The organism is Pseudomonas sp. BF-R-19 (assembly GCF_019956445.1).
GTDB classification, from domain to species: Bacteria; Pseudomonadota; Gammaproteobacteria; order Pseudomonadales; family Pseudomonadaceae; genus Aquipseudomonas; species Aquipseudomonas fluorescens_BH.
This window is the reverse complement of the sequence record NZ_JAHBDN010000032.1, coordinates 1-55,864: the sequence shown is the minus strand read 5'-3', so window position 1 is coordinate 55,864 and position 55,864 is coordinate 1. Positions and strand designations below refer to the sequence as shown.

The window sequence follows — 55,864 nt, the reverse complement described above, 5'->3', positions numbered from 1 at the left end:
CCTGGCACCGTGCCCGGATGGATTGCCGCCATGGGATACAGGGCAGGCAAAACGGGCAAACAGCTCAGTGACCGAGCGTAATGACAGCTCTGCAGATTCGCGAAAAGTGGAGGTTTTGCTCAACAAAACAGCAAGCGCGCCAGCTTCACTCGATCTGTGTGGGCGGCTCTCTGTGGGCGGTGCGGGGTGTCAATACAAGCGCATTGACGGTGCTGCGAGGCCCGATCAGGAGACGTCCTTATAATCGGGGGGAGATTGTATCTAAGAAACGCAGGGAAATGGTCGTGTTTAATGACTTTTATTAGGTGTTTGGTCAGGTCGCCATCAGATGCTGTGCACGCGAGCGCGGCCGGTGCTGTTGCGAAACGACCCGGGCGCCGGCAGGCAGCGGCTGATTCAGCCAGTTCAGGCGGATCTCTTCGATTTCAACCCAGCCGTCGCCCATGGGCTGGAGACTGCACTGCTTGAAGGCCTGGCAGTGGCCGTTGCGGTCGAGCAGGGCGAAGCAGCGATGCAGTGGACGTGGCGCGAACAGAGAGATCAGATGGCGCATGGCGAAATACCGTTTGGGTGTCTGCCGAGAAGATTGCCTGCAGGCCATTACGTGCAAGTGTATGGGGGGTGACATCTGTATGACAGGAACCGCGTTGCCAAGGGCTTGTCAGAGATTTCATCAAACACTGTGCGGTGCTGGTTACCCGCAGTGGCGCACCGCTATACTGCCGGCCTGTTTGTGCCTGATTCTGGAGAGAAGAGCATGTTGCAACGCCTGTTGTTCGGTTTGATCACTGTGACCAGTTTGACCCTGGTTGGCTGCGCCCACAGCCCGCAACAACTGAGCCCGGAACCCAAGCTGACCGCCCAGTTGGCCCCGGTCGGCCATGGCCAGCCCGTTGTGGTGCGTGTAGTGGACGGTCGCCCGTCGCCGACGCTGGGCACCCGTGGTGGTCTGTACCCGGAGACCAGCGCGATCACCGTGCAGGGCGCGCAGATCCTGCCGAAGCTGCAGGCCCAGGCTGAAGCCGCCGTGCGTCTGTTGGGCTTTACCCCGACGAACAACGCCATGAATGCACCGCAACTGACCGTGACCCTGGCGGAGTTGAAGTACCAGTCACCCAAGGAAGGCATGTACGTGACCGAAGCCACCATCGGCGCGACGTTCCGCTCGGATGTGCAGAACGCCAACCGTCGCTACAGCGGCCGTTATGGTTCGTCCCTGGACCAGCGCTTCGGTATGGCGCCGAACCAGGAAACCAACACCAAGCTGGTCAGCGATGTGCTGAGCGATGCGTTGACCCGCCTGTTCAAGGACCCGACCGTGGGTCAGATTCTCGGCGAATAACCTTCGCTGGATGCGAAAAAGCCCGGTGCCAGCGATGGTCCCGGGCTTTTTCATGACTGCTGACTTTTTGCGGATGCACACCGACCCATTGTGGGAGCGGGCTTGCTCGCGAAGGCGTAGTGTCAGGCAGCATTGATATTGACTGACACACCGCTTTCGCGAGCAAGCCCGCTCCCACAGGGGGAATGGTGGTGTCAGGCGGCTTGCGAGTAAAAGTCCAGCACGCTCACACCGGTCAGCAAATCCGTCTCCGGTAAATCCGCATGCTGGTGGCCACCGAGTGCGCAATACACCAGCCAATGGCGGTCCTGAACATTGAAGGCGAGGCTGCCGACGAGGGCTTGTTGTTCTTCGCTGGGGGTGATGAGGTAAAGACGATCCTGGTTTTCGGCGTGGAGCATGACGTGGTCCCTGTCGGTTTCGAGGCGCGCATGATCGCCGATACAGATGACGAAGCCGTGACTCAGGACAGCCATTGATCAATTGCTTCGTTATTTGTCGGAAACAGAGGGCAGGCGCACAGGCTTTCGGTAGAATCCGCGCCGCAGTCGCCGGCCCGGCACCTGCCACCTGTTTTACTTGAGGTTCGTGATGTCGCTGCACTTGATGACGCTGTTTACCGCCCATCCCGCCAAATTGATCAATCTGCTGGCCTTGCTCTTTGCCTTCCCGGGCGGCTGGTTGCTGCACGCCACCCGTCGTCGCGAACTGCGCGCGATGGCCAGTTTGCAGGCGCAGCGCCAGAGCAGCCCCAACGTAGAGCCCACGCTGGACTGGGCGACCTTGCGCATGAACCGGTTTTTCTACATCTTCGGTTTTGCCTGCATGGGGATGGCGTTGCTGGTGTCGTGGATCAGCACGCAAGTCTGAATAACCGCAAACCTGTGGTGAACAGATACAAAAGCGGCGCCTCGAGGGCGCCGTTTTCATATCTGGCCGAAACCGCTTAGAGCGGCAACCCTGCCTTCACGCGGTACTGATTGCGCACCGGCGTCGCATATTGCAGCACCAGGAATGGACGATGCTCTTCAGGGCAGGCGTCCAGGCGGCGTTGCCATTCTTCCTGGGCCTTGGCCAGTTCCTCGGCCGGGAACACCTCGGCCGCTTTCGGCACCTGCAACTGCGGATCGGCGTCCTTCCACTGCGCATAAGCCAGGTAGTGCACCGGGAACAAGCGGTATCCGCTGAGGATTTGCCTGTCCATCTCGACCGCCAATTGCTTGGTGTCTTCGAACAGTTCGGTGATTGGCGCGGCAAAGTTCACATGCACCCGGCCCTTGTAGCCGGTGATGCCCTTGGCGATGCTCACGTCATCCTCGCCCGACACCTTGGTGTAGCTGCCGGTGGTGGCGCGGATGTAAAGCTCGCGGGCCTTGGCCTGGTCGCACGGGTCGTACTCGTAGCTGATCGACACCGGGGTCAGGTTCAGCGACTGAATGACTTCGCCGAACGGCTCGTCCTTGCGGCTCATGTGGAACATCTTGAGGATTGCCGATTCGGTACGGTCGTCACCGTCCTTGGCGCGGCCTTCGGCCTGGGCGATCCAGATCGAGGCGCAATCGTTGCGGATCGAATGGTTGATGTACGCCGACAACAGTTGATAAGCCGCCATTTTTTCCCGGCGTCCGCTGATCGAGCGGTGCACGATGAAGCTCTTGTTCAGGCGCATCAGGTCGCTGACGAAAGGCTTTTGCAGCAGGTTGTCGCCAATGGCGATGCGCGGGGTCGGCAGGCCGGCGTGGTACACGGCATAGTTGACGAAGGCCGGGTCCATCACGATGTCGCGGTGGTTGGCGATGAACAGATAGGCGCTGCCGGACTTGAATTGCTCCACCCCGGTATAGGTAACACCGTCGGTGGCGCGCTCAATGGTGTGGTCGACGTAATGCTCGACTTTATCCTGTAACGTGGCCACCGAGGTAATGCCGGCAAACTCACGGCGCAGCCGATGGGCTATAAGAGGTTTGAGTGCCCAGCCTAAAGCGCCGGCGAAACGCGGGAAGCGGAAGTGGGTGAGGATATCTAGAAACGCCTTGTCGCCGAGCAGTCGTGCCAGCACTGCCGGGACTTCACTGTCGTCGTAAGGTCGGATGGCATCGAATTCGCCCATCATGCTCTCTTGTTAGAAACGGCTAGGGTAAGTAAAGGTTTTGATTGAAAACCGGCGGGGTACGGTCTGAAAAAGTAGCCAGACAAAAATAGCCCTGCAAATAGACCGGCGATTATACGCACAAGTCACCTGGGAGACCGCGATGCTGGAAACTGCGCAATATGAATGTCCGTATTGTGGTGAGGAAGTCGAGACGACGCTGGATTTGTCCGGTGGCGATCAGACCTATATTGAAGACTGTCAGGTGTGCTGCCGGCCGATAACCTTCGTGTTGCAGGTTCATGAAGAGGAATGGCATCTCGAAGTGTTCAGCGAAAACGAGTGAGGAGCGTGTATGCAGCGCATCTACGATCCGGAAAACCTGATGGAAGGCGAGTTGCTGCAAGGCATGCTCGCCAGCGAGGGTATCGAGGCGCATCTGATGGGCCGTGACTTGGTCGGCGGCAGCGGCGAGTTGCCGATCTATGGCCTGCTCGGGCTGTCGGTCGAGAACGACCAGGCCGAATACGCCCGCGAGCTGATCACCGCGTACAATGCCGCGCTGCCGCTGTCCGGCGATGAGCCGGACAGCTTTCCCGGCACGCTGGTCTGTTAGGCTGGCGTTCGTTTGATCAAGAGCCGTGTTGCCCCATGTGTGGACGTTATGCCCTGTTTCGCTGGAACCCCGCCTTCGCGGCGCTGCCCGGTTTTCCCGCCGACCAGCAGGCGCAGTGGAACATTTCCCCCAATGATTCGGTGTTGATGCTGCGGGCCGAGCCTGACGGCCAGCGCACGCTGGCACGCGCGCGCTGGGGGTTGACGCCACCCTGGCTGACCGATCTGTCCCGCACCCCGGCCCACGCCCGCGCCGAAACCGTTGCCGAGCAGCCGATGTTTCGCCAGGCCTTGCGCGAGCGCCGCTGCCTGTTGCCAGCCAATGGTTTCTACGAATGGCGCGGCACGACGCGCAAGCGCCCGTACTGGCTGACACCGGGGGAGGGCTCGTCATTATTTTTTGCGGCGATCTGGGAGGCGTATCCGGTACAGGAGCAGGTGTGGCTGAGTACCGCCGTGATTACCCAGCCGGCGGCAAGCCAGCGGCGGCCGTTGATTCTTGACGAGGCGGGGCAGGCCGCGTGGCTGGATCCCGAGACGCCATTGCATGCTTTGCAAGCCTTGCTGGCCAGTGAGCCTGCCGCATTGCGCGAACGGGTCCTGGCGAACATGGTGAATGATCCGAAGCTCAATGGGCCGGAGTGTTTGACACCGGGTTGAGTTTTTTGGTGTCAGTGCTGGCCCCTTCGCGAGCAAGTCGGATCGCCGCACCGCCGCTCCCACACTGGAACTCTGTCGTACACATATTCTGTGTTCACTGAAGATCAAATGTGGGAGCGGGCTTGCTCGCGAAGAGGGCCTGAAGGTCAAACCCTGAACTGATTGATCAACCGCCGCTGCTGTTCCGCCAACTTGGTCAAGCCCGCACTGGCCGCGCTCGACTCATCCGCACCACCGGACACTTCATTGGTCACCTGATCGATCTCGGCCATCTGCTTGAGCGGGCGGGTATGAGCGCGGGCAGTTGAAATGACTGTTTTTGCGTGCCTGATGTCGTAATTGAATCAATGCGCGGAGTGATGGGCTGCGGGTTCTCGCCGTATGTGAATTTTTTCTACGGCGATGAGAGCTTTGTCCGAATTGTGCGTCTTACGTCCATTGTATCTGGCGTCGTTACATTTCCACGCCTAGGATACGCGGCATGTTTTCAGGGAGTTTTTTGATGAACAAGATTTTGGTTGTCAGTGCGCTGGGCGCAGCGCTGTTGCTCAGCGGTTGCCAGTCGGTCAATACCACCAGTGGCGGCGCTGTAGGCGTTGAGCGCAAGCAATACATGTTCAGCATGTTGTCCGCTCAAGAAGTCGACCAGATGTACGCCCAGTCCTATCAGAAGACAGTGGGCGAGGCGTCCAGCAAAGGTGTGCTGGACAAGACCAGCAATGAAGCCCGGCGGGTTCAGCTGATTGCCGACCGGCTGATTGCCCAGGCGCCGAACTTCCGTCCGGACGCGGCCCAATGGAAGTGGGAAGTCAACCTGATCAAGAGCGATGAACTCAACGCGAACTGCGGTCCTGGCGGCAAGATCATCTTTTACACCGGGCTGATCGACAGCCTGCATCTGACCGACGATGAAATCGCCGCGATCATGGGCCATGAAATCGCCCACGCCCTGCGCGAGCACGGTCGTGAAGCGATGTCCAAGGCGTACGGCATGGAAATGGCGAAGCAGGGCGCGGGTGCGTTGTTGGGATTGGGGCAGGACACCATGGCCCTGGCCGATACCGTGGCCAACTACGGCATGACCTTGCCCAACAGCCGCGCCAATGAAAACGAGGCGGATCTGATCGGCCTGGAACTGGCCGCCCGCGCCGGTTACAACCCGAATGCCGCGATCACCTTGTGGAACAAGATGACCAAGGCTTCGGAAGGTTCGCCACCGGAGTTCATGAGCACTCACCCGGCGTCGTCGAGCCGTATTGCGGCGTTGCAGGCAGCGATTCCGAAGGTCATGCCTTTGTATGAGCAGGCCAGGAAGTCCTGATAGTCATGTGCTGAGGCTACTGGCCTCTTCGCGAGCAAGCCCGCTCCCACATTGGTTTTGTGCTCGACACCGAACCCTGTGGGAGCGGGCTTGCTCGCGAAGAACGATAACGCGGTCTATCGACCTAAACCGTTAAACCCACCCGCTGCTCTGCATCGCCTTGTACACCGCGACAATCGCCAGGATGAAGAACGCCGACGCCGCCAGACGACGGATCAGGGTCAAGGGCAATTTGTCTGCGGCAAAGTTACCGGCCAATACCACGGGCACGTTGGCAATCAGCATGCCGAGGGTGGTGCCGATGATCACCAGCCACAGCTCCGGATACTGCGCAGCCAGCATCACGGTCGCGATCTGCGTCTTGTCGCCGATTTCCGCCAGGAAGAACGCGATCAGCGTGGTCAGGAACGGCCCGAACTTGCGGGCGGTACTGGCCTCGTCGTCATCCATCTTGTCCGGGACCAGGGTCCACAGTGCCGTGGCGGCGAAGCTTGCGGCGAGGATCCAGTGCAGCATCGTATCCGAGAAGAAACTGCCGACCCAGGCACCGACAGCACCGGCGGCCGCGTGGTTGGCCAGGGTTGCAGCGACGATACCGGCGATGATCGGCCAGGGCTTGCGGAAACGGGCAGCGAGAATGAGCGCGAGCAGTTGCGTCTTGTCGCCGATTTCGGCCAAGGCAACGATTGCGGTAGGTACGAGTAGTGAATCCAGCATCAGGGGTTTTCCTAAGGGGCGGGTCGACACGGCTATGACACGTACAACCTTCCCGCCCCGGGTAAGGTGTTCGTGTCATAGGTCTTGTCAAACCCTGCGATCCATCTGATGTGGATGCTTGGGTCGCATGCGCCATGGTCTTTTGACCAAGTATGTTGACGCATGCCGGACGAGCGTGGCGCTCGTGGGAGACTACTCCCCTAGGACGGAGCGGATTCTGCCTAGGCAAAATCCATTCGGCAAGCCTTCTTTTTCAAACGAAGTTCAACCGCGTTTGGCTCGGTAGATCCGGAAGCCCTGTCCTTCGGCCTTGATCGCACACACGCCAAGGTGCTCTTCGATCAGCGGTTGATACTTCAGGAAGCTGTTCGCTACCAGGCGAAGTTCGCCACCGTTTTTCAGATGTTTGGCTGCTTTTCGCAGCAAGTTCTCCGTTGCGAAATAATCGGTGTGCACGCCGACATGGAACGGCGGATTGCTCAGGATCGCACTCAAACCCATCGGCGCGGCATCGATGCCGTCACCGGTAATCACCTCGGCCTCCAGACCATTGGCCGCCAGGGTCAGACGACTGCTGGCAGCGGCGAAGGCATCCACATCCAGCAACGTGACCTGGTTGTGCGGGTAACGACGTTTCACTGCGGCGCCCAGAACCCCTGCGCCGCAACCGAAATCGAGCAAGTGACCGCTGGGCAGTTTGTCCAGATGCTCCAGCAGCAGCGCGCTGCCGCGATCCAGGCGACCATGGCTGAACACCCCCGGCAGGCTGATGACCTTCAACGGGCCTTCGGCCAGCGGCAGTTCGTAGGTCTGCGCCAGGCTTTCCAGCGGTTTGGCTTCAGGCGCGTTGGCCACGGTGACCAGCCAGAGCTGGCAGTGCCGCGCGCTGTCGAGTTTGCGTGGCTTGCCGAACGGGTTGAGTTGTTTGGCGGCACCTTCGATGCCGCTTTTTTTCTCGCCGACCAGATACAGCTCGCGGCCGGCCAGCCGCGAGGCGAGGGCGTTGAGGATGTAGTCGGTCAGGTCCTTGGCCTTGGGCAGAAAGACTACGGCGCTATCGAACTCGCGCTGCGGCGCATTCACGCCAAAATGGCTGCGCTCGGCGAAGCGGGCGTCCAGCGCGGCCTGATCGCCGGCGTGCCAGCACCAGCCATGAGCTTCGGGCAGACGGCCCAGCAAGTCGTCGGCGGGCAAACCGGCCAACAACACCGAACCCTGGAATAACTCGGCCTGACGAAGCAGTACTTCACTGCGCGGATCCATAACTGCTCCCGTGGAAAAAAGTGCCGCAGTTTATCAACTGACGACCCGCAGCGCCTTACCGCTGAAGTATCCCAATGCGTTTTCGCTCACTTGGCCAACGATTCGCTGGCGCGCTTCGCGGCTGCCCCAGGCATTGTGCGGGGTGACGATCAGGCGCGGGATGTCGTGGGCCAGCAGCGGATTGCCGTTGACGGGAGGCTCGACGCTCAGCACGTCAGTGGCGGCTCCGCCCAGATGGCCGTCGCGCAAGGCGTCGGCCAGCGCCTGTTCGTCGATCAGACCTCCGCGGGCGGTGTTGACCACGAACGCGCCGGGTTTCATTGCGGCCAGTTCACGGGCGCCGATGAAGTGGCGAGTATGCTCGTTGAGCGGGCAGTGCAAAGTCAGGGCATCGACCTGTGGCAACAGTTCATCCAGTGGCAGGCGGTCCGGGCGGGCAGGGCGTCCGGGAGTTTGCCCCAGTAGAACGCGCATGCCGAAGGCTTCAGCCAGCCGTGCGACCGCGCCGCCCAATTCGCCATGACCGAGCAGGCCAAGGGTTTTGCCTTCGAGTTCGACGATCGGGTAATCCAGCAAACAGAACTGTCTGGCCTGCTGCCAGCGGCCTTCGCCGACGGCTTTTTGATAATCGGCCAGGCGCGTGGCCAGGTTGAGCAGCAGCATGATCGTGTGCTGCGCCACCGACGGTGTGCCGTAAGCCTGGCAGTTACACACGGTAATCCCGTGGGCGCGGGCGGCGGCGAGGTCGACGTTGTTGGTGCCGGTGGCGGTGATCAGGATCAGCTTGAGATCAGGGCTGGCGGCCATGGCGGCGGCATCGATGACAATTTTGTTGCTGATGGCGACGGTGGCGTCCTTGAGATGTTCGATGACTTGATCGGGCAAGGTCTGGGCGAACAGCTGCAAATCGCTGAAACAACTGCGCAGCGGATTGAGGTCAAGGTCGCCGAGGTCCAGGGACGGGTGGTCGAGGAAAACGGCGCGGCGAGTGTTCGTCATCAACTGTACCTTTTGTGCAATGAACTGAAGGCGTAATCTGCCGAGCCTACCAGATGAAATAAATAGTTACGCTTGGCCTGAAGGAGCCCCCATGTACTGGACAGAGTTCTTGACCGTTGCCCTGATTCACCTGCTGGCCGTGGCCAGCCCCGGCCCGGACTTTGCCGTGGTGGTGCGCGAGAGTGTTACCCACGGTCGCCGCGCCGGCACCTGGACCGCGCTGGGTGTGGGTACGGCGATTTTCCTGCACGTGGGTTACTCGCTGTTGGGTATCGGCCTGATCGTGTCCCAGTCGATCGTGCTGTTCAATGCCTTGAAATGGGCCGCCGCCGCTTACCTGCTGTACATCGGTTACAAGGCCCTGCGCGCGCAACCGGCCAAGCCTGTGGCGGACGATCTGCACAAGGAAGCCGGCGAGCGCACGGCCCGTGGTGCTTTCACCTCAGGTTTCGTCACCAACGGCCTCAACCCGAAAGCCACGCTGTTCTTCCTCTCGCTGTTCACCGTGGTCATCAATCCGCAAACGCCACTGGCCGTGCAGGCCGGTTACGGGGTTTACCTGGCGGCGGCGACAGCGGTCTGGTTCTGCCTGGTGGCGATGCTGTTCAGCCAGCAGCGCGTACGCGCCGGTTTCGCCCGCATGGGTCATTGGTTCGACCGGACCATGGGCGCGGTGCTGATTGCGATTGGCGTGAAGCTGGCTTTTACCGAGATGCATTGATTGCGCAGTCACTGCAGACAGAGAATCCCTGTGGATAGTGGCGCAATGCTAGCATCTGCAGGGTTCTGCAAATCATTCCTTTGGCTGATTTGGCTGGCGTTCAAGGGCACTACAGTGCGTACTTTCAGTCACGACCGTGCAGTCAGATTAAAGGGATTATTATGTTGCAGACTCGCGTTATCCCCCCGGCCGAAGGCGCTTACCAGTACCCGCTGTTGATCAAACGGCTGCTGATGTCCGGTGCCCGTTATGAGAAAACCCGCGAGATCATCTACCGCGACAAGTTGCGCTATAGCTACCCGACCCTGATCGAACGGGTGGCCCGCCTGGCCAACGTGCTGACAGCGGCCGGAGTCAAGCCCGGGGATGCCGTGGGTGTGATGGACTGGGACAGCCATCGTTACCTGGAATGCATGTTCGCCATCCCGATGATCGGTGCGGTGATCCACACCATCAACGTGCGCCTGTCGCCGGAACAGATCCTCTACACCATGAACCACGCCGAGGACCGCTTTGTGCTGGTCAACAGCGAATTCGTCGGCCTCTACAAGGCCATCGAGGGGCAACTGACCACGGTCGACAAAACCCTGCTGCTGACTGACCTGCCGGAAAAAACCGCGGACCTGCCGAACCTCGTCGGCGAGTACGAACAGCTGCTGGCCGCGGCGAGCCCGCAGTACGACTTCGAGGACTTCGACGAAAACTCGGTCGCGACCACGTTCTATACCACCGGTACCACCGGCAACCCCAAGGGCGTGTACTTCACCCATCGGCAACTGGTGCTGCACACCATGGGCGTGTCGACCATCATGGGAGCGATCGATAGCGTGCGCCTGCTGGGCACTAACGACGTGTACATGCCGATCACCCCGATGTTCCACGTCCACGCCTGGGGCTTGCCGTATGTGGCGACCATGCTCGGGCTCAAGCAGGTGTATCCCGGCCGCTATGACCCGGAGTACCTGGTGGAGTTGTGGCGCAAGGAGAAGGTCACGTTCTCCCATTGCGTACCGACCATTTTGCAGATGGTCCTCAATGCCAAGGCCGCGCAGGACGTCGACTTCGGCGGCTGGAAAATCGTCATCGGCGGCAGCGCCCTGAACCGCTCGTTGTACGAGGCGGCCAAAGCCAAAGGCATTCAGTTGACTGCCGCCTACGGCATGTCGGAAACCGGGCCACTGGTGTCGTGCGCGCACCTCAACGACGAATTGATGGCCGGTACCGAAGACGAACGCACCACTTACCGGATCAAGGCCGGCGTGCCGGGGCCGCTGGTGGAGGCGGCGATCGTCGACACCGAGGGCAACTTCCTGCCCGCCGACGGCGAGACCCAGGGCGAGCTGGTGTTACGCGCACCATGGCTGACCGAGGGTTATTTCAACGAGCCGCAGAAGGGCGCCGAGCTCTGGGCCGGAGGCTGGCTGCACACCGGTGACGTGGCGACCCTGGACAGCATGGGCGTGATCGACATTCGTGACCGGATCAAGGACGTGATCAAGACCGGTGGCGAGTGGATCTCCTCCCTGGACCTGGAAGACCTGATCAGCCGTCATGCGGCGGTACGTGAAGTAGCAGTGGTGGGGATCCCCGATCCGCAGTGGGGCGAGCGGCCGTTTGCCCTGCTGGTGCTCCGTGAGGGTCATGCAATCGGGGCGCGGGAACTCAAGGAACACCTCAAACCGTTTGTGGAGCTGGGGCACTTGAGCAAGTGGGCGATTCCGAGCCAGATCGCCCTTGTTACTGAAATTCCCAAGACCAGCGTCGGCAAACTCGACAAGAAGCGCATTCGCGTCGACATCACCGAATGGCAAGCCACCAACAGCACCTTCCTCTCGACGCTTTAAGCGTCTCCCGGCGTGCCCGAAAGGGCACGCCAGCCCCACCAAGCAAGCGCTTGGCTTGTCAAATCGGAATTTTCAGCCATCCTTGCCGTGCCGACGGGTGTCGGACTGGCGAAAGGACTGTTCCAGAGTGGCTGGCAACTGCAAATCACACTTTAGAGGGATCAAGCGCTACTACCTGCTGGCTATAGTCCGCTCAAGGATTTTTAAGAACGGGGCAACCGCACGAACCGGGGCGATGCAACTTTGGAATGACTTTGGGATGCCATGGCTCCCGGTTATCCACAGCGTTTTTAGAAGTGCTCTTGCCATAAAAATAAAATGCACATGGAGTAGCGTCGATGACATCAGTTAACCAGTTCTGGCGCCGGGCGAAACTGCCCCTGGCTGTCAGTCTTGCCTCTACGCTCGCCGGGCCAGCATTCGGCGTCAGTTTCAACGTCGGTGAAATCGAAGGTCAGTTCGACTCATCCCTGTCGGTTGGTGCCAGTTGGTCTACCGAAAGTGCCAACAAGAACCTCATCGGTGTCAACAACGGCGGCAAGGGTCTGTCCCAGACTTCTGATGACGGTCACCTGAACTTCAAGAGCGGGGAAACCTTCTCGAAGATCTTCAAGGGCATCCATGACCTTGAACTGAAATACGGCGATACCGGTGTTTTCGTCCGTGGCAAATACTGGTACGACTTTGAACTGAAGGACGAAAGCCGTCCGTTCAAGGACATCAGCGACGAGGGCCGCAAGGAAGGCGCCAAGTCTGCCGGCGGCCAGATCCTCGACGCCTTCGTCTACCACAACTACGCCATTGCCGATCAGCCAGGCTCCGTGCGTCTGGGCAAGCAGGTCGTGAGCTGGGGTGAAAGTACCTTCATCGGTGGTGGCATCAACTCGATCAACCCGATCGACGTGTCCGCGTTCCGTCGTCCGGGTGCCGAGATCAAGGAAGGCCTGATCCCGGTCAACATGTTCTATGTGTCCCAGAGCCTGACCGAAAACCTCTCGGCCGAAGCGTTCTACCAAATTGAATGGGACCAGACCGTCGTCGACAACTGCGGCACGTTCTTCTCCCAGCCGGACATCGTTGCCGACGGCTGCGACAACAACCTTCGCGTGCTGAACAAACGCTCGCAAATTCCGGCCATTGCCCTGGGACCTTTGGCCGCCAACGGCGTCGACGTCAACGAAGAGGGTGTTCTGGTGCGTCGTGGCCCCGATCGCGATGCCCGTGACAGCGGTCAGTGGGGCGCGTCCTTCAAGTACATGTTCGATCCGCTGGACACTGAGTTCGGCGCCTACTTCATGAATTACCACAGCCGTGCGCCGATCTTCAGCGCCACCGGTGCGCCGCAGTCGGTCTACAACACTGCAGCGGGACTTCCGGGGCCGTTCGCCGCGCTGGCGCCGTTGCTGGTGGCGGGTAATTCGCAGTACTTCATCGAATACCCGGAAGACATCCGCCTCTACGGCCTGAGCTTCTCCACCACCCTGCCTACCGGTACGGCGTGGAGCGGCGAGATCAGCTACCGCCCGAACGCTCCGGTGCAGCTCAACTCCACCGACATCCTGTTCTCCGGTGTCCGTCCTATAGGCAACAACAACCCGAACAACCCGTTGACCAATGCATCGCTGCTTACCGGCGTTCCGGGTCAGGACCTGCACGGGTATCGTCGCAAGGAAATCACCCAGTTCCAGACCACCCTGACGCACTTCTTCGACCAGGTCATGGGCGCCAGCCGTCTGACCCTGGTGGGTGAAGTGGGCGTGACTCACGTCGGCGGCCTGGAAAGCACTTCCGACGTTCGTTATGGCCGCGATCCGGTCTACGGCCCGGGTGAGTTGCCAGCCTCTGGCGCGCTCGATACCTGCGTGGCGCTCAACACCAGCACCATCAACGGCGCCGGCCCGGGTACGCCGACCAACAACCGCAGCCGCAACTGCGACGACGAAGGCTTCACCACCGCGACTTCGTGGGGCTACCGCGGTCGTGCCATCTGGGAATACAACGACGTGTTTGCCGGTGTGAACCTCAAGCCGAACGTTGCCTGGTCCCATGACGTGAGCGGTTACTCCCCTGGCCCTGGCGGCAACTTCGAGGAAGGCCGCAAGGCAGTGAGCCTGGGTGTCGACGCCGAGTACCAGAACACCTATACCGCGAGCCTGGCGTACACCAACTTCTTCGACGGCAAGTACACCACCGTGGATGACCGCGACTTCGTTGCGCTCAGCCTCGGCGTGAACTTCTAAGCACAGTATTTTCAGGACGAACACACATATGAAAATAACAAAAAGTCTGTTCCACGCCGGTGTTCTGGGCCTTTCGCTGCTGGCGACCAGCGTCATCGCAGCGGTTCCCCAGGCTGAGGCCGACAAACTGGGCAAGAGCCTGACCCCGATGGGCGCTGAAATGGCAGGTAACGCCGACGGTTCGATCCCGGCCTGGAAACCGATGGCGAAGAACGCCGGTACGGTCGACAGCAAAGGTTTCCTGTCCAATCCGTTCGCCAGCGAAAAACCGCTGTTCACCATCACGGCGCAGAACGTCGATCAGTACAAGGAAAAGCTTGCCCCGGGTCAGTACGCGATGTTCAAGCGCTACCCGGAAACCTTCAAGATGCCAGTTTATCCGTCCCATCGCGGTGCCACCGTGCCGGATGACGTGTTCGCCGCCATCAAGAAGAACGCCACCAACACCAAACTGGTGTCCGGCGGCAACGGCCTGGAAAACTTTGAAACCGCCATTCCGTTCCCGATTCCGAAAAGCGGCGTTGAAGTCATCTGGAACCACATCACCCGTTATCGCGGTGGTAGCGTGACCCGCCTGGTGACCCAGGCCACACCACAGCCGAACGGCTCGTTCAGCCTGGTGTACTTCCAGGACCAGTTCGTGTTCCGCGACAAGATGAAGGACTACGATCCGGCGAACCCGGGCAACATCCTGTTCTACTTCAAGCAGAAAGTGACCGCGCCGGCACGTCTGGCCGGTGGTGTGCTGCTGGTGCACGAGACCCTCGATCAGGTGAAGGAGCCGCGTTCGGCGTGGGTCTACAACGCCGGTCAGCGTCGTGTGCGCCGTGCGCCGCAAGTGTCCTATGACGGCCCGGGTACTGCAGCCGACGGCCTGCGTACTTCCGACAACCTGGACATGTTCAACGGTGCACCGGATCGATACGACTGGAAGCTTGAAGGCAAGAAAGAGATGTACATCGGCTCCGATGCCTACAAGCTCGACGATCCGAAGCTCAAGTACACCGACATCATCAAGGCCGGTCACATCAACCAGGATCTGGCGCGTTACGAGTTGCGCCGTGTGTGGCATGTGGTTGCAACCCTGAAGGAAGGTCAGCGTCACATCTACGCCAAGCGTGACTTCTACATTGACGAAGACACCTGGCAAGCTGCGGTGATCGACCATTACGACGGTCGCGGTCAACTGTGGCGCGTCGCCGAGGCCCATGCCGAGAACTACTACGACAAGCAAGTGCCGTGGTATGCCCTTGAAGCCCTGTACGACCTGCAATCGGGTCGTTACCTGGCGCTGGGCATGAAGAACGAAGAGAAATCGGCCTATGACTTCGGCTTCACTGCCACCACCAGCGACTTCACCCCGGCCGCCTTGCGTCAGGATGGTGTTCGCTAAGGTGAACTGAGTAGAGGCCGCACCCTCTGAAAACGCCCCGACTGGTTCGGGGCGTTTTTTTTGTTTGTAGACTTTTTGTAGCCATTTGTAGCAATTACCTTCATTCCCTATCCGTTTACGGCTAGTCTGCGGACATCTGCAACGCCGCCACCCGCAATTCAAACAAGAGCCGGCTATGACTGATTTGTCTACATCCCCAGGTTCTGCACACGTTGCTGTCGCGACACTCGACGGGCGCTTCTTCCGCCCGCCGTTGCCCGACGGCCATGTGCTGCGTCCACGCTTGTGCGAGCGCCTGAGTGCCGGGCTCGGTGGCAGGTTATTGCTGGTCAGCGCACCGGCAGGGTTCGGCAAGAGTTCGTTGGCGGTGGAGTTTTGTCAGGGATTGCCGGCGCACTGGCAAAGTCTCTGGCTGGGGTTGAGCCCGCGCGACAGTGACCCTGGGCGTTTTCTCGAGCGCCTGCTGGAAGGCCTCCAGGACTATTTTCCGCACCTGGGCAGGCAATCCCTCGGGCTGTTGAAAATGCGCCAGCGCCATCAGCCGTTCGCGTTTGAAGAATGGCTGGACGGCCTGCTCGACGAATTGGCCGAGCACCTGTCCACCGCGACACCATTGCTGCTGGTGCTGGATGATTACCATCTGGCCCAGGGGCCGGTGCTGGACCGTTGCCTGCAATTTTTCCTCAATCATCTCCCCGATGGCTTGCTGGTGATGGTCACCAGTCGCCAGCGTCCCGACTGGCACCTGGCGCGGCTGCGGCTATCGCGACAATTGCTTGAGTTGCATGAACAGGATCTGCGCCTGACTCATGACGAGGCCTTGAGTCTGCTCGATCGGCACGCCAGCTCCTTGCGCGGTGAGGCACTGGAAAACCTGATCCAGCGCAGTGAAGGCTGGGTCGCGGGGTTACGCTTCTGGCTGCTGGCCGCCTCGGAGGCGGGCACCGATGGCGCGCTGCCGCAATCGTTGCACGGCGGGGAAGGGCTGATCCGCGATTACCTGCTAGAAGAGGTCATCGATTGCCTGCCCGCCGAGGTCCAGTCGTTCCTCTATGACACGGCGCCCCAGGAACGTTTTTGCAGCGAACTGTGCGACGCCGTTCGCGACGCTCATGACAGCGGAGAGATCCTGCGCTTTTTGCTCGCCCACCAAGTGTTCCTGGTGCCGCTGGACGAACATGGCCATTGGTATCGTTACCACCATCTGTTTTCCGATCTGTTGCGCACGCGGCCGACTTCCCAGTCGATAGTGCCGGCCGCCAGCCTGCACCTGCGTGCCTGCCGCTGGTTCAATGCCCAGGGGTTGCTCGATGAGGCCGTGGAGCAGGCCTTGCGTGCCGGTCACCTGGACGTCGCGGCGAACCTGGTGCAGAACCTCTCCGAAGAGCAACTGCTGGCCGAGCAGAATGTCGGCATGTTGCTGCGCTGGAAAATGGACTTGCCTGACAGCTTGCTGATCAGCACGCCGCGACTGATCGTGCTCTATAGCTGGGCGCTGGGGATGGCGTGCCAACTGGATGCCGCGGAAGAACTGGCCAGCCATTTGAGCCGTTTCCTGCCTGCTCCGTCGGCCACCGCACAAAAGTCGATGCTCGCTCAATGGCTGGCGTTGAGTGGCATCATTGCCCGTGGGCGCGGCGACCGCGAACTGACGCTGCGGTATTGCGGCGAAGCGTTGGAGAGTCTTCCGTCCAAGCGTTACGGCCAGCGGCTGATGTGCCTCTCGACCCTGTCCAACCTGGCCATTGCCGACGGTGATTTGTGGCGGGCACGAGGGCTTAACCGCGAATCGCTGGAACTGGCGCAACGGGTCGGCAACCCCTTGTTCGAAGCACTGGCGCACTACGACCGCGCCCGGGTGCTGCAAGCTCGCGGGGAAGTCTGTCGGGCGCTGGAAGAGGTCCGTCAGGGTATGCAGCGCCTGCAGAGCTTGCCTGCGCAACGGCTGTATGCGGTTCGCGCCCGGCTGACCTTGTACGAAGGTTTTTTGCTGGCCCTGCGCATGCAACCGCAAGCGGCGCGGGCGCGATTGCAGGCCGGTTTGAGCGAGGCGCGGGCCTGCCGTGACATCAGCGTGCTGATCGGACACTGCGTGATTGCCAGGCTGGAAGGCAGCAGCGGCGAGTTCGCCAAAGCCTTTGCCGAACTGGCTGAAGCCGAACGGCTCATGCATATCTGGGACGTGCCGCCGATCTACTACCTGGCCATGATCACCCTGGTCAAATGTGAACTCTGGCTGGCCCAGGGGCGCACCGATCTGGCCGAAGCCTGGCTGGCGCGCCTGGGGCAGACCTATAACGGCGAAAACGGGGCGGCACCACCGGAATTCCACCCGCAATTGCCGCTGCATGTCGAATTGCAACAAGCCTTGCTCGACGTCATCCAGGGCCAACCGATGCTGGCCGAAGGGCGTTTGAATGCGCTGCTCGAACATGGCCAGCAAAGCGGTCGGCAGATGCTCAGTGCCATGGCGCTGACCCAGAAAGTGGCGTTGTTGCTGGGCAACGGACGGGAACCGGAAGCACGCAAGGCTCTGGCCCAGGCGCTGGACGCCGCCAGTGGAGGGGTGTTGCAACCCTTTGAGGGCTTGCTGGCCGAGCACCCGGACTGGCTGCGTGGGCAGCTTCAAAACTGTCCGCCAACCCCCGTTTCCCTGAGCCTCAGTGAAAAACTGCCGACATTGGCTGCCCGTCCCGGGCTGGAGTCCTGCGCGGCCGCGGAGCAGCTCAGCACGCGGGAAATGGCGGTCCTGCGATTGATCGCCCAGGGCTGTTCGAACCAGGAAATCAGCGATCAGCTGTTTATTTCCCTGCACACGGTCAAGACCCACGCCAGCCACATCAACAGCAAGCTCGGGGTCGAGCGGCGTACGCAGGCGGTGGCGCGGGCCAAGGAGTTGGGGGTGCTTGGTTAAGGATTTTTCATGTTACCCATCGCGGCCATTGGCTCGCGGCTCAATTGTGCGAAAATCGCTCGTCCCCGTTTATCGAGCAGGCCCCGATGTTCCAGCAACCCACCCTCATCCGCGAAACCTTCCCCGTCGGCCCGTTACAGTGCAACTGCACGATCATCGGTGATCCGGTGACGAAAAAGGCCATTGTCGTCGATCCGGGTGGCAATCATGAACTGATCCTGGCGCGGCTCGACGCCTTGGGGCTGAAAGTGGTCAGCATCATTCACACCCATGCGCACCTCGATCATTTCCTGGCTTCCGGCCAACTCAAGGAGAAAACCGGCGCGACGCTGCACCTGCACAAGGAAGACCAGTTTCTGTGGGACAACCTGGAAATGCAGTGCCAGATGTTCGGCGTTCCTTATACCCCGGTGCCGTCCCCGGATCGCTGGCTGGCCGATGATGAAGAACTGGCCTGCGGCTGTGGCGTGGCGCTGCACACGCCGGGTCATACGCCGGGCTCCATGAGCTTTTGGTTTTCCGAGGCCAAGCTGCTGATTGCCGGTGATACGCTGTTTCGTCGCGGCGTCGGACGCACGGATTTGTGGGGCGGCGACCAGGCGACCATCGTGCGCTCGATCAAGCAGCGGCTGTACACCCTCGACGAAGACGCGACCGTGGTGACCGGGCATGGTCCGGATACCCGTCTGGGTGACGAAATGCGCGAGAACCCCTTTGTTCGGGGCTGATTTGTAACATTCGGAATTTTTACCCGTTAACATGATCCAACGCCCGCAAAGGCTGATGCCTTGGCCCGTTGCACCACAGAATGCAAAAAAAGTAGGAGCTTTACATGTTCACCACGCGTCGTTTGATTATTCTCGCTACGGCTGTGGCCGTTTTGTCCGGTTGTGCCTCGCCTAACCCATACGGCGGTCAGGGCCAGGCTCAGGGCCAGACGGATAGCGGCTCCGAAGGCATGAGCAAGACCGCGAAATACGGTGGCCTCGGCGCTCTGGCCGGTGCGCTGGCCGGAGCTGCGATCAACCACGATAACCGTGGCAAGGGCGCACTGATCGGTGCTGCGGTGGTCGGTGCTTCCGCCGCCGGTTACGGCTACTACGCCGATCAGCAAGAGAAAAAGCTGCGCGCCAGCATGGCCAACACCGGTGTTGAAGTGCAGCGCCAGGGTGACCAGATCAAGCTGATCATGCCGGGCAACATCACGTTCGCTACCGATTCGGCGAACATTGCCCCAGGTTTCTATCAGCCGCTGAACAACCTGGCGGGCTCGCTGAAAGAGTTTAGCCAGAACCAGATCGAGATCGTCGGCTATACCGACAGCACCGGCAGCCGCCAGCACAACATGGACCTGTCCCAGCGTCGTGCCCAGAGCGTGGCAACCTACCTGACCTCGCAAGGTGTCAGCGGTGCCAACCTGAGTGCTCGCGGCGCCGGTCCGGATAGCCCGGTTGCCAGCAACGGCGACGTCAATGGTCGTGCGCAGAACCGCCGTGTAGAGGTCAACCTCAAGGCGATTCCGGGTCAGCAGTATGGTGCCCAGCAGCAAGGTCAGGTTCAGCAGTACCCTTGATCGTCTGATTGAACCCCAGGCGTAAAAAAGCCCGCCCGATCCTCTACAGATCGGGCGGGCTTTTTTGTATCGTCAGTTCTGGCCCCATCGCGGGCTTGCCCGCGATGGGGCCAGTGTGGGCACCGGAGATACAGGATCAGAAACAAAAAAGCCCTCGGACAATCACGTGTCCGGGGGCTTTTTGCAATGCGCGAAAGCTGATTACTTCTTCAGTCCATAATGCTCATCGAGCATGCCCGGCGCGTTCGGGGCTTTCGGTGCGTAGTCGCGCGGCGGCTCCTGATCGCGCGGTGGCGTCAGGCGCTCACGGGGTGCCTGCGCCGCGTCGGCGTGCAGGGAGGCCAGCAGGCGTTGGCGAGTCTGTTCGTCCAGGGCCAGGCGGTTGGCGCCCTCGGCGAGATGGTCCTGCACTTCCTGATAGCTCTGAGTCAGTTTCTTGACCAGTGTCGCGGTGCTGTTGAAGTGGGTCACCACCTCGTTCTGATAACTGTCGAAACGTTCCTGAATATCGTCCAGCTGACGCTGCGTGCGGCTGGGCGCGGCGTTCGGTGCAACGCGAGCGATCAGGAACCCAATGGCGACACCCACAACCAGGGCAAGAGTCGGTAACAACCAAACTAAGAGCGAGTGTTCCACGAGTCCTTCCTCTATAAACGGCTTTGCTTTACGTTAACGGCTCGAACCTGCGCTGTATACCGCGATTCACTCGCAATAGACAGCCACAGACAATTTGCTAGACGAGTCGACCTGATCCGAGGTCACGGAGTTCCTTCCTTGCTTATGCGTGAAACCCCTGTAGTGATTGATGGCCCGGTGGGTCAACTGGAAGCACTGTACCTGGACAACGAGCAGTCGCGCGGCCTGGCGCTCATCTGTCATCCGAACCCGGTGCAGGGCGGCACCATGCTCAACAAAGTGGTCTCGACCCTGCAGCGCACCGCGCGTGATGCCGGACTGATCACCTTGCGCTTCAACTACCGTGGTGTCGGCGCCAGCGAAGGCACCCACGACATGGGCACCGGTGAAGTCGATGATGCCCAGGCTGTCGCCGAATGGTTTCGTGCCAGACACCCGCAATTGCCGCTGACCCTGTTCGGTTTCTCCTTCGGTGGATTTGTTGCAGCAAGTCTCGGCGGGCGCCTTGAGGCCAAGGGCGAGCAAATCAAGCACCTGTTCATGGTCGCGCCGGCGGTCATGCGCCTGGGCGATCAGGATCAGCTGCCGCAACAGGGCGAACTGACACTGATCCAGCCTGAAACCGACGAAGTGATCGATCCACAAGTCGTTTACCAATGGTCCGACAAGCTCGAACGCCCCCATGAGCTCCTGAAAGTGGCAGAATGCGGACACTTTTTTCATGGCAAGTTGACCGATCTCAAGGATCTGATCCTGCCGCGTCTCTCGAATTGATTGCAGTCTGACAAGCGATTACCCATGACGACTCGTACCCGTATCCTCACCGGCATCACCACCACCGGCACGCCGCACCTGGGCAACTACGCTGGCGCCATCCGCCCGGCGATCGTCGCCAGCCGTGACAGCAATGCCGATTCGTTCTACTTCCTGGCCGACTACCACGCCCTGATCAAGTGCGATGACCCGCTGCGCATCCAGCGCTCGCGTCTAGAAATCGCCGCGACCTGGCTGGCCGGTGGCCTGGATGTCGAGCGCGTGACGTTCTACCGCCAGTCCGATATCCCGGAAATCCCTGAGCTGACCTGGCTGCTGACCTGCGTCGCCGCCAAGGGCCTGCTCAATCGCGCCCACGCCTACAAGGCTTCGGTGGACAAGAACGTCGAGACCGGTGAAGACCCGGACGCCGGCATCACCATGGGCCTGTACAGCTACCCGGTACTGATGGCCGCGGACATCCTGATGTTCAATGCACACAAGGTGCCGGTCGGTCGTGACCAGATCCAGCACGTGGAAATGGCGCGGGACATCGGCCAGCGCTTCAACCACCTGTTTGGCCAGGGCAAAGAGTTCTTCACCATGCCCGAGGCGTTGATCGAAGAGAGCGTCGCCACGTTGCCGGGCCTGGATGGCCGCAAGATGTCGAAGAGCTACGACAACACCATCCCGTTGTTCAGCAGCGCCAAAGAAATGAAGGACGCGATTTCGCGGATCGTCACCGACTCCCGGGCGCCAGGTGAAGCCAAGGATCCGGACAATTCGCATCTGTTCACCCTGTTCCAGGCGTTCGCCACCCCGGCGCAGGCCGACGAGTTCCGCAGCGAACTGTTGCAAGGCCTGGGTTGGGGTGAGGCGAAGAATCGTCTGTTCCAGTTGCTCGACAACGAACTGGGCGAATCCCGCGAGCGTTATAACCAGCTGATCGAGCGCCCGGCGGATCTGGAAGACATCCTGCAACACGGCGCGAAAAAGGCCCGTTCGGTAGCGACACCCTTCCTCAACGAACTGCGTGAAGCGGTGGGCCTGCGCTCTTTCGTTGCCCAGACTCAAGTGGCGGCGACCACCAAGAAGAAGGCCGTGAAGGCTGCGCGTTTTGTCAGCTTCCGTGAAGACGACGGCAGCTTCCGCTTCCGTCTGCTGGCGGCCGATGGCGAACAACTGCTGCTGTCGCGCAACTTCGCCGACGGTAAAACTGCTGGGCAGGTGACCAAGCAACTGCAAGCGGGCCAGGATCTGGACGTGCGCAGTGAAGACCTGGGCTTCAGCATCTGGCTGGAAGGCGAGTGCGTTGCCGACAGCCCGGCCTTCGCCGACAGCGCCGCGCGCGACGCGGCTATCGAAGCCTTGCGCATCGCCCTGACGCCGGTTCAGGAATAAACAACGGTTCGGCCCGACCAAGGGCCGATTGCCATTCCTCGGGGCCGTCGCTACAGTGTCGGCCCGTTTTTGTTGCCTTGCTAACGAATTATGACGCCCCTAGAACGATATCAAGCTGATCTGAAACGCCCGGAATTCTTCCATGACGCCGCACAGGAAACTGCCGTGCGTCATTTGCAGCGCCTGTACGACGACCTGGTCGCGGCCGAGCAAAACAAGCCGGGCCTGCTGGGCAAGTTGTTTGGCAAGAAAGATCAGACCCCGGTCAAGGGCCTGTATTTCTGGGGCGGCGTAGGTCGCGGCAAGACTTACCTGGTGGACACCTTCTTCGAAGCGCTGCCCTTCAAGGAAAAGACCCGTACACACTTCCACCGCTTTATGAAGCGCGTGCACGAAGAGATGAAAACCCTGGGCGGTGAGAAAAACCCGCTGACCATCATCGCCAAGCGCTTCGCCACCGAAGCCCGGGTCATCTGCTTCGATGAATTCTTCGTTTCCGACATCACCGACGCCATGATCCTTGGCACCCTGATGGAAGAACTGTTCAAGAACGGCGTGACCCTGGTCGCGACTTCGAACATCGTGCCGGACGGCCTGTACAAGGACGGCCTGCAACGCGCGCGTTTCCTGCCGGCCATTGCGCTGATCAAGCAGAATACCGAGATCGTCAACGTGGACAGCGGCGTCGACTATCGTCTGCGTCACCTCGAACAAGCCGAGCTGTTCCACTATCCGCTCGACGAAGCCGCCAACGAAAGCCTGCGCAAGAGCTTCCGTGCGCTGACACCGGAATGCACGGCAGCAGTCGAAAACGACGTGCTGATGATCGAGAACCGTGAAATTCGTGCCCTGCGCACCTGCGATGACGTGGCCTGGTTCAACTTCCGCGAACTTTGCGACGGCCCGCGCAGCCAGAACGACTACATCGAACTGGGCAAGATCTTCCACGCCGTGCTGCTCAGCGATGTCGAGCAGATGAGCGTCACCACCGACGACATCGCCCGACGCTTCATCAACATGGTCGACGAGTTCTACGACCGTAACGTGAAGTTGATCATCTCCGCCGAAGTCGAGCTTAAAGACCTGTACACAGGTGGCCGCCTGAACTTCGAGTTCCAGCGTACCCTCAGCCGACTGCTGGAAATGCAATCCCACGAATTCCTGGCCCGGGCGCACAAGCCGTAGGACGATTCGGAAAATAAAAAAAGGCCTGCGATTGCAGGCCTTTTTTTGTGCGCTGACGAAACCTGACAGATTCTTCGCAACTCCGTGTGGGAGCGGGCTTGCTCGCGAAGGCGTCGTGACAGTTGATACTCTTTTTGCTGACACTCCGCTTTCGCGAGCAAGCCCGCTCCCACATGGGAAAATTGTTGGGCTGAGACCTACGCCGCCTGCTGAAACTGCTGCCGATACTGGTTTGGCGACAACTCCGTGTGCTGGCGGAACAACCGGGCGAAGAAGCTCGCATCGTCGTAACCGACTTCGTAACTGATGGTTTTGATGCTCTTGCGGCTGCCGGACAGCAGGCCCTTGGCGGTTTCGATGCGCAGGCGTTGCAGGTAATGCAATGGCTTGTCGCCGGTGGCGGTCTGGAAGCGGCGCATGAAGTTGCGGATGCTCATGCCGTGTTCGCGGGCGACGTCCTCGAAACGGAACTTGTCGGCGAAGTGTTCTTCGAGCCAGTGCTGGATCTGCAGGATGATCACGTCCTGGTGCAGCTTCTGCCCGCCGAATCCAATCCGTCCCGGTGAATAGCTGCGCTGCACTTCATACAGAATGTCCCGCGCCACGGCCTGGGACACATTGGCGCCGCAGAAGCGCTCGATCAGGTAAATGTACAGATCGCAGGCCGAGGTGGTGCCGCCGGCGCAGTAAAGGTTGTCGGCGTCGGTCAGGTGCTTGTCCTGATTGAGCTGGACCTGGGGGAAGCGTTCAGCGAAGGCATTGAAGAAGCGCCAGTAGGTGGTTGCTTCCTTGCCATTGAGCAACCCGGCTTCAGCCAGCCAGAAAACACCGGTGGCCTCGCCGCACAGTACGGCGCCGCGCGCATGTTGCTGGCGCAGCCAGGGCAGGACTTGGGGGTAACGTTTGCAGAGGCTGTCGAAATCGTCCCAGAACGCGGGAAGAATGATGATGTCGGCGTTTTCCAGCCCGCCATCCACCGGAATCATCACATCGCTGAAGGTGTTGACCGGTTTGCCATCGGGGCTGACCAGACGGGTTTCGAACGCCGGTGTCAGGCCCTGGCCCAGCTGTTTGCCGTAGCGCAGGCTGGCGAGGTGGAAGAAATCCTTGGCTTGCATGAGGGTGGAAGCGAAAACCCGGTCGATGGCCAGGATGCTGACGCGCCGCAGGGGCGTGGAGGCTTGGTTAGACATAATTCAACTTTATTTTTATAGGGGGAAGTGGTCACCAGACGGCTGGATCGTCTTATTTTTTGTCGGATGTGTCCAGTGTCCTGTATCGGAAGCGAGGCATAGTCTCTGAAGGTCAACTCCTTCTAAAAACAAAGAAAAGGTGCCGCATGATCCCCAGAACCCTGTTCAGTTCCGAGCACGAGCTTTTCCGCGACAGCGTGCGGACGTTTCTCGAAAAAGAGGCGGTGCCGTTCCACGGGCAATGGGAAAAACAAGGCTATATCGACCGCAAACTGTGGAACAAGGCGGGGGAGGCGGGGATGCTTTGCTCGCACTTGCCGGAAGAGTATGGCGGCCTGGGGGCGGACTTTCTCTACAGTGCGGTGGTGATCGAAGAAGTGGGGCGACTGGGCCTGACCGGCATCGGTTTTTCCCTGCACTCGGACATCGTGGCGCCCTACATCCTGCATTACGGCAGTGAGGCGCTGAAGCATAAATACCTGCCGAAACTGGTGTCCGGCGAGATGGTTACCGCGATCGCCATGACCGAACCGGGCGCCGGTTCCGATTTGCAGGGGGTGAAAACCACGGCCGTGCTCGATGGCGATGAGTACGTGATCAACGGCTCCAAGACTTTTATCACCAACGGCTACCTGGCCGATCTGGTGATCGTCGTCGCCAAGACCGATCCGAAGGCCGGCGCGAAGGGCACCAGTCTGTTTCTGGTGGAAGCCGAGACGCCGGGGTTCGACAAGGGCAAGCGCCTGGAGAAGGTCGGGATGAAAGCCCAGGACACCTCGGAGCTGTTCTTCCAGGACGTGCGTGTGCCCAAGGAAAACCTGCTGGGCCAGGCCGGGATGGGCTTTGCCTACCTGATGCAGGAGTTGCCTCAGGAGCGGCTCTCGGTGGCCATTGGCGGGCTGGCTTCAGCGGAAGCGGCGCTGCAATGGACGCTGGACTACACCCGCGAGCGCAAGGCGTTCGGCAAGTCGATCGCGGATTTCCAGAATACCCGGTTCAAGCTGGCGGAGATGGCCACGGAAATCCAGATCGGCCGGGTCTTCGTCGACCGCTGCCTGGAACTGCACCTGCAAGGCAAGCTCGACGTGCCGACGGCGGCGATGGCCAAGTACTGGGGCGCCGACCTGCAGTGCAAGGTGCTTGACGAGTGTGTGCAGTTGCACGGTGGCTACGGGTTCATGTGGGAGTACCCGATCGCGCGGGCATGGGCGGATGCGCGGGTGCAGCGGATCTATGCCGGCACCAATGAGATCATGAAGGAGATCATCGCCAGATCATTGTAGGAGCGAGCTAGCTCCGGGCGGCGTTCCGACGATGGTCGTTAACGATAACGTTGAAAACCTGACACCCAACGGTGTGCTCAGGTTTTTCGCGAGCAAGCTCGCTCCTACAAGTGGGGGGTTACGGCGCCGGATTCGGATGATCCTTGTGAATCGCCTCGATCCCTTCCAGTACCTCCTCCGACAATTTCAGATCAAAACTGGCGATGTTGCTCTCCAGTTGCTCCATCGTCGTCGCGCCAATGATGTTGCTGGTCACGAATGGCTGCTGCGTCACGAACGCCAGGGCCATTTGCGCCGGGTCCAGGCCGTGCTCGCGAGCCAGGGCCACGTAACGGCTGCAGGCAGCTTCCGACTGCGGGTTGAAATAGCGGCTGAAGCGGCTGTAGAGGCTCAGGCGACCTTTTGGCGGGCGGGCGCCACCTTCGTACTTGCCCGACAGGAAGCCGAACGCCAGCGGCGAGTAGGCGAGCAGGCCGCATTGCTCGCGGATGGCGATTTCCGCCAGGCCGACTTCGAAGCTGCGGTTGAGCAGGTTGTACGGGTTCTGGATCGACACGGCGCGCGGCCAGCCTCGGGCTTCGGCCAGGGCCAGGAAGCGCATGGTGCCCCAAGGCGTCTCGTTGGACAGACCGATGTGGCGGATCTTGCCGGCGCGGACCTGCTCGTCCAGCGCTTCGAGGGTGTCCTCCAGCGGAGTCAGGTTGGCTTCGATCTTGTGCTTGTAGCCCAGTTGCCCGAAGAAGTTGGTGCTGCGCTCCGGCCAGTGCAGTTGGTACAGGTCGATGTAGTCGGTCTGCAGGCGCTGGAGGCTGGCGTCCACCGCTTCGGTGATGTGCTGGCGGTTGTGGCGCAGGTTTTTGTCGCGGATGTAGTCGATGGTGTTGCCGGGGCCTGCGATCTTGCTGGCCAGGATCCAGTCGCCGCGGTCGCCGCGGCTTTTGAAGTAATTGCCGATGTAGCGCTCGGTGGTGGCGTAGGTTTCGGCCTTGGGCGGCACCGGGTACATCTCGGCGGTGTCGATGAAGTTGATCCCGGCACGCTTGGCCCGTTCAATCTGGGCGAAGGCGTCTGCCTCGCTGTTTTGCTCGCCCCAGGTCATGGTTCCGAGGCAGAGGGCACTCACGTTCAGATTGGTTCGGCCTAGCTGGCGATAGTCCATCGGGTGCTCCTTGGGCAAAACAATCATAAAAGCAGGTTGAATTATTTTTCGCAATCTGCATAATTGCGCACCTCTTTCTGCAGTGGAAGTGATGCGCCGCCGCCGAAGAATCTTGCCGTTGAACGGACGCGCCGACCCGAGCCCCCGAAAGCGTCTGTATCCGGCTGCCTTTGACTTGTCAAAGTACGCACTATTCAGTAAGATCCGCCGTCTAATTTACAGGGCGGCCCCTGAGGCTATAAAGAATGAAGACTTTTACTGCTAAACCGGAAACAGTAAAGCGCGACTGGTTTGTCGTCGACGCTGCTGGTCAGACCCTGGGTCGTCTGGCCACCGAAATCGCGAGCCGTCTGCGTGGCAAGCACAAGCCTGAGTACACTCCTCACGTTGACACCGGCGACTACATCGTCGTAATCAATGCTGAGCAGATCCGTGTTACCGGTGCTAAAACCACTGACAAAATGTACTACTCCCACTCCGGTTTCCCGGGCGGCATCAAGTCGATCAACTTTGAAAAGCTGATCGCCAAGGCCCCTGAGCGCGTGATCGAGACCGCGGTCAAAGGCATGCTGCCTAAGAACCCGCTGGGTCGCGACATGTACCGTAAGCTGAAAGTCTATGCGGGCGCTGCACACCCACATACTGCTCAGCAGCCCCAAGAACTGAAGTTTTAACGGAATAGTACATTATGTCGGCGACTCAAAATTACGGCACTGGCCGTCGCAAGACCGCAACCGCACGCGTTTTCCTGCGTCCGGGTACTGGTAACATCTCCATCAACAACCGTTCGCTGGATAATTTCTTCGGCCGTGAAACTGCCCGCATGGTAGTTCGTCAGCCGCTGGAATTGACTGAGACTGTCGAGAAGTTCGACATCTACGTCACCGTGATCGGCGGTGGTGTGAGTGGTCAGGCTGGCGCAATCCGCCACGGCATCACTCGTGCTCTGATGGACTACGACGAGACTCTGCGCAGCGCCCTGCGTAAAGCCGGCTTCGTAACCCGCGATGCTCGTGAAGTTGAACGTAAGAAAGTCGGTCTGCGTAAAGCGCGTAAGCGTCCGCAGTACTCGAAGCGTTAATTCGCTTTCACGTTCAAAAAAGAACGCCCAGTTTCCTCACGGAGCTGGGCGTTTTTTTGTGTCTGCGATTTATCAAAGAATTGCGCTGTGACAACTTGCCACATCCGCAGACGCCCTATACTACAAGGCTTGGGGGTGATGGGCTCGGGTAATTACCTTGTCAGAATTGGGGCTTTTCATTACCATTCGGCAAAATTTTTATAAGTACATAGTTTTACTTAGTAGATGCCTGATTTAACAGGCCACAAAGCTGATGGGAGAGGACTGAATGAGCAATGACGGCGTGAATGCAGGCCGGCGTCGCTTCTTGGTAGCAGCCACATCCGTGGTGGGTGCTGCAGGAGCGGTGGGGGCTGCGGTCCCGTTCGTGGGGTCATGGTTTCCCAGTGCCAAGGCGAAAGCCGCAGGTGCACCGGTGAAAGTGAATGTCAGCAAAATCGAGCCAGGCCAGCAGATGATTGCTGAGTGGCGCGGCCAGCCGGTGTTCATCGTCCGCCGTACACAGGAAATCCTGGGGAATCTGAAGAAGATCGAGGGCCAGCTCGCTGACCCGACCTCCAAGAACTCGACACAACCGACTTACGTTGATCCGGAAACCCGTTCGATCAAGCCTGAGGTCCTGCTGCTGATCGGTATCTGCACGCACCTGGGTTGCTCGCCGACCTTCCGTCCCGAAGTGGCACCTGCGGATCTGGGTAAAGACTGGGTAGGCGGCTATTTCTGCCCTTGCCACGGTTCCCACTACGATCTGGCTGGTCGCGTCTACAAGTCGCAGCCTGCGCCTTTGAACCTGCCAGTTCCCCCGCATTCCTATGAGACCGATGAAATTATTATCATTGGCGTCGATACGGAGAAAGCGTGATGAGCAAGTTCATGGATTGGGTTGATGCGCGCTTTCCCGCCACCAAGATGTGGGAAGACCATCTCAGCAAGTATTACGCTCCGAAGAACTTCAACTTCTTCTATTTCTTTGGTTCCCTGGCATTGCTCGTTCTGGTCAACCAGATCGTTACCGGTGTCTGGCTGACCATGAGCTACAACCCGTCGGCGGAAGAGGCGTTCGCTTCCGTCGAATACATCATGCGTGACGTCGAGTACGGCTCGATCCTGCGTCTGCTGCACTCCACCGGCGCTTCGGCGTTCTTCATCGTGGTCTATCTGCACATGTTCCGTGGCCTGCTCTACGGTTCGTACCAGAAACCGCGTGAGCTGGTGTGGGTCTTCGGCATGCTGATCTACCTGGCGCTGATGGCCGAAGCCTTCATGGGTTACCTGCTGCCGTGGGGCCAGATGTCGTACTGGGGGGCCCAGGTGATCATCTCGCTGTTCGGTGCGATCCCGGTCATTGGTAACGACCTGACCCAGTGGATTCGTGGTGACTACCTGATTTCCGGTATTACCCTGAACCGCTTCTTCGCCCTGCACGTGGTTGCTCTGCCGATCGTTATCCTGGGTCTGGTGGTGTTGCACATCCTGGCGTTGCACGAAGTCGGTTCGAACAACCCGGACGGTGTGGACATCAAGAAACACAAGGACGAAAACGGCATACCGCTGGACGGCATTGCCTTCCACCCGTACTACACCGTGAAAGATATCGTCGGCGTGGTGGTGTTCCTGTTCATCTTCTGCTCGATCGTGTTCTTCTTCCCGGAAATGGGCGGCTACTTCCTCGAAAAGCCGAACTTTGAAGTGGCGAACGCCTTCAAGACCCCAGAGCACATTGCTCCGGTCTGGTACTTCACCCCGTTCTACGCCATCTTGCGTGCGATTCCGGACAAGCTCCTGGGTGTGATCGCCATGGGCGCGGCCATTGCTGTGCTGTTCGTCCTGCCGTGGCTGGACCGTAGCCCGGTCAAGTCGATGCGCTACAAGGGCTGGCTGAGCAAGATCTGGCTCTGGGTGTTCTGCATCTCGTTCGTGATCCTGGGCGTGCTGGGTGTTCTGGCTCCGACTCCAGGCCGTACGCTGTTGTCGCAGGTATGTACCTTCCTGTACTTCGCCTACTTCATTCTGATGCCGTTCTACACCAGGCTCGAGAAGACCAAACCGGTTCCGGAAAGGGTGACTGGCTGATGAAAAAGCTATTTGCTGTATTGATGCTTGCTGCGCTGCCGGTGTTTGCTTTCGCAGCCGAACACGGTGGCCCCGAGCTGGAAAAAGTCGACATCGACGTTTCCGATAACGCAGCCATGCAGGACGGCGCACGTACGTTCGCCAACTACTGCATGGGTTGCCACAGTGCCAAGTTCCAACGCTATGAGCGTGTTGCCGACGACCTGGGCATTCCCCATGAGTTGATGCTGGAGAAGCTGGTGTTCACGGGTGCCAAGATCGGCGACCACATGAGCATCGGCATGCAACCAGCGGACGCCAAGGCCTGGTTTGGCGCAGCGCCGCCGGACCTGACCCTGGTTGCCCGTGTTCGCGGCACCGACTGGCTCTACGGTTACCTGAAGTCGTTCTACGAAGATCCTTCGCGCCCATGGGGCGTGAACAACAAGGTCTTCCCGAACGTGGGTATGCCTAACGTCCTGGCCGGCCTGCAAGGTCGCCAGGTGGTTGGTTGCAAACAGGTTCAGATCGTCGAAGACGGCAAGAAGCAATTTGATCCGTTGACTGGCACGCCATTGACTCATGAAGCGTGCGATCAACTGACCATCGTGCCGAAAAGCGGTGCTCTGACTGAAGAGCAGTTCGATGAGAAGGTCAAGAATCTGGTAACCTTCCTGGCTTACTCGGCTAACCCGGTTAAGCTGCAACATCAGCGCATCGGTACGTATGTATTGTTGTACCTGGCGTTCTTCTTCGTCTTCGCTTACCTGCTCAAGCGCGAATACTGGAAAGACGTGCACTGATAAAGCTTCAAGCTATTGCTGTTAATCGCGCGCGCCCAAGGGCGCCTCTGAAGATGTAGCGAAACTGGTGATCCAGTCGTTACGGGAGGCGCCCTCTGGGCGCGCTCGTTTTTGAGCTTTCGATAATTTCTACAAGCGAGGAGGATCGCCATGGGCGTGACCAATCGGTTGGCCTGTTACTCCGACCCCGCCGACCACTATTCCCACCGAGTGCGCATCGTACTGGCAGAGAAGGGTGTCAGCGCCGAGATCATTTACGTGGAGGCTGGTCGCCAGCCACCTAAACTGATTGAAGTGAACCCTTACGGCAGTCTGCCCACGCTGGTCGATCGCGACCTGGCGTTGTGGGAGTCGACAGTGGTGATGGAATATCTGGATGAGCGTTACCCGCACCCGCCGCTACTGCCGGTTTATCCCGTGGCGCGTGCCAACAGTCGTCTGCTGATTCACCGCATTCAGCGCGACTGGTGTGGTCTGGTGGACCTGATTCTGGATTCGCGGACCAAGGAAGCGGCCCGTGCCGTGGCTCGAAAAGAGTTGCGCGAAAGCCTGACGGGTGTGTCGCCACTGTTTGCCGACAAGCCGTTTTTCCTCAGCGAGGAACAAAGTCTGGTGGACTGCTGCCTATTGCCAATACTCTGGCGATTGCCGATTCTGGGTATAGAACTGCCGCGGCCGGCCAAGCCGCTGCTTGATTATATGGAGCGCCAGTTTGCGCGTGAGGCTTTCCAGGCGAGTCTGTCTGGTGTCGAACGCGACATGCGCTAAGGCTTAAGGAGCCGTTATGAACTCCAGTCGACCTTATCTGGTCCGCGCGCTCTATGAGTGGATTGTGGACAACGATTGCACCCCGCACATGCTGGTCAATTCCGAGTACCCGTCGGTGCAGGTGCCTCAGGGGTTTGCCAGTGACGGACAGATCGTCCTGAACGTATCGCCGCAAGCCGTGCGTCACTTGCACATGGATAACGAGGCGGTCAGTTTCGAGGGGCGCTTTGGTGGCGTGCCGCACACCTTGTACGTGCCAATTGCTTCGATCCTGGGTATCTACGCCCGGGAGAATGGCCAGGGCATGGTGTTCGATCTGGAGTCGCCGATGGGCGAGGACGACGAGATCGAACCGGATGACGATCTTCCGCCACCCGACAGTGAGCCACCGCGTCCAAGCGGTCGCCCCAGTCTGAAAGTGGTGAAGTAATAAAAAAGGCGATCCAGATGGATCGCCTTTTTTATTGCGTGGGATTGCAGGTCAGTCGATGTACTCGAACAACTTCACAATCTTCTGCACGCCGGATACGCCCTGAACCAGGTTGGTCGCCTGCGCCGCTTCCTGCTTGGTCAGCAGGCCCAGCAAGTAGACGATGCCGTTTTCAGTGACAACCTTGATGCGCGAGCCGGGGATGTTCGCATCGGCGAGCATCTGGGTCTTGATCTTGGTGGTCAGCCAGGTGTCGTTCTGGCGTGCCAGCAACGAAGAGGGTGGCAGGACTTGCAGTTCGTTGTGCACCTGTTTCACTCGCTGGACAGCGGCGGCGGCCTGTTCGGCCTTGGCCTTGAGGTCCGCGCGTGGCGTTTGCCCGGCGAGCAGCACGACACCGTTGAAGCTGGTGACGACGATGTGCGAATCCTTATCCAGGGCCGGGTCGGCCTTGGCGATGTTCACGCCAACCTTGGTGTCGATCAGGGAATCGTCGATCTTGCTGCCCAGTGTGCGAGTGCCACGGTCATCTTCAATCGGTGCTTCACGGCTGGCAGTCACCACCGAGGTGCAGCCGCTGATGCCGAGGCACAGGGTCAAGGCCAGTAGGCCAAGGCGATTAGGGGTCATTCTTCACTCCCGAACAATTGGCTGTCGATCAAGTCGCAAAGGCAATGGATCGCCAGCAGGTGGACTTCTTGAATACGAGCGGTGACGTTGGCCGGTACGCGAATCTCGACGTCCTCGGGCAACAGCAGCGACGCCATGCCGCCGCCATCACGTCCCGTCAATGCTACGACAATCATTTCGCGATCATGTGCGGCCTGGATCGCTTGAATTATGTTGGCCGAGTTGCCGCTGGTGGAGATCGCCAGCAACACATCGCCCGGTTGGCCGAGTGCACGGATCTGCTTGGAGAAGATTTCGTTGTAGCTGTAGTCGTTGGCGATCGAGGTGATCGTCGAGCTGTCGGTCGTCAGGGCGATGGCCGGCAGGCTCGGGCGCTCGCGCTCGAAGCGATTGAGCAGCTCGGACGAGAAGTGCTGGGCATCGCCGGCAGAGCCGCCGTTGCCGCAGGAAAGCATTTTGCCTTCGTTGAGCAGGGCGTTGACCATGACCTGGCTGGCTTGCTCGATGTGCGGTGCAAGTACTTCCATCGCCTGTTGCTTGGTATCGATACTGGCCTGAAAAAGCTGGCGAATTCGCGATTGCATGTCCATCTGTGTGACCTTAAGTAGCGCGGCTGTTCGGCACGTGAATGTGCAGCCCGCAAAGCAAAGAGCAAAAGTGTTGGGTGATAGTGTCCGGTTCGCAATGCCGGCGATCAGCCGTCGAAGGCATTCTGTAGCCAGTTCATTTGATCGAGGTTGCTGTCGATGGCAATCACGTCGAAGCGGCAAGGGGAATTGGCCCAGCGCGGCTCGCGCTGAAGAAAATATTGCGCGGCGAAAATCAGTTTTTGCCGTTTGCGCTCATCGATGCTATCGAGCGCGCCACCCCATTGAGTGTTTTTTCTGTAGCGGACTTCAACGAATACTACTGTATCGCCATCTAGCATGACCAGATCAAGCTCGCCGCGTTTACACAACCAGTTCTGCGCCAGCAGGCGCAGACCCTGTTGTTGAAGATGCTCGAGCGCATGGCGCTCGGCATCCTTGCCGCTTTGCTGGCGTGACCTGTCGGGCATCAGCGAGCGGTGTCCGGCAGGCGCTGAACCTGGCCATTGGCGAACTCGGCCCATGGCAACTGGCGCACGACGCGCTGGCTCTGAGACATGCCAAGGCTGCCCGACTCACCGTCGATGCGGCTGTCCGGCAGGGACTTGAGCTGGCCCAGGCGTGGCGCCAGTCGATAGGCGTCCACACCCATCGCATACAGGCGCCCCAGGCTGCCGGCGGCTTGTGGCCACTGGGCAGTGACCTGGCGGCGCAGTGGATCATTGGCGTCCAGCAACCATGGTGTCTCGCAGAAGCGAATGCCATTCATGTCGTTGTACTGGTTGACGTCACCGCTGGCGCTGAACACGTGGGAGGTGGCGTAGACCGGAACATCGCCTGCGTACTGGAAGTTCAGGGTCGGTTTGATCTGCTGGGCCTGTTGCGGTGTTGCGGCGAGGAAAATGAACTCGATGTCCTGGCGGCGCGATGGCTGGGCAGCCACTTGCGAGCCAACCGTGCTTTGCAGGCTCTTGGCGCGACCTTCGCTCTGGCGCAGCTGGAACATGTCGGCAATCTGCTGGGCCAACTGGACCGGCTGGTCGACGCGTTCGGTGGCGACGATGGTGCCGCCATTGGCTTGCCAATCCTGGCTGAACGCCTTGAGCACGCGGTCGCCCCATTCACCTTTCGGCACCATGATGGCTGCGCGATGCAGGCCGTCGGCGCGAGCGCGGCGCGACACTTCGCGGGCTTCGTCTTCGGCGGCAAGACCGAACTGGAACAACTGCGCCGGGCCTTGATCGCCCTCGCTGTAATTCAGTGCCAGGGTGGTGATCGGCAATTGCGGGCGAGTGCTCAGCTGTTTGACCAGCGGCTTCTCCAGCGGGCCGACGACCAGTTGCACGCCATCGGCCTGGGCCTTGCGGTAGAACTCGTCCATGGAGGTCAGGCGCGAGCTGTCATAGAACTCGATGGCGGGTGGTTTCTGCCCGGCCTGTTGGGCCTGGTAGTGAGCGGCCATGAAGCCGTCGCGCAGCGCTTTACCAACCGAGGCCAGTTGGCCTTCCTGAGGCAGCAGCAGGGCGATCTTGTTCAGGGGCTGGCTGGCCAGCTCCTTGAGTTGGGTCAGTGGCTGCGGCAATTGAACGGCTGCCGGGTGCTTCGGATTCTGCGCGCGCCAGTTGTCGATGGCAGCCTGTTGCTGCTCCAGGGTGCCGGCGGATTTCACAGCCAGTGCCAGGGCCATCCAGCCGCCGAGATCGTCGGTGGCACTTGGCTGCAACTGATTGGTCGGTAGCGAAGCGATCAGTGTCCAGATGGCTTCATGGTTTTTGCTCGCGGCTTCACCTTCGAGCATCGGGGCGATGAAAATGCGCTGGCGAGCGGCGGCGAGGGTCTGGCCATCGGCTTCAAGTGCGCGGGCGTGAACGGTGCCGGTGCGGACCTGTTGTTCGTCGGGCAGTTCGCTCAAGTATTGCAGGCTTGGGTGGCTCAAGGCAGCCAGCGCGGCCTTGGGCTGATTGCGGGTCATGGCCAGTTCAGCCGCCAGGGTGTTGGCGAAAACCTGTGGGCCCGGCTTGAGCTGTTCGACAGGAACCTGTTGCAGGATTTGCGCGGACTGGCCGGCATTGCCCTGGCGATAGGCCAGGTCGGCAGCGCTCAAGCGCAGCAGGGCGGCATCTTCCGGTGATTTGCTTTGGGAGGCCTTCTCAAGCAGTTGCTCGATACTGGCGTCCGGTGTCCGTGGAAGCTCGCCAAGGCTGGAGGAGGGCGAGCTGGCGCAAGCCGCCAGCAAGGCAGCGAGGCAGAGGGCAGATAACAGCCGCAGGCAAGCGATCATGTAAGCGTATCCTGATACTCGATCAAATTAGCGTGGAATTGTACCCAAGCACTGGCCGGGGCGCGATGTTACTGGCGTGAATCGATCAATTTAGCTGGTGTAAATGTTGCGCCAGTGCATAAACGGTCGCCGATACCTTGTTTGCTTGCGGGTATCGTGAGTCTCGCTACGCGCTACAATGGCGACTTTTACCGATCATGAGGTGTGCGCTTTGACTGCTCCAGGTGCTTTGAATTCCGCTGCTGGCTCGCTTTATGTGGTGGCGACGCCCATCGGCAACCTGGATGACATCAGTGCGCGGGCGCTGAAGATTCTGCGTGAAGTGGCCTTGATTGCCGCGGAAGACACCCGCCATTCCCAGCGCTTGATGCAACACTTCGGCATTTCGACGCCATTGGCGGCCTGTCATGAGCACAACGAGCGGGATGAAGGTAGTCGCTTTATCACTCGCCTGCTTGCCGGTGACAACGTGGCGTTGATCTCGGATGCCGGGACACCGCTGATTTCCGATCCGGGTTATCACCTGGTGCGGCAGGCCCGGGCGGCGGGCATCAATGTGGTGCCGGTTCCGGGTGCCTGCGCGCTGATTGCAGCGTTGTCGGCGGCGGGTCTGCCTTCCGACCGATTCATTTTTGAAGGTTTCCTCCCGGCCAAGGCTGTGGGGCGGCGAGCGCGTCTCGAACAGGTAAAGGAAGAGCCTCGCACATTGATCTTCTATGAGGCTCCGCATCGCATCCTTGAATGCCTGCAAGACATGGAGCTGGTGTTCGGTCCCGAGCGCCCGGCGCTGCTTGCCCGTGAGCTGACCAAGACGTTTGAGACTCTCAAGGGGTTGCCGCTGGCTGAGCTGCGCGAGTTTGTCGAGTTGGACAGCAATCAGCAGCGTGGCGAGTGCGTGGTGCTGGTGGCGGGCTGGTCTGCGCCTGAGGAGGAAGGTGCCGTCAGCAGTGAGGCGATGCGCATCCTCAACCTGTTGCTCGAAGAAATGCCGCTCAAACGTGCGGCGGCGTTGGCGGCGCAAATCACCGGCGAGCGAAAGAATGTGCTGTACCAGATCGCGCTGGATCAGCAGAAGGGCGAGTAAAACCCGACGCACAGGCGTGCTCAATGGCGCTTGGCGCTTGTTCTTCGGGCGCTGTGCCGGTAACCTTCGCGGCGGAGAGTCGATCGGACAGTCGCTGCCCTCTATGAAAATTAGGGGGGGGAGGAAAGTCCGGGCTCCATAGGGCGAAGTGCCAGGTAATGCCTGGGAGGCGTGAGCCTACGGAAAGTGCCACAGAAAATAACCGCCTAAGCGCTTCGGCGCCGGTAAGGGTGAAAAGGTGCGGTAAGAGCGCACCGCACGTCTGGCAACAGTTCGTGGCTAGGTAAACCCCACTTGGAGCAAGACCAAATAGGGTCCCAAGGCGTGGCCCGCGCTGGGACCGGGTAGGTTGCTAAAGATGTCCAGTGATGGCCATCGTAGACGAATGACTGTTCAAGACAGAACCCGGCTTACAGATCGACTCTCCACCTTTTTCTTTCCTCTGTTTGAATCATCGGGCAGGGGGGTGGGTGATAGCAATTTCCCTCCTTACACATTCATCCGCAGAACCTCTTTTGTAATACCAAAAAAATCTTACTCTTAATAAATTACTTTAACTTTCGAACGCAGCCTTCTGTGCTGATTCAAGTTATCGGTCAGTTTCATCTGACGGATTCTCGTTACCCCTCCTTTAATGCTCCTAAATCTCAGTTCTGTAAGGGTTTTCCTTTAATCCGCGCCTTGACGGTGTGGTGGGCGCATTCCTATAGTGTGCGTAAGTGGCGGAAAGTGGCATGAAGTGGGTTTTTTGAACTCAAAACGCTAGAATTTGGAGAAACGCTGACGTGTTTCGCGGAGCCAACGCTATCAGTCTCGATGCAAAGGGCCGTCTCGCAATGCCGAGCCGGTACCGTGACGAGCTCGATTCGCGCAGCTCCGGTCAATTGATCGTGACAATTGATGCCGTTGATCCTTGTTTGTGTGTTTACCCCCTCGATGAGTGGGAAATTATTGAAACCAAACTGCGCGCACTGCCTTCGCTTCGCGAAGAGAACCGCCGCCTGCAACGTTTACTGATTGGTAATGCCGTCGACCTCGAGCTCGATGGCAGTGGTCGTTTTCTGGTTCCGCCGCGTCTTCGTGAATATGCCAAGTTGGATAAGCGCGCGATGTTGGTAGGCCAACTGAACAAGTTCCAATTGTGGGACGAGGATGCCTGGAACGCGGTTTCTGCCGCTGACCTGGCTGCCATTCAACAACCGGGCGCTATGCCTGATGAACTGCGTGATTTGATCCTGTGACTATTGATAGCGGCTTTAACCACATCACCGTACTGCTTGACGAAGCCGTCGAGGCTCTCGCCGTACGTCCTGATGGCTGCTATCTGGACGGTACGTTCGGGCGCGGTGGACACAGCCGGTTGATCCTCAGCCAGCTCGGTCCCGATGGTCGGTTGCTCGGATTCGATAAAGATCCACAAGCGATTGCCACCGGGCAAACGCTAGCGGCCGAAGACGGCCGCTTTGTCGTTGTGCAGCGCAGCTTTGCCGAACTCGGTTCGGAAGTCGCCGAACGCGGTCTGGCCGGCAAGGTCAGCGGCGTGCTGCTGGATCTGGGCGTGTCTTCGCCGCAGCTCGACGATCCTGAGCGCGGCTTCAGCTTCCTCAACGACGGTCCGCTGGACATGCGCATGGATCCGTCCCGTGGCATCAGCGCCGCCGAATTCGTCAATACCGCGCCCGTGGAAGAAATCGCCCGGGTGTTCAAGGAATACGGCGAAGAGCGTTTCTCCGGCCGCATGGCCCGTGCCGTGGCCGAGCGCCGCGACATCAAGCCATTCGAGCGCACCGGTGACCTGGCAGAAGTCCTGAAGGTCGCCAACCCTGCGTGGGAAAAGGGCAAAAACCCTGCAACCCGCGCGTTCCAGGGATTGCGTATTCACGTCAACAACGAACTGGGCGATCTGGAAACCGGCCTCGAAGCCGCGCTGGAATGCCTGGAAGTGGGCGGTCGCCTGGTGGTGATCAGCTTCCATTCGCTGGAAGACCGTATCGTCAAACTGTTCATGCGCAAGCTGGTGAAAGGCGAAGCCGACAACCTGCCGCGCAATCTGCCGGTTCGGCATGTCGCCTTCGAACCGAAAATCAAAGTCCACGGCAAAGCGCAGACGGCCTCCGACGCCGAACTCAAAGCCAATCCACGTTCCCGTAGTGCTGTCATGCGCGTGGCGGAGAAGCTGCGGTGAGCAAGCTTTTCGCCAAGCCATTGCCCGGCGGAAGCTTCTTCATGCTGCTGCTGTTTGTCGGCGTGCTCGTGTCGGCCATCGGCGTGTCCTACAGCGCGCACTGGAACCGTCAGCTGTTGAATTCGCTGTACAACGAATTGAGCGTGCGCGACAAGGCGCAGGCGGAGTGGGGCCGGTTGATTCTGGAGCAGAGCACCTGGACCGCCCACAGCCGTATCGAAGTGCTGGCCACTGAACAATTGAAAATGCACATCCCCGGTGCCGCTGACGTGAAGATGGTGGCGCCATGATGAAACTCGAAGGCGCGCTTTTCCCATGGCGGTTCCGTCTGGTGCTGGGTTTGCTCGGCATCATGGTGGCCGCGATTGCCTGGCGCATCATCGATTTGCAAGTGGTCGACCGTGCTTTCCTTAAAGGTCAGGGCGATGCCCGCAGTGTTCGTCATATTCCGATTCCGGCTCACCGTGGTCTGATCACCGACCGTAACGGCGAGCCTTTGGCCGTGAGTACTCCGGTCACCACCCTTTGGGCCAATGCCAAGGAAATGCAAACGGCCAAAGAGAAGTGGCCAGCACTGGCCGCTGCACTGGGGCAAGACCCGAAAGCCTTGGCCGAGCGCCTTGAAGCGCAAGCCAATAAAGAATTCATTTACCTGGTGCGCGGGCTGACGCCTGAGCAGGGTCAGGCGGTGCTCGATCTGAAAGTGCCAGGCGTCTATGGCATCGAGGAGTTCCGCCGTTTCTATCCGGCCGGTGAAGTGACCGCGCATATGGTCGGCTTTACCGACATCGATGACCATGGAAAGGAAGGTATCGAGCTGGCCTATGACGAATGGCTGGCCGGGGTGCCGGGTAAACGACAAGTCATCAAGGACCGGCGCGGCCGGTTGATCAAGGATGTCCAGGTCACCAAAAACGCCAAGGCCGGCAAGCCCTTGGCGTTGTCCATTGACCTGCGCCTGCAATACCTGGCCAACCGCGAGTTGCGCAACGCGATCATCGAGAACGGCGCCAAGGCCGGCAGCCTGGTGATCATGGACGTGAAGACCGGCGAGATTCTCGCGATGGTCAACCAGCCGACCTACAACCCGAATAACCGCCGCAACCTGCAGCCGGCGATGATGCGTAACCGCGCGATGATCGACGTGTTCGAGCCAGGCTCGACCATGAAGGCGATCTCGATGAGCGCCGCCATTGAAACCGGCCGCTGGAAACCGAGCGACACGGTCGAGGTGTATCCGGGCACCTTGCAGATTGGCAAGTACACCATCAAGGACGTTTCCAAGTCCGAAGGTCCGGTGCTCGACCTGACCGGCATCCTGATCAACTCCAGTAACGTCGGCATGAGTAAGGTCGCATTCGATATCGGCGGCGAAACGATTTTCCGCCTGGCGCAGAAAGTCGGCCTCGGCCAGGACACTGGCCTCGGCTTCCCGGGCGAGCGCGTCGGCAACCTGCCGAACTACCGCGAGTGGCGCAAGGCCGAGACCGCGACGCTGTCTTATGGCTACGGTGTTTCCGTGACCGCGATCCAGTTGGTCCACGCCTTCTCGGCCCTGGCCAACAATGGTCGTCTCGCGCCGCTGACCCTGATCAAGACCGACAAGGCGCCGCAAACCACTCAGGTATTGCCGGAAGCTGTCGCGAAAACCATGCAAACCATGCTGCAACAAGTGATCGAAGCCCCGCGCGGTGTTTTCCGTGCGCAGGTGCCGGCTTATCACGTGGGCGGCAAATCGGGTACCGCGCGTAAAACGTCGGTCGGCACCAAGGGTTATGCCGAGAACTCCTACCGTTCGCTGTTCGCCGGTTTCGGCCCGATGAGCGATCCGCGTTACGCCATCGTGGTGGTAATCGACGAGCCGACCAAGGCCGGTTACTTCGGTGGCCTGGTTTCCGCGCCGGTGTTCAGCCGTGTGATGTCGGGCACCCTGCGCCTGATGAACATTACTCCAGACAACCTGCCACCTACTCAACAAGCGAACGCAACACCGGTCGTTCCGCTGAAAGCCAATGGAGGGCGCGGCTGATGTCCCTGAGCCTGAACAAGATTTTCCCTCACGCCGGCCACGATCTGCTGATTCGCGAACTCGCCCTGGACAGCCGCAATGTGCGCGCGGGTGATCTGTTCCTTGCCGTGCCAGGCGGGAAATTCGATGGGCGCGCACATATTGCCGACGCCTTGCAACGCGGCGCGGCTGCGGTGGCCTATGAAATAGAAGGCGCCACGGTCCTGCCAATCACGGAAGTGCCGCTGATTCCGGTCAAGGGCCTGGCGGCTCAACTGTCGGACATCGCCGGGCGTTTTTATGGCGAGCCGAGCCATCACCTGAACCTGGTGGGCGTAACCGGCACCAACGGCAAGACCAGCGTGACTCAATTGGTCGCCCAGGCACTGGACCTGCTCGGCCAGCACTGCGGCTTGGTCGGCACGCTCGGTTGCGGTTTCTACGGCGCGCTGGAAAGCGGCCTGCACACCACGCCGAATCCGATTGCCGTGCAAGCGACCCTGGCGGACCTGAAGAAGGCCGGGGCCAAAGCCGTGGCGATGGAAGTTTCTTCCCATGGCCTGGACCAGGGCCGTGTAACGGCATTGGCCTTCGATGTGGCGGTGATGACTAACCTGTCCCGCGATCACCTGGATTACCACGGCACCATGCAGGCTTACGGCGAAGCCAAGTCCAGGCTGTTTGCCTGGACTGATTTGAAATGCCGCGTGGTCAATCTCGACGACGAGTTTGGTCGGCAATTGGCCGCCGACAAGTGCGAGTCGCGGCTGATCACCTATAGCCTGGAAGATTCCAGCGCCTACCTGTATTGCCGCCAGGCGCAATTCGACGACGAAGGCGTGCGCGCCACACTGGTCACGCCGCAGGGCGAGCACCTCTTGCGCAGCACCTTGCTCGGTCGCTTCAACCTGAGCAATGTCCTGGCGGCGGTCGGTGCGTTGCTCGGTCTGGATTACGCCCTGGACGAAATCCTCAAGGTGCTGCCGAAGCTTGAAGGCCCTGCCGGTCGCATGCAGCGCCTGGGCGGTGGCTCGCAGCCGTTGGTGGTGGTCGATTACGCCCACACCCCGGATGCCCTGGAAAAAGTACTGCTGGCTCTGCGTCCACACGCCAAGGGCCGGTTGCTGTGTCTGTTCGGCTGTGGCGGCGACCGTGATCGCGGCAAGCGTCCATTGATGGCCGAAGTGGTCGAGCGCCTGGCCGATGGCGTGTTGGTGACCGATGACAATCCGCGCACTGAAGATCCATCGGTGATTTTCGATGACATCCGCGCCGGTTTCACGGCTGAGGATAAAGTGGAGTTCGTTGCCGGTCGTGGTCAGGCGATTGCCCGGCTGATCGCCAGTGCCTCGGTGGATGACGTGATCGTCCTGGCCGGTAAAGGTCACGAGGACTATCAGGAAATCAACGGCGAGCGTCATGCCTTTTCCGATCTGGTCGAGGCCGATCATGCCTTGACCGCGTGGGAGGTGGCCCATGCTTAAGGCCTTGAACCTGAGTGAGCTGACCGGCGCGCTGAATGCTCGCCTGGTGTCCGCCGATGCCAGTTTCGACGGTGTCAGCATCGATAGCCGCGCAATCAAGCCCGGTCAACTGTTTATCGCGTTGGCCGGTCCGCGCTTCGATGGTCATGATTATCTGAATGAAGTCGCCGCCAAGGGCGCCGTGGCTGCGCTGGTCGAGCGTGAAGTCGCCGACAGCACGCTGCCGCAACTGTTGGTCAGCGACACCCGTCAGGCATTGGGGCAGCTCGGTGCGTTGAACCGCGCCGCGTTCACCCAACCCGTTGCAGCCATCACTGGTTCCAGCGGCAAGACCACGGTCAAGGAAATGCTTGCGAGCATCCTGCGTACGCGCGGTGCAGTGCTGGCGACCCGTGGCAACCTGAATAATGACCTCGGCGTTCCGCTGACCCTGCTCGAACTGGCGCCGGAACATACCGCTGCGGTGATCGAGCTGGGTGCCTCGCGCCTGGGCGAAATTGCCTACACCGTGAGCATGACCAAACCCCATGTGGCCATTCTCAATAACGCCGGGACCGCCCACGTCGGTGAGTTCGGCGGTCCGGACAAAATCGTCGAAGCCAAGGGCGAGATCATTGAAGGGCTGGATGCCGATGGCGTCGCCGTTCTCAATCTCGACGACAAGGCATTCGGTATCTGGAAGGCGCGCGCCGGTGAGCGCAAAGTGCTGACGTTTGCGTTGAGCAACGCCAGCGCCGATTTCCATGCCAGTGACCTGGCCACCGATGCCCGCGGCTGCCCGGCGTTCAACCTGCACAGCCCTGAAGGCTCGGAGCGCGTTCAACTGAACCTGCTCGGCACCCACAACGTCGCCAATGCCATGGCCGCCGCCGCTGCCGCCCATGCCCTGGGTGTGTCGCTGTTCGGTATCGCCGTCGGCCTTGGCGCGGTGCAACCGGTCAAGGGTCGCACCGTTGCGCAATTGGCCAGCAATGGCATACGCGTGATCGATGACACTTACAACGCCAATCCCACCTCCATGTGCGCTGCCGTTGATATACTGGCCGGCTTTTCCGGTCGCACCGTCCTGGTGCTCGGGGATATCGGCGAGTTGGGCGAATGGGCGGAGCAGGGGCACCGCGACGTGGGCGAGTACGCCCGTGGCAAGGTTTCTGCGCTGTACGCCGTCGGGCCAATGATGGCTCACGCCGTGAACGCATTCGGTCCACAGGCTTTTCACTTCAGCACGCAGGCTGAGCTGATCAAGGCCCTGGGCGCCGAGCAAGACACAAACACCACCATTTTGATCAAGGGGTCGCGCAGCGCTGCGATGGAAAACGTCGTCGCCGCCTTGTGCGGGTCCAGTCTGGAGAAACATTAATGCTGCTGCTGCTAGCGGAGTATCTGCAACAGTTCTACAAAGGCTTCGCGGTCTTCCAGTACCTGACCCTGCGCGGGATTCTCGGTGTACTGACCGCGCTGGTCTTGTCGCTGTGCTATGGCCCGTGGATGATCCGCACCCTGCAGAACCGTCAGATCGGTCAATCCGTTCGCAATGACGGCCCGCAGTCGCACCTGTCCAAATCGGGTACGCCAACCATGGGCGGCGCACTGATTCTGTCGTCCATCGGTGTCAGCACCCTGTTGTGGGCTGACCTGAGCAACCGTTACGTCTGGGTCGTGTTGCTGGTGACCCTGCTGTTCGGCGCCATCGGCTGGGTCGACGACTACCGCAAGGTCATCGAGAAAAACTCCCGCGGGCTGCCAAGCCGCTGGAAGTATTTCTGGCAATCGGTATTCGGCCTGGGCGCGGCGATCTTTCTGTATGTGACCGCCGCCACGCCGGTGGAAACCACGCTGATCCTGCCGATGCTCAAGGACTACAGCATTCCATTGGGCGCCGGCTTCATCGTCCTGACCTATTTCGTGATCGTCGGTTCGAGCAACGCGGTCAACCTGACCGACGGCCTCGACGGCCTGGCGATCATGCCGACCGTGATGGTCGGCGGTGGCCTGGGGATTTTCTGCTACCTGTCGGGTAACGTGAAATTTGCCGAATACCTGCTGATTCCTTACGTACCGGGCGCAGGCGAGTTGATCGTGTTCTGTGGCGCGTTGATCGGAGCTGGCCTGGGCTTCCTCTGGTTCAACACCTATCCGGCACAAGTCTTCATGGGTGACGTCGGCGCACTGGCGCTGGGCGCGGCCCTGGGCACCATCGCGGTGATCGTCCGTCAGGAAATCGTCCTGTTCATCATGGGCGGTGTGTTCGTGATGGAAACCCTGTCCGTCGTCATTCAGGTCGCCTCTTTTAAACTGACCGGTCGCCGCGTATTCCGCATGGCACCGATTCACCACCACTTTGAACTCAAGGGCTGGCCCGAGCCGCGCGTGATCGTCCGTTTCTGGATCATCACCGTGATTCTCGTGCTGGTCGGCCTTGCCACCCTGAAGCTGAGGTAGAAACACGTGTCTCTGATCGCTTCTGACCACTTCCGCATCGTTGTCGGCCTCGGCAAGAGCGGCATGTCCCTGGTTCGCTTCCTGGCGAACCGGGGCGTGTCGTTTGCCGTGGCCGATACGCGGGAAAATCCACCGGAACTGGCCACGCTCAAGCGTGACTATCCGCACGTGGAAGTGCGTTGTGGCGAGCTCGACGTCGAATTCCTGTGCCGTGCCGACGAGCTCTACGTGAGCCCCGGCCTGGCGCTGGCGACCCCGGCCCTGCAGGCTGCTGCCGCCCGTGGCGTGAAATTGTCCGGTGACATCGAGCTGTTCGCGCGTAACGCGAAGGCGCCGATAGTGGCCATCAGCGGCTCCAACGCGAAAAGTACCGTCACCACGCTGGTCGGCGAAATGGCGGCTGCGGCCGGCAAACGTGTTGCTGTCGGTGGCAATCTCGGTACCCCGGCGTTGGACTTGCTCAGCGACGACATCGAGTTGTACGTGATGGAACTGTCGAGTTTCCAGCTGGAAACCACCGACCAACTCAACGCCGAAGTGGCGACCGTGCTCAACATCAGCGAAGACCACATGGACCGTTACAGCGGTCTGCCGGCCTACCACCTGGCCAAGCACCGGATCTTCCGTGGCGCCAGGCAGTTCGTGGTCAATCGCCAGGATGCCCTGAGTCGTCCGTTGATGGGCGAAGGGCAGCCATGCTGGACTTTCGGCCTGAGCAAACCCGATTTCAAGGCGTTTGGTATCCGTGAAGAAGACGGCGAGAAATACCTGGCCTTCGAATTCCGGAACCTGATGCCGGTGCGCGAGTTGAAGATTCGTGGCGCCCACAACCAGTCCAACGCCCTGGCGGCCCTGGCCCTGGGCCATGCGGTCGGCCTGCCGTTCGATGCCATGCTGTCGAGCCTGCGCACCTTCGCCGGTCTCGAGCATCGTTGCCAATGGGTTCGTGACCTCGACGGCGTGGGCTACTACAACGATTCCAAAGCCACCAACGTCGGCGCCGCACTGGCGGCCATCGAAGGTTTGGGCGCAGACATCGACGGCAAAGTCGTGCTGATCGCCGGTGGCGACGGCAAGGGTGCCGAGTTCAAGGACCTGCGCGATCCGGTGGCGGCCAACTGCCGCGCCATGGTCCTGATGGGCCGCGATTCCGACAAGATCGGCGAGGCCATCGGCGATGCCGTACCGCTGATCCGCGCCGGTTCCCTGGTCGAGGCTGTCGAGCAATGCCGCGCCGCGGCCCAGCCGGGCGACGTAGTGCTGCTGTCCCCAGCCTGCGCCAGTTTCGACATGTTCAAGAACTACGAAGACCGTGGTCACCAGTTCGTCCAAGCCGTGGAGGATCTGGCATGAGCCTGAAAGGCATCATCAAGCCGTATCCATCGCCGCTCATCACCGGGCGCGGTATTGACCTCGACTTTCCGATGCTCGCCGGTTGCCTGACGCTGCTCGGTCTTGGGCTGATCATGATCGCCTCGGCATCGACCGAAGTGGCGGCCGTGCAGTCGGGCAGCGCCCTGTATTACATGATTCGCCACCTCATTTACGTGGTGCTGGGCCTGGGTGCCTGCATCGTTACCATGATGATCCCGATTGCCACCTGGCAACGCCTGGGCTGGCTGATGCTGTTGGGGGCGTTCGGCTTGCTGGTGATGGTGATCATTCCGGGGATCGGCCGTGAGGTTAACGGCTCGATGCGCTGGATCGGCTTCAGTTTCTTCAACGTCCAGCCTTCCGAGATCGCCAAGGTGTTCGTGGTGATCTACCTCGCCGGTTATCTGGTGCGTCGCCAGAAAGAAGTGCGTGAAAGCTGGATGGGCTTCTTCAAGCCGTTCATCGTGCTGCTGCCGATGGCGGGCCTGCTGCTGATGGAGCCGGACTTCGGTGCCACCGTCGTGATGATGGGGGCCGCGGCGGCGATGCTGTTCCTTGGCGGCGTCGGGCTGTTCCGTTTTTCCCTGATGGTGGTCCTGGCCGTCGGCGCGGTGGTGCTGTTGATTCAAATGCAGCCGTATCGAATGGCGCGTCTGACCAACTTTGCCGACCCGTGGGCCGACCAGTTCGGCGCCGGCTATCAGTTGTCCCAGGCATTGATCGCCTTCGGCCGCGGCGAATGGCTGGGCGTTGGCCTGGGCAACAGCGTGCAAAAACAGTTCTACCTGCCGGAAGCCCACACTGACTTCGTGTTCTCGGTCCTGGCCGAAGAACTGGGTGCGGTGGGTTCGTTGTGCACCGTGGCACTGTTCGTCTTCGTGTGTATTCGTGGCATGTACATCGGTTTGTGGGCTGAAAAGGCCAAGCAGTTTTTTGCAGCTTACGTGGCATACGGTCTGTCGTTCCTGTGGATTGGTCAATTCCTGATCAACATCGGCGTGAACGTCGGCCTGCTGCCGACCAAGGGGCTGACCCTGCCGTTCCTCAGCTATGGCGGCAGTTCGTTGGTGATCTGCTGTGCCTGTCTCGGCTTGTTGCTGCGCATCGAGTGGGAAAGTCGAACCCACCTGGGCAGTGAAGAGATGGAGTTCCATGAGAGCGACTTCGCCGAGGAGCCGAACCATGGGCGCTAACGTCATGATCATGGCTGGCGGCACCGGTGGCCACGTGTTCCCGGCGCTGGCCTGTGCCCGCGAATTCCAGGCGCGCGGCTATACCGTGCACTGGCTCGGCACCCCGCGTGGGATCGAGAACGATCTGGTGCCGGCGGCCGGTATCGAGTTGCATCGGATCAACGCCAGCGGTCTGCGCGGCAAGGGCAAATTGTCCCTGCTCAAGGCACCGTTCATGTTGTTCAAGTCGGTCTGGCAGGCGCGGGCGATCATTCGCCGTCTGCAACCGGTCTGTGTCGTGGGATTTGGTGGTTTTGTGACCGGTCCTGGCGGTGTCGCGGCCAAACTGGCCGGCGTGCCGGTGATCGTTCACGAGCAGAACGCCGTGGCCGGTACCGCCAATCGGTTGCTGGTGCCGTTGGCCGCCCGAGTCTGTGAAGCGTTCCCCGACACCTTTACCCTGTCGGACAGCCGCCGGACCACCGGTAATCCGGTGCGCACCGAGCTGTTCCTCGAGACATCGCGACCTGCCCTGGCCGGTCGCAAGGCGCGTTTGCTGATCCTGGGCGGAAGCCTGGGCGCAGAACCGTTGAACAAGTTGCTGCCTGAAGCCCTGTCGCAAGTCGCTGGCGATCTGCGTCCGGAAGTGTTCCATCAGGCCGGCAAAAACCACGATGAAGTGACTGCAGAGCGCTATCGCGCGGCTGGCGTCGAGGCGCAGGTGCAGCCCTTCATCAAAGACATGGCCCAAGCCTACAGCTGGGCCGACCTGGTGGTGTGCCGCGCAGGCGCGCTGACCATCAGTGAACTGGCCGCTGCCGGTCTGCCCTCGATGCTGGTGCCTTTACCTCACGCCATCGACGATCACCAGACCCGCAACGCCGAATATTTGGCCCGTGAAGGCGCAGCCTTCCTGATGCCACAAAGAACGACTGGTGCAGCGGATCTTGCCGCTCGCCTGACAGAGGTCCTGATGCAACCACAACGACTCAACGAAATGGCTACCGCGGCACGCCGCCTGGCCAAACCCGATGCCACCCGTAACGTGGTCGATAGCTGCCTGGAGGTGGCCCATGGTTGAGAATCAGAAAGCCATGCCGCAACCGGAAATGCGCCGCATCCGCCGCATCCACTTCGTCGGTATCGGCGGCGTGGGCATGTGCGGGATTGCTGAAGTATTGTTGAACCTGGGCTATGAAGTGTCCGGTTCCGACCTGAAGGCTTCGCCGGTGACCGAGCGTCTGGAGTCCTTCGGGGCGCAGATCTTCATCGGCCACCGCGCCGAGAACGCCGCCGCTGCCGATGTGCTGGTGGTGTCGAGCGCCGTGAACACGTCCAACCCGGAAGTCGCCACCGCGCTGGAACGCCGTATCCCGGTGGTGCCGCGTGCAGAGATGCTGGCTGAGCTGATGCGTTATCGCCACGGTATCGCCGTTGCCGGTACCCACGGCAAAACCACCACCACCAGCCTGATCGCTTCGGTGTTCGCCGCCGGTGGCCTGGACCCGACATTCGTCATTGGTGGACGCCTGAATGCCGCGGGCACCAATGCCCAGCTCGGCACCAGCCGCTACCTGATCGCCGAAGCCGACGAAAGCGACGCCAGCTTCCTGCACTTGCAGCCGCTGGTGGCCGTGGTCACCAACATCGATGCCGATCACATGGCGACCTACGACGGTGACTTCAACAAACTGAAGAAAACCTTCGTCGAATTCCTCCACAACCTGCCGTTCTACGGTCTGGCGGTGGTGTGCCTGGACGATCCGGTGGTGCGTGAAATCCTCCCGCAGGTCAAACGCCCGACGGTCACCTATGGCTTCGGCGAAGACTGCGACGTGCGCGCCATCAACGTGCGCCAGCAAGGCATGCAGACCTTCTTCACCGTGCTGCGCCCTGACCGCGAGCCGCTGGATGTTTCGGTGAACATGCCGGGCAACCACAACGTATTGAACGCACTGGCAACCATCTGCATCGCCACCGACGAAGGCGTCAGCGATGAAGCCATCGTCCAGGGCCTGTCCGGGTTCCAGGGTGTCGGCCGACGCTTCCAGGTCTACGGCGAACTGCCGGTGGACGGCGGCAATGTGATGCTGGTCGATGACTACGGTCACCACCCGACGGAAGTCGCGGCCGTGATCAAGGCCGTACGCGGCGGCTGGCCGGAGCGCCGCCTGGTGATGGTCTACCAGCCGCACCGTTACAGCCGTACCCGTGACCTGTACGACGATTTCGTCAATGTGCTGGCCGACGCCAACGTACTGCTGCTGATGGAAGTCTATCCGGCCGGCGAAGAGCCGATTCCGGGCGCCGACAGCCGCAAGCTGTGCAACAGCATCCGTCAGCGTGGCCAGCTTGACCCGATCTACATCGAGCGTGGTGTCGACCTCGCGCCAGTGGTCAAGCCGCTGCTGCGCGCCGGCGACATCCTGCTGTGCCAGGGCGCCGGCGATATCGGCGGTCTCGCACCAAAACTGTTGAAAAGTGAGTTGTTCGCCGGTGCTGTCGCCGCGCCGGAGAAGGGGAAGTTGAAATGACTGCTGCCTACGCCAACCTGGTCTCCACGATCGCGCCGAAAGACTTCGGCCGCGTCGCCGTGCTGTTCGGCGGCAAGAGTGCCGAGCGTGAGGTCTCCCTGAAGTCGGGTAACGCCGTTCTGGACGCACTGCAAAGCGCCGGTGTGGACGCGTTCGGCCTCGACGTGGGCGATGACCTGCTGCAGCGACTGCTCAACGAAAAGATCGACCGCGCCTTCATCATCCTCCACGGCCGTGGCGGTGAAGACGGCAGCATGCAGGGCTTGCTCGAATGCCTGGGTATTCCGTACACCGGCAGCGGCATCCTGGCTTCGGCCCTGGCCATGGACAAACTGCGCACCAAGCAGGTCTGGCACAGCCTGGGCATTCCGACCCCACGTCACGCGGTACTGAGCAGCGAGGCCGATTGTATTTCGGCGGCAACGGAACTGGGCTTCCCTTTGATCGTCAAACCGGCCCATGAAGGTTCAAGTATCGGTATGGCCAAAGTGAGTTCCGCGTCCGAATTGATCGACGCATGGAAAGCGGCCAGTACCTACGATTCGCAAGTGTTGGTCGAGCAATGGATTCACGGTCCGGAGTTCACCATCGCCACCCTGCGTGACCAGGTGTTGCCTCCAATCGCTCTGGGCACGACGCACAGTTTCTACGACTACGACGCCAAGTACATCGCCAACGATACCCAGTACCGCATTCCGTGTGGTCTGGACAGCGCCAAGGAAAAGGAACTCATGGACCTCACGGCGAAAGCCTGTGAAGCGCTGGGTATCGCCGGTTGGGGCAGGGCAGACGTGATGCAGGACGCCGACGGGCAGTTCTGGTTCCTGGAAGTCAACACAGCACCGGGCATGACCGATCACAGCCTGGTGCCGATGGCGGCCCGTGCCGCCGGTCTGGATTTCCAGCAACTGGTTCTGGCCATTCTGGCCCAGAGCGTTGCCGGTAATGCTGCCGGTAACCAAGAGTCGACGAGAGGTTAAGGCCATGCAAGGCGCTCAGCTCAGACATCAGCCCACCGCACCGACCGGCCGCAAGCCGGTACCGCGGGGTGCCAGCCGAATGGTGGCCAAAGAGCCGATGTCCGCGCGCCTGCCGAAAGCCAATTTCGGCTTTCTGAAAAGCCTGTTCTGGCCGGTAGTGCTGGTGGCTTTGGGGTTCGGTACTTACGAGGGCGCGACACGGCTGTTGCCGTATGCCGACCGGCCGATCACCAGGATCAATGTGCAGGGCGACTTGAGTTACATCAGCCAGCAAGCGGTGCAGCAGCGGATCGCCCCGTACGTGGCGTCGAGCTTCTTCACCATCGACCTGGCGAGCATGCGCACCGAGCTGGAAACGATGCCATGGATTGCCCACGCCGAAGTGCGCCGGGTGTGGCCGGATCAAGTGGTGATCCGCCTGGAAGAACAACTGCCGGTGGCCCGTTGGGGCGACGAGTCGCTGTTGAACAACCAGGGTCAGGCCTTCACCCCGCGCGAGCTGGCGAACTACGAACACTTGCCTCAGCTGTTCGGCCCGCAGCGGGCTCAACAGCAAGTGATGCAGCAATACCAGGTGCTGAGCCAGATGCTCAGGCCGCTGGGCTTCTCGATAGCACGCCTGGAACTGCGTGATCGCGGCAGCTGGTTCCTGACCACCGGCCCCGGCAGCGCGGGTCCCGGGATCGAACTGCTGCTGGGACGCGGCAACCAGGTGGAAAAGATGCGCCGTTTCATCGCCATCTATGACAAGACGCTCAAAGAACAGATTACGAACATTGCGCGCATCGATCTGCGCTACGCCAACGGCCTCGCTGTTGGCTGGCGGGAACCTGTAGCGCCCACGGCAGCCCAACCCGCTGTCGCGAAGAATTAAGAAGAGGCAGGACCCATGGCAAACGTGCAAAGCGGCAAAATGATCGTCGGTCTCGATATCGGCACCTCCAAGGTGGTGGCGCTGGTGGGCGAGGTCGCGGACGACGGCACGCTGGAAATCGTCGGGATCGGTACCCATCCGTCCCGTGGCCTGAAAAAAGGCGTGGTGGTGAACATTGAATCCACCGTGCAATCGATCCAGCGCGCCATTGAAGAAGCGCAGTTGATGGCTGGTTGCCGCATTCACTCGGCGTTCGTCGGCGTGGCCGGCAATCACATCCGCAGCCTGAACTCCCACGGCATCGTGGCGATTCGTGATCGCGAAGTCAGCTCGGCGGACCTTGAGCGTGTGCTCGACGCTGCCCAGGCCGTGGCGATCCCGGCTGACCAGCGCGTGCTGCACACCCTGCCGCAGGATTACGTGATCGATAACCAGGAAGGCGTCCGCGAGCCGCTGGGCATGTCCGGCGTGCGTCTGGAAGCCAAGGTCCACGTGGTCACCTGCGCCGTCAACGCTGCACAGAACATTGAAAAATGCGTGCGCCGCTGCGGTCTGGAAATCGACGACATCATTCTCGAGCAACTGGCTTCCGCGTACTCGGTACTGACCGATGACGAGAAAGAGCTGGGCGTGTGCCTGGTGGACATCGGCGGCGGCACCACCGACATCGCGATCTTCACCGAAGGCGCGATCCGTCACACCGCGGTGATCCCGATTGCCGGTGACCAGGTGACCAACGACATCGCCATGGCGTTGCGCACCCCGACCCAGTACGCCGAGGAAATCAAGATTCGCTACGCCTGCGCCCTGGCCAAACTGGCCGGTGCCGGTGAAACCATCAAGGTGCCAAGCGTCGGCGACCGTCCGCCGCGCGAACTGTCCCGCCAGGCCCTGGCCGAAGTGGTCGAGCCGCGCTACGACGAACTGTTCACGCTGATCCAGGCCGAACTGCGCCGCAGCGGCTACGAAGACCTGATCCCGGCCGGCATCGTGCTGACCGGCGGTACCGCGAAGATGGAAGGCGCCACTGAACTGGCCGAGGAAATCTTCCACATGCCGGTCCGCCTGGGCGTGCCTCACGGCGTCAAAGGTCTGGATGACGTGGTGCGCAACCCGATCTATTCCACCGGCGTCGGCCTGTTGATGTACGGCCTGCAGAAGCAGTCCGACGGCATCTCGTTCTCGGGCATCGGCAGCCGCGACAGCTACAGCAACGAAGAGCCACAGGCTCCGTTGCTGGACCGACTGAAGAAGTGGGTCCAGGGCAATTTCTAAAGATTTACCGTAATACCGTTTCACCGAAGCACGCAGTAGGCGAAAAAACTAGAGAATGTAAGGAGAGGGAAAATGTTCGAACTCGTAGACAACATCCCCGCAAGCCCGGTAATCAAAGTTATCGGTGTCGGCGGTGGCGGCGGCAACGCTGTCAACCACATGGTCAAGAGCAACATTGAAGGCGTTGAGTTCATCTGCGCCAACACTGATGCCCAGGCGCTGAAATCCATCGGCGCGCGGACCATCCTGCAACTGGGTACCGGTGTGACCAAGGGCCTGGGCGCTGGCGCCAACCCTGAAGTAGGTCGTCAGGCTGCTCTGGAAGACCGTGAGCGCATTGCCGAAGTCCTGCAGGGCACCAACATGGTGTTCATCACCACTGGCATGGGTGGCGGTACCGGTACCGGTGCTGCGCCGATCATCGCCGAAGTAGCCAAGGAAATGGGCATCCTGACCGTTGCGGTCGTGACTCGTCCGTTCCCGTTCGAAGGCCGCAAGCGCATGCAGATCGCCGACGAAGGCATCCGTCTGCTGTCTGAAAGCGTCGACTCGTTGATCACCATTCCCAACGAGAAGCTGCTGACCATCCTCGGTAAAGACGCAAGCCTGCTGTCGGCTTTCGCCAAGGCCGACGATGTACTGGCCGGTGCCGTTCGCGGTATCTCCGACATCATCAAGCGTCCGGGCATGATCAACGTCGACTTCGCCGACGTGCGTACCGTGATGAGCGAAATGGGCATGGCGATGATGGGCACTGGCTGCGCCAGCGGTCCGAACCGTGCACGTGAAGCGACCGAAGCGGCCATCCGCAACCCGCTGCTCGAAGACGTGAACCTGCAAGGCGCACGCGGCATCCTGGTGAACATCACTGCCGGTCCTGACCTGTCCCTGGGTGAGTACTCCGACGTGGGTAGCATCATCGAAGCCTTCGCTTCCGAGCACGCGATGGTCAAGGTCGGTACCGTTATCGATCCGGACATGCGCGACGAGCTGCACGTGACTGTCGTTGCCACAGGTTTAGGCGCTAAAATCGAGAAGCCTGTGAAGATCATCGACAACACCGTTCACACTTCGATGTCTGCACAGCCACAACAACAGGCCCCTGTTCGTCAGGAAGCTCCAGCGGTGAACTACCGTGACCTGGACCGTCCGACCGTCATGCGCAACCAGGCCCAGGCCGGTGCTGCGACTGCCGCGAAGATGAATCCGCAAGATGACCTGGACTACCTGGACATCCCGGCTTTCCTGCGTCGTCAGGCCGATTGATGGAATGTATCAGGGCTATGAAGGTGATTGGTGTTCAGCAAAGGCTCGGTCTGCTATCATCGCCAGCCTTTGTTGATACCAGTTCGCAATTTGCGCTGAAGCGGCCCAAGCCATGATTAAACAACGCACACTGAAAAATATTATCCGTGCCACAGGTGTAGGCCTGCACTCCGGGGAGAAGGTCTACCTGACCCTCAAGCCTGCGCCTGTCGACACTGGCATTGTGTTTTGTCGCGCTGACCTCGACCCTGTGGTGCAGATTCCTGCCCGCGCGGAAAACGTCGGTGAAACCACTATGTCGACCACGCTGATCAATGGCGACGTCAAAGTGGACACGGTAGAGCACTTGCTCTCGGCCATGGCTGGCCTGGGCATCGATAACGCCTACGTCGAGCTCTCCGCGTCCGAAGTCCCGATCATGGATGGCAGCGCTGGACCCTTCGTATTCCTGATTCAATCGGCTGGCCTGGAAGAACAGGACGCCGCCAAGAAATTCATCCGCATCCTGCGTGAAGTGACAGTGGAAGACGGCGACAAGCGCGCCACTTTCGTCCCTTTCGAAGGGTTCAAGGTGAGCTTCGAGATCGATTTCGATCACCCGGTTTTCCGGGACCGCACCCAAAGTGCAAGCGTGGATTTTTCCAGCACTTCGTTCGTAAAAGAAGTCAGCCGCGCCCGTACTTTCGGTTTCATGAGTGACATCGAGTACCTGCGCAAGCACAACCTCGCACTCGGCGGCAGCGTTGAAAACGCTATTGTGGTCGACGCCGATGGCGTACTGAACGAAGACGGCCTTCGTTATGAAGACGAATTCGTGAAGCACAAGATTCTCGATGCAATTGGTGACCTCTACCTGCTGGGCAATAGCCTGATTGGTGAGTTCAAGGGCTTCAAGTCCGGCCACGCACTGAACAACCAGCTGCTGCGCAAGTTGATTGAGCAGACAGATGCCTGGGAAGTCGTGACGTTCGAAGACGCCAGCACTGCACCGATCTCTTACATGCGTCCAGTTGCGGCCGTGTAAGCAAAAAATCTCTCTAGTTTTTTAAAGGCTACCTTCGGGTGGCCTTTTTTTATGGTGCGCCCAGCATGGGCGCAATCTTGTGGGTGAAAGTCCCGCCGTAACCTGACCACAGCGAACGAAGCGAAGCGCAACTGCATGAGGGCGACCGAGTGTGGGGAGGAAGCGTGGAGCGAAACCGCGAGCCGATGAACAAGAACCGGATACAAGGCGAAGCCGATCAGGGCGAGCG

The 55,864-nt window shown here is 60.2% G+C and carries 55 protein-coding genes, 1 other RNA gene, 1 pseudogene and 1 riboswitch; of the genes and pseudogenes, 42 read left to right on the top strand and 15 right to left on the bottom strand.

Going from position 1 to position 55,864, the window contains the following annotated elements; all coding sequences use genetic code 11:
- Positions 1-313 precede the first annotated feature (313 nt).
- The gene (locus tag KGB28_RS03830; protein ID WP_223442482.1) at positions 314-553 is read right to left on the bottom strand and encodes a hypothetical protein; all 240 of its coding nucleotides are present in this window, start codon (positions 551-553) and stop codon (positions 314-316) included.
- Between the two features lie 204 nt (positions 554-757).
- On the opposite strand from KGB28_RS03830, the gene KGB28_RS03825 reads away from it, so the two are divergent.
- The gene (locus KGB28_RS03825) at positions 758-1,342 is read left to right on the top strand and encodes a YajG family lipoprotein (protein ID WP_007973847.1); all 585 of its coding nucleotides are present in this window, start codon (positions 758-760) and stop codon (positions 1,340-1,342) included.
- A 194-nt stretch (positions 1,343-1,536) separates the two neighbouring features.
- Here the strand turns inward: KGB28_RS03825 and KGB28_RS03820 are convergent, their stop codons facing one another.
- A complete protein-coding gene (locus KGB28_RS03820) occupies positions 1,537-1,743 on the bottom strand; it encodes a hypothetical protein (protein ID WP_085724026.1) in 207 nt (68 codons plus the stop codon).
- 190 nt (positions 1,744-1,933) lie between these two features.
- Here KGB28_RS03820 and KGB28_RS03815 point away from each other — a divergent pair, with 190 nt between their 5' ends.
- Positions 1,934-2,212, top strand: a complete 279-nt coding sequence (locus KGB28_RS03815) for a hypothetical protein (protein WP_007979321.1) — start codon at positions 1,934-1,936, stop codon at positions 2,210-2,212.
- Positions 2,213-2,288: 76 nt separating this feature from the next.
- Here KGB28_RS03815 and KGB28_RS03810 read toward each other — a convergent pair whose 3' ends face one another.
- Positions 2,289-3,455, bottom strand: coding sequence for a 1-acyl-sn-glycerol-3-phosphate acyltransferase (locus KGB28_RS03810; RefSeq protein WP_223442479.1), 1,167 nt, complete (start codon positions 3,453-3,455; stop codon positions 2,289-2,291).
- A 139-nt stretch (positions 3,456-3,594) separates the two neighbouring features.
- Between KGB28_RS03810 and KGB28_RS03805 the strand changes: the two genes are divergently transcribed.
- Genes KGB28_RS03805 through KGB28_RS03795 form a run of 3 tightly spaced genes read left to right on the top strand, consistent with a single transcriptional unit; the run spans position 3,595 to position 4,706 of the window.
- Complete coding sequence (locus tag KGB28_RS03805; RefSeq protein ID WP_053159662.1) at positions 3,595-3,777, top strand: CPXCG motif-containing cysteine-rich protein; 183 nt, start codon at positions 3,595-3,597, stop codon at positions 3,775-3,777.
- A gap of 9 nt (positions 3,778-3,786) precedes the next feature.
- Positions 3,787-4,047, top strand: coding sequence for a putative signal transducing protein (locus KGB28_RS03800; RefSeq protein WP_223442476.1), 261 nt, complete (start codon positions 3,787-3,789; stop codon positions 4,045-4,047).
- A 35-nt stretch (positions 4,048-4,082) separates the two neighbouring features.
- On the top strand, positions 4,083-4,706 hold the full coding sequence (locus tag KGB28_RS03795; RefSeq protein WP_046041890.1) for an SOS response-associated peptidase: 624 nt from the start codon (positions 4,083-4,085) through the stop codon (positions 4,704-4,706).
- A gap of 146 nt (positions 4,707-4,852) precedes the next feature.
- Here the strand turns inward: KGB28_RS03795 and KGB28_RS03790 are convergent.
- A pseudogene (locus tag KGB28_RS03790) lies at positions 4,853-4,975 on the bottom strand (hypothetical protein); the annotation flags it as partial.
- Positions 4,976-5,208: 233 nt separating this feature from the next.
- Here KGB28_RS03790 and KGB28_RS03785 point away from each other — a divergent pair.
- Positions 5,209-6,027, top strand: a complete 819-nt coding sequence (locus KGB28_RS03785) for a M48 family metallopeptidase (protein ID WP_223442473.1) — start codon at positions 5,209-5,211, stop codon at positions 6,025-6,027.
- Between the two features lie 132 nt (positions 6,028-6,159).
- Here the strand turns inward: KGB28_RS03785 and KGB28_RS03780 are convergent, their stop codons facing one another.
- The 3 genes from KGB28_RS03780 to KGB28_RS03770 form a co-directional block, all read right to left on the bottom strand.
- Positions 6,160-6,744: a TMEM165/GDT1 family protein gene (locus KGB28_RS03780; protein WP_008016665.1), complete on the bottom strand. Its 585-nt coding sequence runs from the start codon at positions 6,742-6,744 to the stop codon at positions 6,160-6,162.
- Positions 6,745-6,834: 90 nt separating this feature from the next.
- Positions 6,835-6,957: riboswitch (yybP-ykoY riboswitch) on the bottom strand.
- 51 nt (positions 6,958-7,008) lie between these two features.
- Positions 7,009-8,007, bottom strand: coding sequence for a class I SAM-dependent methyltransferase (locus KGB28_RS03775; RefSeq protein WP_223442471.1), 999 nt, complete (start codon positions 8,005-8,007; stop codon positions 7,009-7,011).
- A 33-nt stretch (positions 8,008-8,040) separates the two neighbouring features.
- Positions 8,041-9,006 carry a 2-hydroxyacid dehydrogenase gene (locus tag KGB28_RS03770; RefSeq protein ID WP_223442470.1) on the bottom strand — a complete coding sequence of 322 codons (966 nt, stop codon included), beginning with the start codon at positions 9,004-9,006 and terminating at the stop codon, positions 8,041-8,043.
- Between the two features lie 91 nt (positions 9,007-9,097).
- Between KGB28_RS03770 and KGB28_RS03765 the strand changes: the two genes are divergently transcribed.
- The 7 genes from KGB28_RS03765 to KGB28_RS03735 all read left to right on the top strand — a co-directional run bounded on the left by KGB28_RS03765 (position 9,098) and on the right by KGB28_RS03735 (position 19,691).
- Positions 9,098-9,727, top strand: a complete 630-nt coding sequence (locus tag KGB28_RS03765; RefSeq protein WP_150727989.1) for a LysE family translocator — start codon at positions 9,098-9,100, stop codon at positions 9,725-9,727.
- A gap of 161 nt (positions 9,728-9,888) precedes the next feature.
- Positions 9,889-11,571, top strand: coding sequence for a fatty acid--CoA ligase (locus tag KGB28_RS03760; RefSeq protein ID WP_150727988.1), 1,683 nt, complete (start codon positions 9,889-9,891; stop codon positions 11,569-11,571).
- Positions 11,572-11,909: 338 nt separating this feature from the next.
- Positions 11,910-13,811 carry a DUF1302 domain-containing protein gene (locus tag KGB28_RS03755; protein WP_150756213.1) on the top strand — a complete coding sequence of 634 codons (1,902 nt, stop codon included), beginning with the start codon at positions 11,910-11,912 and terminating at the stop codon, positions 13,809-13,811.
- Positions 13,812-13,839: 28 nt separating this feature from the next.
- Entirely contained in the window at positions 13,840-15,204 is a 1,365-nt protein-coding gene (locus tag KGB28_RS03750; protein WP_223442468.1) for a DUF1329 domain-containing protein, read from the top strand.
- A 175-nt stretch (positions 15,205-15,379) separates the two neighbouring features.
- Positions 15,380-18,118, top strand: coding sequence for a LuxR C-terminal-related transcriptional regulator (locus KGB28_RS03745; protein WP_223442466.1), 2,739 nt, complete (start codon positions 15,380-15,382; stop codon positions 18,116-18,118).
- Positions 18,119-18,204: 86 nt separating this feature from the next.
- A complete protein-coding gene (locus tag KGB28_RS03740; RefSeq protein ID WP_223442464.1) occupies positions 18,205-18,846 on the top strand; it encodes an MBL fold metallo-hydrolase in 642 nt (213 codons plus the stop codon).
- A 104-nt stretch (positions 18,847-18,950) separates the two neighbouring features.
- A complete protein-coding gene (locus KGB28_RS03735) occupies positions 18,951-19,691 on the top strand; it encodes an OmpA family protein (protein WP_223442462.1) in 741 nt (246 codons plus the stop codon).
- Between the two features lie 201 nt (positions 19,692-19,892).
- Here the strand turns inward: KGB28_RS03735 and KGB28_RS03730 are convergent, their stop codons facing one another.
- A complete protein-coding gene (locus KGB28_RS03730) occupies positions 19,893-20,327 on the bottom strand; it encodes a YhcB family protein (RefSeq protein WP_007998221.1) in 435 nt (144 codons plus the stop codon).
- Between the two features lie 144 nt (positions 20,328-20,471).
- On the opposite strand from KGB28_RS03730, the gene KGB28_RS03725 reads away from it, so the two are divergent.
- The 3 genes from KGB28_RS03725 (at position 20,472) to zapE (ending at position 23,666) form a co-directional block, all read left to right on the top strand.
- Positions 20,472-21,101 carry an alpha/beta hydrolase gene (locus KGB28_RS03725; protein ID WP_223442461.1) on the top strand — a complete coding sequence of 210 codons (630 nt, stop codon included), beginning with the start codon at positions 20,472-20,474 and terminating at the stop codon, positions 21,099-21,101.
- Positions 21,102-21,125: 24 nt separating this feature from the next.
- On the top strand, positions 21,126-22,481 hold the full coding sequence (locus KGB28_RS03720) for a tryptophan--tRNA ligase (RefSeq protein WP_223442459.1): 1,356 nt from the start codon (positions 21,126-21,128) through the stop codon (positions 22,479-22,481).
- Between the two features lie 90 nt (positions 22,482-22,571).
- On the top strand, positions 22,572-23,666 hold the full coding sequence (zapE, locus tag KGB28_RS03715; RefSeq protein ID WP_095943473.1) for a cell division protein ZapE: 1,095 nt from the start codon (positions 22,572-22,574) through the stop codon (positions 23,664-23,666).
- A gap of 197 nt (positions 23,667-23,863) precedes the next feature.
- On the opposite strand, the gene KGB28_RS03710 is transcribed toward zapE, so the two are convergent.
- A complete protein-coding gene (locus KGB28_RS03710) occupies positions 23,864-24,784 on the bottom strand; it encodes a GlxA family transcriptional regulator (RefSeq protein WP_172435333.1) in 921 nt (306 codons plus the stop codon).
- 221 nt (positions 24,785-25,005) lie between these two features.
- On the opposite strand from KGB28_RS03710, the gene KGB28_RS03705 reads away from it, so the two are divergent.
- Positions 25,006-26,142, top strand: coding sequence for an acyl-CoA dehydrogenase family protein (locus tag KGB28_RS03705; RefSeq protein WP_223442456.1), 1,137 nt, complete (start codon positions 25,006-25,008; stop codon positions 26,140-26,142).
- Positions 26,143-26,260: 118 nt separating this feature from the next.
- On the opposite strand, the gene KGB28_RS03700 is transcribed toward KGB28_RS03705, so the two are convergent.
- Positions 26,261-27,301, bottom strand: a complete 1,041-nt coding sequence (locus KGB28_RS03700; protein WP_223442453.1) for an NADP(H)-dependent aldo-keto reductase — start codon at positions 27,299-27,301, stop codon at positions 26,261-26,263.
- Positions 27,302-27,546: 245 nt separating this feature from the next.
- Between KGB28_RS03700 and rplM the strand changes: the two genes are divergently transcribed.
- The 7 genes from rplM to KGB28_RS03665 all read left to right on the top strand — a co-directional run bounded on the left by rplM (position 27,547) and on the right by KGB28_RS03665 (position 32,435).
- The gene (gene rplM / locus KGB28_RS03695) at positions 27,547-27,975 is read left to right on the top strand and encodes a 50S ribosomal protein L13 (RefSeq protein ID WP_007917032.1); all 429 of its coding nucleotides are present in this window, start codon (positions 27,547-27,549) and stop codon (positions 27,973-27,975) included.
- A gap of 14 nt (positions 27,976-27,989) precedes the next feature.
- The gene (gene rpsI / locus KGB28_RS03690) at positions 27,990-28,382 is read left to right on the top strand and encodes a 30S ribosomal protein S9 (protein WP_003228056.1); all 393 of its coding nucleotides are present in this window, start codon (positions 27,990-27,992) and stop codon (positions 28,380-28,382) included.
- A 268-nt stretch (positions 28,383-28,650) separates the two neighbouring features.
- On the top strand, positions 28,651-29,244 hold the full coding sequence (gene petA, locus KGB28_RS03685; protein ID WP_046041913.1) for a ubiquinol-cytochrome c reductase iron-sulfur subunit: 594 nt from the start codon (positions 28,651-28,653) through the stop codon (positions 29,242-29,244).
- Positions 29,244-30,455, top strand: coding sequence for a cytochrome b (locus KGB28_RS03680; protein WP_150727963.1), 1,212 nt, complete (start codon positions 29,244-29,246; stop codon positions 30,453-30,455). Before petA ends, KGB28_RS03680 begins: the two co-directional genes overlap by 1 nt.
- On the top strand, positions 30,455-31,237 hold the full coding sequence (locus tag KGB28_RS03675) for a cytochrome c1 (RefSeq protein ID WP_150727962.1): 783 nt from the start codon (positions 30,455-30,457) through the stop codon (positions 31,235-31,237). The genes KGB28_RS03680 and KGB28_RS03675 overlap by 1 nt, the downstream gene beginning before the upstream one ends.
- Positions 31,238-31,387: 150 nt before the next feature.
- On the top strand, positions 31,388-32,005 hold the full coding sequence (locus KGB28_RS03670; RefSeq protein WP_007972581.1) for a glutathione S-transferase N-terminal domain-containing protein: 618 nt from the start codon (positions 31,388-31,390) through the stop codon (positions 32,003-32,005).
- Between the two features lie 16 nt (positions 32,006-32,021).
- Entirely contained in the window at positions 32,022-32,435 is a 414-nt protein-coding gene (locus KGB28_RS03665) for a ClpXP protease specificity-enhancing factor (RefSeq protein ID WP_007998247.1), read from the top strand.
- 51 nt (positions 32,436-32,486) lie between these two features.
- Here the strand turns inward: KGB28_RS03665 and KGB28_RS03660 are convergent, their stop codons facing one another.
- From KGB28_RS03660 to KGB28_RS03645, 4 genes are all read right to left on the bottom strand, one after another.
- The gene (locus KGB28_RS03660) at positions 32,487-33,065 is read right to left on the bottom strand and encodes a BON domain-containing protein (protein WP_008045952.1); all 579 of its coding nucleotides are present in this window, start codon (positions 33,063-33,065) and stop codon (positions 32,487-32,489) included.
- Complete coding sequence (locus tag KGB28_RS03655; protein ID WP_007972584.1) at positions 33,062-33,655, bottom strand: phosphoheptose isomerase; 594 nt, start codon at positions 33,653-33,655, stop codon at positions 33,062-33,064. Before KGB28_RS03655 ends, KGB28_RS03660 begins: the two co-directional genes overlap by 4 nt.
- 104 nt (positions 33,656-33,759) lie before the next feature.
- Positions 33,760-34,122: a YraN family protein gene (locus KGB28_RS03650; RefSeq protein ID WP_223442632.1), complete on the bottom strand. Its 363-nt coding sequence runs from the start codon at positions 34,120-34,122 to the stop codon at positions 33,760-33,762.
- The gene (locus KGB28_RS03645; protein ID WP_150758990.1) at positions 34,122-35,933 is read right to left on the bottom strand and encodes a penicillin-binding protein activator; all 1,812 of its coding nucleotides are present in this window, start codon (positions 35,931-35,933) and stop codon (positions 34,122-34,124) included. Before KGB28_RS03645 ends, KGB28_RS03650 begins: the two co-directional genes overlap by 1 nt.
- Positions 35,934-36,111: 178 nt before the next feature.
- Here KGB28_RS03645 and rsmI point away from each other — a divergent pair, with 178 nt between their 5' ends.
- From rsmI to lpxC, 18 genes are all read left to right on the top strand, one after another.
- Complete coding sequence (gene rsmI / locus KGB28_RS03640) at positions 36,112-37,017, top strand: 16S rRNA (cytidine(1402)-2'-O)-methyltransferase (protein ID WP_191629416.1); 906 nt, start codon at positions 36,112-36,114, stop codon at positions 37,015-37,017.
- A gap of 75 nt (positions 37,018-37,092) precedes the next feature.
- Positions 37,093-37,446, top strand: an RNA gene (gene rnpB, locus KGB28_RS03635) — RNase P RNA component class A.
- Positions 37,447-37,802: 356 nt separating this feature from the next.
- On the top strand, positions 37,803-38,258 hold the full coding sequence (gene mraZ, locus KGB28_RS03630) for a division/cell wall cluster transcriptional repressor MraZ (protein WP_007917012.1): 456 nt from the start codon (positions 37,803-37,805) through the stop codon (positions 38,256-38,258).
- Positions 38,255-39,202: a 16S rRNA (cytosine(1402)-N(4))-methyltransferase RsmH gene (gene rsmH, locus KGB28_RS03625; protein WP_007972589.1), complete on the top strand. Its 948-nt coding sequence runs from the start codon at positions 38,255-38,257 to the stop codon at positions 39,200-39,202. The genes mraZ and rsmH overlap by 4 nt, the downstream gene beginning before the upstream one ends.
- Entirely contained in the window at positions 39,199-39,492 is a 294-nt protein-coding gene (gene ftsL / locus KGB28_RS03620; protein WP_007998257.1) for a cell division protein FtsL, read from the top strand. Before rsmH ends, ftsL begins: the two co-directional genes overlap by 4 nt.
- Entirely contained in the window at positions 39,492-41,231 is a 1,740-nt protein-coding gene (locus tag KGB28_RS03615; protein WP_223442629.1) for a peptidoglycan D,D-transpeptidase FtsI family protein, read from the top strand. Before ftsL ends, KGB28_RS03615 begins: the two co-directional genes overlap by 1 nt.
- Positions 41,231-42,694, top strand: coding sequence for a UDP-N-acetylmuramoyl-L-alanyl-D-glutamate--2,6-diaminopimelate ligase (locus KGB28_RS03610; protein ID WP_223442443.1), 1,464 nt, complete (start codon positions 41,231-41,233; stop codon positions 42,692-42,694). The genes KGB28_RS03615 and KGB28_RS03610 overlap by 1 nt, the downstream gene beginning before the upstream one ends.
- The gene (locus KGB28_RS03605; protein WP_223442439.1) at positions 42,687-44,054 is read left to right on the top strand and encodes a UDP-N-acetylmuramoyl-tripeptide--D-alanyl-D-alanine ligase; all 1,368 of its coding nucleotides are present in this window, start codon (positions 42,687-42,689) and stop codon (positions 44,052-44,054) included. Before KGB28_RS03610 ends, KGB28_RS03605 begins: the two co-directional genes overlap by 8 nt.
- Positions 44,054-45,136, top strand: a complete 1,083-nt coding sequence (mraY, locus tag KGB28_RS03600; RefSeq protein ID WP_108214916.1) for a phospho-N-acetylmuramoyl-pentapeptide-transferase — start codon at positions 44,054-44,056, stop codon at positions 45,134-45,136. Before KGB28_RS03605 ends, mraY begins: the two co-directional genes overlap by 1 nt.
- Before the next feature lie 6 nt (positions 45,137-45,142).
- Positions 45,143-46,489 (top strand): UDP-N-acetylmuramoyl-L-alanine--D-glutamate ligase, encoded by a 1,347-nt coding sequence (gene murD, locus KGB28_RS03595; protein WP_223442436.1) that lies wholly within the window; start codon positions 45,143-45,145, stop codon positions 46,487-46,489.
- Positions 46,486-47,703, top strand: a complete 1,218-nt coding sequence (ftsW, locus tag KGB28_RS03590) for a putative lipid II flippase FtsW (RefSeq protein ID WP_056726220.1) — start codon at positions 46,486-46,488, stop codon at positions 47,701-47,703. Before murD ends, ftsW begins: the two co-directional genes overlap by 4 nt.
- Positions 47,693-48,763: an undecaprenyldiphospho-muramoylpentapeptide beta-N-acetylglucosaminyltransferase gene (murG, locus tag KGB28_RS03585; RefSeq protein ID WP_223442419.1), complete on the top strand. Its 1,071-nt coding sequence runs from the start codon at positions 47,693-47,695 to the stop codon at positions 48,761-48,763. The genes ftsW and murG overlap by 11 nt, the downstream gene beginning before the upstream one ends.
- Entirely contained in the window at positions 48,756-50,216 is a 1,461-nt protein-coding gene (murC, locus tag KGB28_RS03580; protein ID WP_150727953.1) for a UDP-N-acetylmuramate--L-alanine ligase, read from the top strand. Before murG ends, murC begins: the two co-directional genes overlap by 8 nt.
- Entirely contained in the window at positions 50,213-51,196 is a 984-nt protein-coding gene (locus KGB28_RS03575; protein ID WP_223442416.1) for a D-alanine--D-alanine ligase, read from the top strand. Before murC ends, KGB28_RS03575 begins: the two co-directional genes overlap by 4 nt.
- Positions 51,197-51,200: 4 nt before the next feature.
- A complete protein-coding gene (locus KGB28_RS03570; RefSeq protein ID WP_223442412.1) occupies positions 51,201-52,070 on the top strand; it encodes a cell division protein FtsQ/DivIB in 870 nt (289 codons plus the stop codon).
- A 15-nt stretch (positions 52,071-52,085) separates the two neighbouring features.
- A complete protein-coding gene (ftsA, locus tag KGB28_RS03565; protein ID WP_007972611.1) occupies positions 52,086-53,345 on the top strand; it encodes a cell division protein FtsA in 1,260 nt (419 codons plus the stop codon).
- A 72-nt stretch (positions 53,346-53,417) separates the two neighbouring features.
- Positions 53,418-54,611, top strand: a complete 1,194-nt coding sequence (gene ftsZ, locus KGB28_RS03560; RefSeq protein ID WP_150727950.1) for a cell division protein FtsZ — start codon at positions 53,418-53,420, stop codon at positions 54,609-54,611.
- A 112-nt stretch (positions 54,612-54,723) separates the two neighbouring features.
- Positions 54,724-55,635, top strand: a complete 912-nt coding sequence (lpxC, locus tag KGB28_RS03555; protein ID WP_007916984.1) for a UDP-3-O-acyl-N-acetylglucosamine deacetylase — start codon at positions 54,724-54,726, stop codon at positions 55,633-55,635.
- On the opposite strand, the gene KGB28_RS03550 is transcribed toward lpxC, so the two are convergent.
- Positions 55,608-55,864: hypothetical protein (locus KGB28_RS03550; protein WP_223442410.1), on the bottom strand; the 257-nt coding region annotated here is incomplete at its 5' end. The genes lpxC and KGB28_RS03550 overlap by 28 nt on opposite strands.

Coding starts and splice junctions, on each gene's coding strand:
- KGB28_RS03830 (WP_223442482.1), bottom strand. CDS start 553: ATGCGCCATCTGATCTCTCTGTTCGCGCCACGTCCACTGCATCGCTGC.
- KGB28_RS03825 (WP_007973847.1), top strand. CDS start 758: ATGTTGCAACGCCTGTTGTTCGGTTTGATCACTGTGACCAGTTTGACC.
- KGB28_RS03820 (WP_085724026.1), bottom strand. CDS start 1,743: ATGCTCCACGCCGAAAACCAGGATCGTCTTTACCTCATCACCCCCAGC.
- KGB28_RS03815 (WP_007979321.1), top strand. CDS start 1,934: ATGTCGCTGCACTTGATGACGCTGTTTACCGCCCATCCCGCCAAATTG.
- KGB28_RS03810 (WP_223442479.1), bottom strand. CDS start 3,455: ATGATGGGCGAATTCGATGCCATCCGACCTTACGACGACAGTGAAGTC.
- KGB28_RS03805 (WP_053159662.1), top strand. CDS start 3,595: ATGCTGGAAACTGCGCAATATGAATGTCCGTATTGTGGTGAGGAAGTC.
- KGB28_RS03800 (WP_223442476.1), top strand. CDS start 3,787: ATGCAGCGCATCTACGATCCGGAAAACCTGATGGAAGGCGAGTTGCTG.
- KGB28_RS03795 (WP_046041890.1), top strand. CDS start 4,083: ATGTGTGGACGTTATGCCCTGTTTCGCTGGAACCCCGCCTTCGCGGCG.
- KGB28_RS03785 (WP_223442473.1), top strand. CDS start 5,209: ATGAACAAGATTTTGGTTGTCAGTGCGCTGGGCGCAGCGCTGTTGCTC.
- KGB28_RS03780 (WP_008016665.1), bottom strand. CDS start 6,744: ATGCTGGATTCACTACTCGTACCTACCGCAATCGTTGCCTTGGCCGAA.
- KGB28_RS03775 (WP_223442471.1), bottom strand. CDS start 8,007: ATGGATCCGCGCAGTGAAGTACTGCTTCGTCAGGCCGAGTTATTCCAG.
- KGB28_RS03770 (WP_223442470.1), bottom strand. CDS start 9,006: ATGACGAACACTCGCCGCGCCGTTTTCCTCGACCACCCGTCCCTGGAC.
- KGB28_RS03765 (WP_150727989.1), top strand. CDS start 9,098: ATGTACTGGACAGAGTTCTTGACCGTTGCCCTGATTCACCTGCTGGCC.
- KGB28_RS03760 (WP_150727988.1), top strand. CDS start 9,889: ATGTTGCAGACTCGCGTTATCCCCCCGGCCGAAGGCGCTTACCAGTAC.
- KGB28_RS03755 (WP_150756213.1), top strand. CDS start 11,910: ATGACATCAGTTAACCAGTTCTGGCGCCGGGCGAAACTGCCCCTGGCT.
- KGB28_RS03750 (WP_223442468.1), top strand. CDS start 13,840: ATGAAAATAACAAAAAGTCTGTTCCACGCCGGTGTTCTGGGCCTTTCG.
- KGB28_RS03745 (WP_223442466.1), top strand. CDS start 15,380: ATGACTGATTTGTCTACATCCCCAGGTTCTGCACACGTTGCTGTCGCG.
- KGB28_RS03740 (WP_223442464.1), top strand. CDS start 18,205: ATGTTCCAGCAACCCACCCTCATCCGCGAAACCTTCCCCGTCGGCCCG.
- KGB28_RS03735 (WP_223442462.1), top strand. CDS start 18,951: ATGTTCACCACGCGTCGTTTGATTATTCTCGCTACGGCTGTGGCCGTT.
- KGB28_RS03725 (WP_223442461.1), top strand. CDS start 20,472: ATGCGTGAAACCCCTGTAGTGATTGATGGCCCGGTGGGTCAACTGGAA.
- KGB28_RS03720 (WP_223442459.1), top strand. CDS start 21,126: ATGACGACTCGTACCCGTATCCTCACCGGCATCACCACCACCGGCACG.
- zapE (WP_095943473.1), top strand. CDS start 22,572: ATGACGCCCCTAGAACGATATCAAGCTGATCTGAAACGCCCGGAATTC.
- KGB28_RS03710 (WP_172435333.1), bottom strand. CDS start 24,784: ATGCAAGCCAAGGATTTCTTCCACCTCGCCAGCCTGCGCTACGGCAAA.
- KGB28_RS03705 (WP_223442456.1), top strand. CDS start 25,006: ATGATCCCCAGAACCCTGTTCAGTTCCGAGCACGAGCTTTTCCGCGAC.
- KGB28_RS03700 (WP_223442453.1), bottom strand. CDS start 27,301: ATGGACTATCGCCAGCTAGGCCGAACCAATCTGAACGTGAGTGCCCTC.
- rplM (WP_007917032.1), top strand. CDS start 27,547: ATGAAGACTTTTACTGCTAAACCGGAAACAGTAAAGCGCGACTGGTTT.
- rpsI (WP_003228056.1), top strand. CDS start 27,990: ATGTCGGCGACTCAAAATTACGGCACTGGCCGTCGCAAGACCGCAACC.
- petA (WP_046041913.1), top strand. CDS start 28,651: ATGAGCAATGACGGCGTGAATGCAGGCCGGCGTCGCTTCTTGGTAGCA.
- KGB28_RS03680 (WP_150727963.1), top strand. CDS start 29,244: ATGAGCAAGTTCATGGATTGGGTTGATGCGCGCTTTCCCGCCACCAAG.
- KGB28_RS03675 (WP_150727962.1), top strand. CDS start 30,455: ATGAAAAAGCTATTTGCTGTATTGATGCTTGCTGCGCTGCCGGTGTTT.
- KGB28_RS03670 (WP_007972581.1), top strand. CDS start 31,388: ATGGGCGTGACCAATCGGTTGGCCTGTTACTCCGACCCCGCCGACCAC.
- KGB28_RS03665 (WP_007998247.1), top strand. CDS start 32,022: ATGAACTCCAGTCGACCTTATCTGGTCCGCGCGCTCTATGAGTGGATT.
- KGB28_RS03660 (WP_008045952.1), bottom strand. CDS start 33,065: ATGACCCCTAATCGCCTTGGCCTACTGGCCTTGACCCTGTGCCTCGGC.
- KGB28_RS03655 (WP_007972584.1), bottom strand. CDS start 33,655: ATGGACATGCAATCGCGAATTCGCCAGCTTTTTCAGGCCAGTATCGAT.
- KGB28_RS03650 (WP_223442632.1), bottom strand. CDS start 34,122: ATGCCCGACAGGTCACGCCAGCAAAGCGGCAAGGATGCCGAGCGCCAT.
- KGB28_RS03645 (WP_150758990.1), bottom strand. CDS start 35,933: ATGATCGCTTGCCTGCGGCTGTTATCTGCCCTCTGCCTCGCTGCCTTG.
- rsmI (WP_191629416.1), top strand. CDS start 36,112: ATGGCGACTTTTACCGATCATGAGGTGTGCGCTTTGACTGCTCCAGGT.
- KGB28_RS03615 (WP_223442629.1), top strand. CDS start 39,492: ATGAAACTCGAAGGCGCGCTTTTCCCATGGCGGTTCCGTCTGGTGCTG.
- KGB28_RS03610 (WP_223442443.1), top strand. CDS start 41,231: ATGTCCCTGAGCCTGAACAAGATTTTCCCTCACGCCGGCCACGATCTG.
- KGB28_RS03605 (WP_223442439.1), top strand. CDS start 42,687: ATGCTTAAGGCCTTGAACCTGAGTGAGCTGACCGGCGCGCTGAATGCT.
- mraY (WP_108214916.1), top strand. CDS start 44,054: ATGCTGCTGCTGCTAGCGGAGTATCTGCAACAGTTCTACAAAGGCTTC.
- ftsW (WP_056726220.1), top strand. CDS start 46,486: ATGAGCCTGAAAGGCATCATCAAGCCGTATCCATCGCCGCTCATCACC.
- murG (WP_223442419.1), top strand. CDS start 47,693: ATGGGCGCTAACGTCATGATCATGGCTGGCGGCACCGGTGGCCACGTG.
- murC (WP_150727953.1), top strand. CDS start 48,756: ATGGTTGAGAATCAGAAAGCCATGCCGCAACCGGAAATGCGCCGCATC.
- KGB28_RS03575 (WP_223442416.1), top strand. CDS start 50,213: ATGACTGCTGCCTACGCCAACCTGGTCTCCACGATCGCGCCGAAAGAC.
- KGB28_RS03570 (WP_223442412.1), top strand. CDS start 51,201: ATGCAAGGCGCTCAGCTCAGACATCAGCCCACCGCACCGACCGGCCGC.
- ftsA (WP_007972611.1), top strand. CDS start 52,086: ATGGCAAACGTGCAAAGCGGCAAAATGATCGTCGGTCTCGATATCGGC.
- ftsZ (WP_150727950.1), top strand. CDS start 53,418: ATGTTCGAACTCGTAGACAACATCCCCGCAAGCCCGGTAATCAAAGTT.
- lpxC (WP_007916984.1), top strand. CDS start 54,724: ATGATTAAACAACGCACACTGAAAAATATTATCCGTGCCACAGGTGTA.